Source organism: Priestia flexa NBRC 15715 (assembly GCF_001591565.1).
Taxonomy (GTDB): Bacteria; Bacillota; Bacilli; order Bacillales; family Bacillaceae_H; genus Priestia; species Priestia flexa.
In genome coordinates, this window is sequence record NZ_BCVD01000020.1 from 1 (window position 1) to 40,446 (window position 40,446).

39 protein-coding genes and 3 riboswitches are annotated in these 40,446 nt (G+C 38.8%); of the genes, 12 read left to right on the plus strand and 27 right to left on the minus strand.

Annotation, left to right across the window (positions count from 1 at the left end; genetic code table 11):
- Positions 1 to 105 precede the first annotated feature (105 nt).
- Positions 106 to 837, plus strand: a complete 732-nt coding sequence (locus BFL01S_RS05330; RefSeq protein ID WP_061785071.1) for a ZIP family metal transporter — start codon at positions 106 to 108, stop codon at positions 835 to 837.
- A gap of 49 nt (positions 838 to 886) precedes the next feature.
- Here BFL01S_RS05330 and BFL01S_RS05335 read toward each other — a convergent pair whose 3' ends face one another.
- The 10 genes from BFL01S_RS05335 to BFL01S_RS05380 form a co-directional block, all read right to left on the minus strand.
- Positions 887 to 1,126, minus strand: coding sequence for an aspartyl-phosphate phosphatase Spo0E family protein (locus BFL01S_RS05335; protein WP_061785072.1), 240 nt, complete (start codon positions 1,124 to 1,126; stop codon positions 887 to 889).
- Positions 1,127 to 1,401: 275 nt separating this feature from the next.
- Positions 1,402 to 2,733, minus strand: a complete 1,332-nt coding sequence (locus BFL01S_RS05340) for a CoA-disulfide reductase (RefSeq protein ID WP_061785073.1) — start codon at positions 2,731 to 2,733, stop codon at positions 1,402 to 1,404.
- Positions 2,734 to 2,835: 102 nt separating this feature from the next.
- Positions 2,836 to 3,855, minus strand: a complete 1,020-nt coding sequence (locus tag BFL01S_RS05345; protein WP_025908400.1) for an ABC transporter permease — start codon at positions 3,853 to 3,855, stop codon at positions 2,836 to 2,838.
- Positions 3,852 to 5,357, minus strand: a complete 1,506-nt coding sequence (locus BFL01S_RS05350; protein WP_061785074.1) for a sugar ABC transporter ATP-binding protein — start codon at positions 5,355 to 5,357, stop codon at positions 3,852 to 3,854. The genes BFL01S_RS05345 and BFL01S_RS05350 overlap by 4 nt, the downstream gene beginning before the upstream one ends.
- A 12-nt stretch (positions 5,358 to 5,369) precedes the next feature.
- Positions 5,370 to 6,440, minus strand: coding sequence for a sugar ABC transporter substrate-binding protein (locus BFL01S_RS05355; RefSeq protein WP_061785075.1), 1,071 nt, complete (start codon positions 6,438 to 6,440; stop codon positions 5,370 to 5,372).
- A gap of 186 nt (positions 6,441 to 6,626) precedes the next feature.
- Positions 6,627 to 7,142, minus strand: a complete 516-nt coding sequence (locus BFL01S_RS05360) for a 1,2-dihydroxy-3-keto-5-methylthiopentene dioxygenase (RefSeq protein ID WP_061785076.1) — start codon at positions 7,140 to 7,142, stop codon at positions 6,627 to 6,629.
- A gap of 13 nt (positions 7,143 to 7,155) precedes the next feature.
- Positions 7,156 to 7,794, minus strand: a complete 639-nt coding sequence (locus BFL01S_RS05365; protein ID WP_061785077.1) for a methylthioribulose 1-phosphate dehydratase — start codon at positions 7,792 to 7,794, stop codon at positions 7,156 to 7,158.
- On the minus strand, positions 7,791 to 8,450 hold the full coding sequence (locus BFL01S_RS05370) for a 2-hydroxy-3-keto-5-methylthiopentenyl-1-phosphate phosphatase (protein WP_061785078.1): 660 nt from the start codon (positions 8,448 to 8,450) through the stop codon (positions 7,791 to 7,793). Before BFL01S_RS05370 ends, BFL01S_RS05365 begins: the two co-directional genes overlap by 4 nt.
- Entirely contained in the window at positions 8,450 to 9,688 is a 1,239-nt protein-coding gene (mtnW, locus tag BFL01S_RS05375) for a 2,3-diketo-5-methylthiopentyl-1-phosphate enolase (RefSeq protein WP_025908394.1), read from the minus strand. Before mtnW ends, BFL01S_RS05370 begins: the two co-directional genes overlap by 1 nt.
- Positions 9,689 to 9,776: 88 nt before the next feature.
- A riboswitch (SAM riboswitch) is annotated at positions 9,777 to 9,884 on the minus strand.
- A gap of 96 nt (positions 9,885 to 9,980) precedes the next feature.
- Positions 9,981 to 11,177, minus strand: coding sequence for a pyridoxal phosphate-dependent aminotransferase (locus tag BFL01S_RS05380; protein ID WP_025908393.1), 1,197 nt, complete (start codon positions 11,175 to 11,177; stop codon positions 9,981 to 9,983).
- Positions 11,178 to 11,284: 107 nt separating this feature from the next.
- On the opposite strand from BFL01S_RS05380, the gene BFL01S_RS05385 reads away from it, so the two are divergent.
- The 4 genes from BFL01S_RS05385 to BFL01S_RS05400 all read left to right on the plus strand — a co-directional run bounded on the left by BFL01S_RS05385 (position 11,285) and on the right by BFL01S_RS05400 (position 14,989).
- On the plus strand, positions 11,285 to 12,067 hold the full coding sequence (locus BFL01S_RS05385) for a carbon-nitrogen family hydrolase (RefSeq protein ID WP_061785079.1): 783 nt from the start codon (positions 11,285 to 11,287) through the stop codon (positions 12,065 to 12,067).
- Between the two features lie 92 nt (positions 12,068 to 12,159).
- Positions 12,160 to 12,327: riboswitch (SAM riboswitch) on the plus strand.
- Between the two features lie 97 nt (positions 12,328 to 12,424).
- Positions 12,425 to 13,597 (plus strand): S-methyl-5-thioribose kinase, encoded by a 1,173-nt coding sequence (gene mtnK / locus BFL01S_RS05390; protein ID WP_025908391.1) that lies wholly within the window; start codon positions 12,425 to 12,427, stop codon positions 13,595 to 13,597.
- A gap of 12 nt (positions 13,598 to 13,609) precedes the next feature.
- Positions 13,610 to 14,656, plus strand: coding sequence for an S-methyl-5-thioribose-1-phosphate isomerase (mtnA, locus tag BFL01S_RS05395; protein ID WP_061785080.1), 1,047 nt, complete (start codon positions 13,610 to 13,612; stop codon positions 14,654 to 14,656).
- Positions 14,657 to 14,797: 141 nt separating this feature from the next.
- Entirely contained in the window at positions 14,798 to 14,989 is a 192-nt protein-coding gene (locus BFL01S_RS05400) for a hypothetical protein (protein ID WP_035320185.1), read from the plus strand.
- A 5-nt stretch (positions 14,990 to 14,994) separates the two neighbouring features.
- On the opposite strand, the gene BFL01S_RS05405 is transcribed toward BFL01S_RS05400, so the two are convergent.
- The 4 genes from BFL01S_RS05405 to BFL01S_RS05420 all read right to left on the minus strand — a co-directional run bounded on the left by BFL01S_RS05405 (position 14,995) and on the right by BFL01S_RS05420 (position 20,299).
- The gene (locus BFL01S_RS05405; protein ID WP_061785081.1) at positions 14,995 to 15,507 is read right to left on the minus strand and encodes a methylated-DNA--[protein]-cysteine S-methyltransferase; all 513 of its coding nucleotides are present in this window, start codon (positions 15,505 to 15,507) and stop codon (positions 14,995 to 14,997) included.
- Positions 15,508 to 15,520: 13 nt separating this feature from the next.
- On the minus strand, positions 15,521 to 17,683 hold the full coding sequence (locus BFL01S_RS05410) for a PAS domain-containing sensor histidine kinase (protein ID WP_061785082.1): 2,163 nt from the start codon (positions 17,681 to 17,683) through the stop codon (positions 15,521 to 15,523).
- Between the two features lie 245 nt (positions 17,684 to 17,928).
- A complete protein-coding gene (nadE, locus tag BFL01S_RS05415) occupies positions 17,929 to 18,756 on the minus strand; it encodes an NAD(+) synthase (RefSeq protein WP_025908388.1) in 828 nt (275 codons plus the stop codon).
- A 25-nt stretch (positions 18,757 to 18,781) separates the two neighbouring features.
- Positions 18,782 to 20,299, minus strand: coding sequence for a nicotinate phosphoribosyltransferase (locus BFL01S_RS05420; protein WP_061785083.1), 1,518 nt, complete (start codon positions 20,297 to 20,299; stop codon positions 18,782 to 18,784).
- Between the two features lie 218 nt (positions 20,300 to 20,517).
- On the opposite strand from BFL01S_RS05420, the gene BFL01S_RS05425 reads away from it, so the two are divergent.
- Entirely contained in the window at positions 20,518 to 22,287 is a 1,770-nt protein-coding gene (locus tag BFL01S_RS05425; RefSeq protein ID WP_061785084.1) for a B12-binding domain-containing radical SAM protein, read from the plus strand.
- A 37-nt stretch (positions 22,288 to 22,324) separates the two neighbouring features.
- Here the strand turns inward: BFL01S_RS05425 and ykzE are convergent, their stop codons facing one another.
- The 6 genes from ykzE to phaR form a co-directional block, all read right to left on the minus strand.
- A complete protein-coding gene (gene ykzE, locus BFL01S_RS20650; RefSeq protein ID WP_167556157.1) occupies positions 22,325 to 22,498 on the minus strand; it encodes a protein YkzE in 174 nt (57 codons plus the stop codon).
- Positions 22,495 to 22,656, minus strand: coding sequence for a protein YkzP (gene ykzP / locus BFL01S_RS20655; protein WP_167556158.1), 162 nt, complete (start codon positions 22,654 to 22,656; stop codon positions 22,495 to 22,497). Before ykzP ends, ykzE begins: the two co-directional genes overlap by 4 nt.
- Positions 22,657 to 22,757: 101 nt before the next feature.
- The gene (locus tag BFL01S_RS05430) at positions 22,758 to 24,164 is read right to left on the minus strand and encodes a TrkH family potassium uptake protein (RefSeq protein ID WP_268873881.1); all 1,407 of its coding nucleotides are present in this window, start codon (positions 24,162 to 24,164) and stop codon (positions 22,758 to 22,760) included.
- Between the two features lie 207 nt (positions 24,165 to 24,371).
- Positions 24,372 to 25,460 (minus strand): class III poly(R)-hydroxyalkanoic acid synthase subunit PhaC, encoded by a 1,089-nt coding sequence (locus tag BFL01S_RS05435; RefSeq protein WP_025909636.1) that lies wholly within the window; start codon positions 25,458 to 25,460, stop codon positions 24,372 to 24,374.
- 85 nt (positions 25,461 to 25,545) lie between these two features.
- Positions 25,546 to 26,289, minus strand: coding sequence for a 3-oxoacyl-ACP reductase (locus BFL01S_RS05440; RefSeq protein ID WP_025909637.1), 744 nt, complete (start codon positions 26,287 to 26,289; stop codon positions 25,546 to 25,548).
- Between the two features lie 78 nt (positions 26,290 to 26,367).
- On the minus strand, positions 26,368 to 26,913 hold the full coding sequence (gene phaR / locus BFL01S_RS05445) for a polyhydroxyalkanoic acid synthase subunit PhaR (protein ID WP_061785086.1): 546 nt from the start codon (positions 26,911 to 26,913) through the stop codon (positions 26,368 to 26,370).
- Positions 26,914 to 27,294: 381 nt separating this feature from the next.
- Between phaR and phaQ the strand changes: the two genes are divergently transcribed.
- The 3 genes from phaQ to BFL01S_RS05460 all read left to right on the plus strand — a co-directional run bounded on the left by phaQ (position 27,295) and on the right by BFL01S_RS05460 (position 28,744).
- Complete coding sequence (gene phaQ, locus BFL01S_RS05450; RefSeq protein WP_025909639.1) at positions 27,295 to 27,723, plus strand: poly-beta-hydroxybutyrate-responsive repressor; 429 nt, start codon at positions 27,295 to 27,297, stop codon at positions 27,721 to 27,723.
- Positions 27,724 to 27,894: 171 nt separating this feature from the next.
- The gene (gene phaP / locus BFL01S_RS05455) at positions 27,895 to 28,407 is read left to right on the plus strand and encodes a polyhydroxyalkanoic acid inclusion protein PhaP (RefSeq protein WP_025909640.1); all 513 of its coding nucleotides are present in this window, start codon (positions 27,895 to 27,897) and stop codon (positions 28,405 to 28,407) included.
- A gap of 142 nt (positions 28,408 to 28,549) precedes the next feature.
- Positions 28,550 to 28,744, plus strand: a complete 195-nt coding sequence (locus BFL01S_RS05460; protein WP_025910214.1) for an alpha/beta-type small acid-soluble spore protein — start codon at positions 28,550 to 28,552, stop codon at positions 28,742 to 28,744.
- A gap of 247 nt (positions 28,745 to 28,991) precedes the next feature.
- Here the strand turns inward: BFL01S_RS05460 and BFL01S_RS05465 are convergent, their stop codons facing one another.
- From BFL01S_RS05465 to BFL01S_RS05475, 4 genes are all read right to left on the minus strand, one after another.
- On the minus strand, positions 28,992 to 29,804 hold the full coding sequence (locus BFL01S_RS05465) for a TerC family protein (RefSeq protein WP_061785087.1): 813 nt from the start codon (positions 29,802 to 29,804) through the stop codon (positions 28,992 to 28,994).
- A gap of 97 nt (positions 29,805 to 29,901) precedes the next feature.
- Positions 29,902 to 30,004: riboswitch (yybP-ykoY riboswitch) on the minus strand.
- A 71-nt stretch (positions 30,005 to 30,075) separates the two neighbouring features.
- Positions 30,076 to 30,213, minus strand: coding sequence for a response regulator (locus tag BFL01S_RS20285; protein ID WP_156413467.1), 138 nt, complete (start codon positions 30,211 to 30,213; stop codon positions 30,076 to 30,078).
- 224 nt (positions 30,214 to 30,437) lie between these two features.
- The gene (locus tag BFL01S_RS05470; protein WP_235859203.1) at positions 30,438 to 31,169 is read right to left on the minus strand and encodes a LytR/AlgR family response regulator transcription factor; all 732 of its coding nucleotides are present in this window, start codon (positions 31,167 to 31,169) and stop codon (positions 30,438 to 30,440) included.
- Positions 31,170 to 31,524: 355 nt separating this feature from the next.
- On the minus strand, positions 31,525 to 33,180 hold the full coding sequence (locus BFL01S_RS05475; protein WP_061785089.1) for an alkaline phosphatase: 1,656 nt from the start codon (positions 33,178 to 33,180) through the stop codon (positions 31,525 to 31,527).
- A 235-nt stretch (positions 33,181 to 33,415) separates the two neighbouring features.
- Between BFL01S_RS05475 and BFL01S_RS05480 the strand changes: the two genes are divergently transcribed.
- From BFL01S_RS05480 to BFL01S_RS05490, 3 genes are read left to right on the plus strand one after another with little or no spacing between them, the layout of a single operon-like run.
- Positions 33,416 to 34,927 carry a spore germination protein gene (locus tag BFL01S_RS05480; RefSeq protein ID WP_061785090.1) on the plus strand — a complete coding sequence of 504 codons (1,512 nt, stop codon included), beginning with the start codon at positions 33,416 to 33,418 and terminating at the stop codon, positions 34,925 to 34,927.
- A gap of 19 nt (positions 34,928 to 34,946) precedes the next feature.
- Positions 34,947 to 36,032, plus strand: a complete 1,086-nt coding sequence (locus BFL01S_RS05485) for a Ger(x)C family spore germination protein (protein ID WP_061785091.1) — start codon at positions 34,947 to 34,949, stop codon at positions 36,030 to 36,032.
- Positions 36,033 to 36,043: 11 nt separating this feature from the next.
- Positions 36,044 to 37,189 (plus strand): GerAB/ArcD/ProY family transporter, encoded by a 1,146-nt coding sequence (locus BFL01S_RS05490; protein WP_025910208.1) that lies wholly within the window; start codon positions 36,044 to 36,046, stop codon positions 37,187 to 37,189.
- Positions 37,190 to 37,202: 13 nt separating this feature from the next.
- Here BFL01S_RS05490 and msrA read toward each other — a convergent pair whose 3' ends face one another.
- The 3 genes from msrA to BFL01S_RS05505 all read right to left on the minus strand — a co-directional run bounded on the left by msrA (position 37,203) and on the right by BFL01S_RS05505 (position 40,385).
- Positions 37,203 to 38,165 carry a peptide-methionine (S)-S-oxide reductase MsrA gene (gene msrA, locus BFL01S_RS05495; protein WP_025910207.1) on the minus strand — a complete coding sequence of 321 codons (963 nt, stop codon included), beginning with the start codon at positions 38,163 to 38,165 and terminating at the stop codon, positions 37,203 to 37,205.
- A gap of 121 nt (positions 38,166 to 38,286) precedes the next feature.
- Positions 38,287 to 39,879, minus strand: coding sequence for an MDR family MFS transporter (locus BFL01S_RS05500; protein ID WP_061785092.1), 1,593 nt, complete (start codon positions 39,877 to 39,879; stop codon positions 38,287 to 38,289).
- A 65-nt stretch (positions 39,880 to 39,944) separates the two neighbouring features.
- Positions 39,945 to 40,385, minus strand: a complete 441-nt coding sequence (locus BFL01S_RS05505) for a MarR family winged helix-turn-helix transcriptional regulator (RefSeq protein ID WP_025910204.1) — start codon at positions 40,383 to 40,385, stop codon at positions 39,945 to 39,947.
- Positions 40,386 to 40,446 lie beyond the last annotated feature (61 nt).

The following is a 40,446-nucleotide window of genomic DNA, read 5'->3' on the forward strand; positions in this document are numbered from 1 at the left end:
TTTTCATATGAGAATATGAAAGAAGTTCTGCTTTCGCGAAAGAATAAAGAAGATTATAATGAGTGTAGTAATGATGTGGAAAGATAGAAGAAAAAGGAGATTGTTATGACAGACGTACTTATAGGCAGTATTCTTTCTGCACTATCTACAGGACTTGGTGCTGTGCCAATTCTGTTTATGAATCAGGCAGTAACGCACCGTTGGAAAGACGTGTTGCTCGCGTTTACAGCCGGAATTATGATGGCTGCTTCAACAATGAGCTTAATTCCTGAATCCCTTGCAAGCGGAAGTTTTTATTCGTTAGCAATCGGGCTTTTACTCGGGGTCATGACGCTTACAATTTTAGAACAAAACATACCTCATATTGACTTAGAGCATTCTAAAACAGGGATTCAGTTTGACGAAAAAGCTTTATTAATTATTGCAGCAATTACGCTACATAACTTGCCAGAAGGATTATCAGTTGGTGTAAGCTATGCATCTGATGCAGAAAATACCGGAAACCTGATTGCTTTAGCCATCGGATTACAAAATGCACCGGAAGGATTATTAGTTGCTTTGTTTTTAGCACAGCAAAATATCAGTAAGTTCAAAGCATTTTTTATTGCAACATTAACAGGATCAGTAGAAATTATTACGTCACTACTTGGTTTTTATCTCACTAATTTTGTCGAGTCTCTTGTGTCGTATGGATTAGCATTCGCAGCTGGAGCAATGTTGTTTATCATTTACAAAGAGCTAATACCGGAAAGTCATGGAGATGGAAATGAACGCTTTGCAACGTATTCTTTCATCACGGGCCTATTATTTATGGTTTTTCTTATTAACTTCTTTTAAGGTACAAGTAGATATAGGGCAGATTCGAGCACAGCTTTGCTGCCCTTTTTTACGATTTTGAAAAAGACAAAAAGCGACTGATTGTTGCTGTAATGCTTGTCCGATCTTCTTCCTCACGTAACAGTTGTTTTTGATAAAGCGTTAAAAGTTGATCTAGCTCTTGACTACAGGTAATCGTTTCTTCACTTGATAAACCTGTTTTTTCACCAATCTCCACCATTTTTTGTCTTTTCCTCACAATTTGTATAAATAACGCTTCTGATTTACTTTGCTTTTTTAAACCAAACACAAGATCCTCTCCTATTAAAAGAAAAATTAGCCTATAACGCATTATTACAAATTCTACTAAATATGTAAATAGAGTCGCAATAATAGACATTTTTCTTATAAAGTTTTTTTAGCCTAAAGAAAGAAAGCGTTATCAACGTTGATTTCTCAACCTTTAAATTTTAGAAAAAAAATTCCTCTTCGACAAAACATGCAAATATGACAACGCATCTACAAATTCTGCAACGTCTCCTTTAGACGATAAAACCGACGTGATAAATTCACGTCGGCCTCTGATTATGTCGCTTTTTGAGAAGCAATTTGAACCGCATCCCAAACGGTAGCAAAAGGCGGAGCATAGCTAAGATCTAGCATGGTTAATTGCTCGGTTGTTAGCCGTGCCGTAATGGCTGTTGCAAACACATCAATCCGCTTGGCTGATTCTGACTTACCCATAATTTGTGCTCCTAATATAATATGTGTATCTTTTTCATAGATAAGTTTAACCAACATTTTTGTTGCATCTGGATAATACGGCGTATGATTATAAGCGTCTACCGTAACCGCTTTATATTGAATGTTTTCTGCTTTTGCCTCTTTTTCAGTAATTCCAGTTTTAGCAACTTCTAAATCCATAACTTTTAGGATGCTGGTACCAATGACACCTGGAAAATGTTTATCTTCTCCTCCTAGGTTTGCGCCTAAAATTCTTCCTTGCTTATTAGCAATTGTACCAAGTGAAAAATGAACCGGCTTTTTCAACACAAGATGGTAGCTGCTTGCACAATCACCTGCTGCATAAAGGTGCGGAACGTTGGTTTCCATTTTGTCATTAATGAGGATCGCACCGTTTTCGAGCATTCGAATGCCGTTTCTCTCTAAAAAAGATGTATTTGGCTTCACTCCCACATTTACAATAACAAGGTCTGCTTCATGCGTATTTTTATTGGTGCGAACCGCAGTTATTTTTTTACGTTCTGCAATTAACTCTTCCACTTCTTCATTGACATGAAAAGCAATATCATTTTTCAGCTCGCCCTGTATTCGTGTAGCAATTTCTTCGTCAAACATGGATAGTATATGATTCCCGCGCTCAATAACAGACACTTGCTTTCCTAATAGATGCATGGTCTCTACTAATTCCATTCCAATATATCCACCGCCGATAATCACAACTTTTTGTACATTTTCTTCTTTTAAATAACGATGGATGTTCGTACTATCTTCTAACGTCTTTAATGAAAAAACATTTTGAGCATCAATCATAAAGGGTGGCTTTACAGCTGAAGCTCCCGTTGCGATAATAAGCTCATCGTACGACACTTCTTGTGACTCATTTGTTTGATGATTATGTACAACAACATATTTCTTTATGTGATTCACTTCTTTTACTTCATGTTGAAGATGAACCATGATATCACGCTCTTTAAACTCATCAACTGTTCGAGCGATAAGACTTTCTTGCTCTTTCACAACACCTGATAAATAATACGGCATACCGCATGCACTATATGAAACATCTCGGCCTTTCTCAAATACAATAATTTCGGCTTCTTGATCTAAGCGACGCAGCTGAGATGCTGCACTCATACCACCCGCAACGCCTCCAATTACAATAATTCGCTTCATTTTATAGCCTCCTTTTTATTTGCATATTTCCCTTACTTTGCCCGATTTCAAACAAAAAAATTGCACGAAGATGACAAAGTCACCTCGTGCAATCTACCGTAATCATTTCTTTGAACGATAGTATGTAAGAGCTAAAGCCGCTGCAAGAACCGTTCCTTTAATAATATCTTGTGTATAATACGGAACATTTAACATCGTTAAACCATTTAAGAGAACGCCAATTAAAATAGACCCTAGCAGCGTGCCAATAATATTCGGTTTACCTGCTCCAAATACAGAGAAGCCGATATAGGCTGCGGCAACGGCATCCATTAGAAAAGGAGCTCCTGCATTCACTTCTCCTACCCCAATTCGCGCTGCTAACACAACTCCTCCAATCCCCGCTAGTAAGCTAGATAACACATAGGCATACATGCGGTAGCGGTTGACTGGAATTCCTGAAAGCCTCGCTGCTTCCATATTTCCACCCGTTACATAAAAGAATCGTCCGTATTTTGTATACGTGAAGAAAATATGTACAACGAGGACAGCAAGGAGCATAATAATTACTGGCACCGGAACTCCCAAAACATGTCCTTGTCCTAAGGCTAAAAAAGAAGGAATAAAGATTCCAGGTGCACGCTCTCCACTTTCTAAAGGCATATTCGTATAAATAGCCGATCCTTTCGTATAGGTTAACAAGATTCCCTGCACAATAAACATCATTGATAGCGTGGCTAAAATATCAGGAATTTTAACTTTCACGACAAAAAATGCATTCACAAGCCCTACAAGAAGTGAAGCTAAAATAGGAATCAACAATGCCACTAGCAGCTCTTGACGGTGCAACACAAGCATCGATGCTGATAGAATGGTTGCTAACCCAGCCGTCGAGCCAACTGATAAATCAAGACCATTTACAGTCAGTGAAATTGTCACACCTAATGCGATAAGCGTTACAATTGAAATCGAACGTAAAATATCGCTGATGTTTCCTGGAGTTAAAAAATTGGGTGAAGCAATTGAAAAAAAGATGGTGACTAATAAAATGGCTACTACCGTACCGTATTTTGTGACAAACTCCATCAGCTGTCCTGTTTGTTTCTTTGCTTTTACTTGTTCATTCACTAACTCTGCACTCATACCGTTCCTCCAGACGCGTAATAAAATAGCTGTTCATACGTTGCTTCTGCTTTCGATAGTTCTTTTACAATTTTCCCGTTATACATAACGTAAATTCGATCAGCCATGTTGACCAGTTCATCAAATTCACAAGTTGCATATAAAATGCCTTTTTGCTGTTTAGTTAGCTCATTCATTATTGAGAAAATCTCCTGTTTGGAGCCGATATCAATTCCTTTTGTTGGCTCATCAAATATATATACATCGGTCTCTTTTAAGAGCCATTTACCAATAGCTACTTTTTGCTGATGCCCACCGCTTAGCGTTTTTACTTTTTGCTCAACAGACGAGGCTTTAACACCAACATTCGCAGTAACACTCTGAGATGCTTCTTTTTGTTTTCGCTTTTGTACAAAAGACCATTTCGTAAAATCTTTTAAGCTTGGAAGTGACAAATTAAGTACAATCGATTCGTCTACTAAAATGCCTTCTTTTCGTCTTTCTTCTGGTATGAGAGAAAGCTTATTTTTAATATAGTAACGAGGAGAGCGATTTACTAAAAGCGGATGATTGCGCATTGATAGCTGACCCGCTGTTTTGTTCTCCAGACCAAATAAGCTTCGACATAGCTCTGTTTTCCCTGCACCGACAAGTCCCGCAATGCCAACAACTTCACCTTCTTTAACATGAAAGGTAATATCTTGTAGTACGTTTGGCAAAGACAACTTTTCCACACGAAGCAGCTCAGTTCCCACCGCTACCTCTTCACGTACCGACTCCTGCGCTACTTGCTTCCCTAGCATAAATGTAATCATTTCTTGCATTGTAGATTGCACAATTGCTTTTGTCACAACATGCTTTCCATCTTTTAAAACGGTGTAAACGTCGCATAGGTCGCTAACTTCTTGAAGGCGATGAGAAATATAAATAATACCCATGCCTTTTTTCTTTAAGTTCGTCACAACTTCAAACAAACGCTTTGTCTCATGTTGACTTAGCGGTGCTGTTGGTTCATCCAAAATAATATATTCCGCATCTTGTAAGATCGCACGAGCGAGTAATACCTGCTGCTTTTCTGCTAGCGTTAATTCCGATACATTCTTTTTAACGTTTAACGTTGAACCCAGCATAGCAAGCGCCTTTTTCGCTTCAGTATCATGTTGCTTCCACTTAACAATTGCAGGGCTACCTTTACTTGTTTGGCGGTCCAGCACAATATTCTCTGCCACCGTTAGTGATGGTACAAGCGCGACATCGACTTCTTGATGAACAATTGCAATACCTAAGTTTTTTGCGTCTTTTGGAGAACCAAGCGTAACAGAATGACCATTTTTGTAAATGGTCCCAGTATATTCTGAGTATGCTCCAGATAATATTTTCATCAGCGTACTTTTCCCTGCACCGTTTGCTCCCAGTAAAGCATGGATTTCGCCTTTTTTCACGGTAAAGCTCACATCTTGAAGCGCTTGAAATGATTCAAATGACTTTGCGATATGCTTCATTTCTAATTGTTCGATCGTCATCTGCCTTCTCCTCTACTCTTTTTGATTCCAAGCTTCTACAAACTCACCCACTTGGTCCATATTAATAGGCGCATCAGGTAAATCATCCTGAGTGATGAGCGTTGGGTTAAACGAGTAATATCTCGGTATGTCTTGTCCAGCAATTCTTTGCAGAACAAATTCCACTTGCTTTTCACCAATTGCTGCTGGATTTACCGCTGCTGATGCTTTCCATGGGCTATTTTCTTCTTGCATCATCTGCAGATCTTCATCCGATAAATCGACGCCGTAAACTTTAATTTCATCTCGGCCAGCTTCTTTAATTGCACGCGTAGCTCCTTTGGCGAATTCGTCCCAAGGTGCCCATACGGCTGTAATGTCGCCTTTATTTGGATATTTTTTCAAGATAGCCGCCATTTTTGTTTGAGTATCTAGCGATGTATTAGATGTAGCGTTTCCAAATCGCGCTACTTCTTCTACGTCCGGATAACGTTCTAGCATTGCTTCATAAATGGTGTTTCGCTTTTCCATTGGCGCAAAACCACCAACAAAAATGTACACAATCTTTCCTTCGCCATTAATATCCTGCATCATTTGCTTTAAGCCTTGCAGCGCCAACATATAGTCATCTTGATCAATCGTTGTTACGCCGTCTACATCTAGCTCAACATCAAATGCAACAACGGGTATACCTTTTGCAACGGCACGCTTCACGCCAGGTTCCAACGTTTCAGAACGACCGTGCTTAATGATAATACCATCCACATTTTGATTAATTGCCGTATCTAAATACGCTGCCATTTTTGACTGATCGTTGTTGGCATCTGACACGGTAAGCTGAATACCTTGTTCTTTGGCAGCCGCTGTTGCACCGCTAATATACTGGGCTGCGTGCGTTCCCGTCGTAAACTCGGCAATAAGAGCGACTTTCGTATCTTTACTAACGTTTTTTGCTGTGAAATTCGCCTCTGTCTTTTGTTCTTCTTTGACTTGTGGCTTACTTGCCGCGTTTATATCCGGCTGTTCGTTTGTACATCCAACCGTAACGAACAGGACAAATAGCAATAAAATAAATGAGTTGCACCATTTTTTTACATTTTTCATCTTCTTCCTCCATCTATTACTATTCTCATAAAAATAGTAAGAATTATTCCTAGCGCAATGAAGAGCAAGCGCCGACTTAAAGCTTTTATTGCTTAAGAAAATGCCGCTTCATCAAGAAGAGAAGCGGCATTTTCTTGCGTTAACCACGCATACATCCTGCTATTTTTCCTTGTCTACAATCTCAATTTATTCGTAGATTGGCACCCAGCCTTCTGTTGTAACAAAAATACGAACGGCTACTACTTTGCGATCTTCCATTAGTGTAAAATAATGACGCACATTTTCTGGAACAGAAATTAAGTCACCTGGCTCTAACTCGACATCAAAGAATGAACCATCTTTTCCTTGAATGACGAAAATACCATGTCCACTGACGATAAAACGAACTTCGTCGTCCGTATGGTGATGCTCACGCTGAAAGTTTTTTAATAACTCTTCTAAGTTAGGCGTTGTATCTGATAACGAAATCACATCTTGTGCTTGATAACCTCGTCGCTCAGAAATATCCCTAATCTCTGTATCAAATGAAGCTAAGATTTCTTCTTTTTCTTCGTCTGTTAAATTAAATTTTTCACGCAGATTTTCAGGTAGCTTTGTAATATCCCAATTTTCATAAATGACTTCATTATTAGCTAAAAAGCTTGCTACCTCTTCTTGATTTTCAATGCGTACATCTGTTGCATGTAAACGAATGTTTGCCATATGTAACTCCCCCTTAAGTAAGTGTTGATTGATTATATTTCTTTAGTGAAAGAATTTTCACGTGATAACTAAATAAAAACTCGTATGCTTCTAGCGCTTTTTTCGCTTCAAATGCATTTTCCCCCCATACGGTAATACCGTGGTTACGAATTAAAACAGCCCCTTGATCCGCCGTTACATATTCAGCAAAGACTTCAGCTAACGTCGGAATGTCCGCATAATTCGGAATAATCGGAACGGTAACCTCTGCATCTTCTTCCCAAATACCGAGTGCTTTAATAATCTCTTGCCCCTTAAACGTTACCTTTCCTTCGTCACCATATAGTTCAGAAATGACGTTGTTATCAATTGTATGTACATGCAGGCTGCACCCAGCGTTTGTATGACTATAAACCTTAACATGTAAAAGCGTCTCAGCGGAAGGTTTCAAGTGTGTTTCTTCTGCTGCTTTCCCATGGCTATCTACAAGTAAGAAATCTTCACTTGTACGCTTTCGCTTATCTTTTCCACTAGCTGATACGAAGAAGGTTGTTGGCTCTTCACTTACTTTAATCGATAAGTTACCACTCGTTCCAAAAAACCAATCTCGCTGTGCAAGTTCTTCTTTTACATCCGCAATCTCTTGTAAACGCTGCTGTGCTAAAATACTCATACTTCCACCTCCGATAATTCGTTAATATGTTCAATGACATCATGGAATGTTTCAAACGGCCGATGCGGTAAATGTAACTCTTTGCATTTCTGAAGCAAGAAATCACGTGCCAATACGCAATCAGCCATTTTTGCTGCCTGCAAATCCGTAATGGAATCTCCAATTACGATGATAAAATCTTTGTCCTCTACCAGATTTCGTATAATTGACGGCTTACAGCAGCCACAGCCATTTTCACAGTGGCTATCGCATGTATGAGGCCACGTAATTTTAATCGTTTGCCCTAAAAAATCTGAGCCGTTGCAGTAAAGGTTCTTTTTATCTATTTTGCCGTCTAACATTGGCTCAACAAAAAAGTCAATTCCTCCACTGACAATATATAGCGGAATATCCTTTTCTTTTGTGTAATGCACAAACTGCTCGAATCCTGTTCGAATCTCCGAAGTTGATAAAATAAATGATACAATCTCTTCCTTTAAAGAGATTGGCAGTAAAGAGAACATTTTGCCAACGCCTTCTTGAATCGATACGCGCTCTGCCAACACATCATTTTTGATAGCTTCCCACTCACTTGGAGCAAACTTTTTCATAATAGCAATGATGTTATCGCTGTTTGTAATCGTACCGTCAAAGTCACAGAAAATCTTCACGTTCATCACCCCTTCACCTTCACTGCTCCCCATAGCTCAAGTGCTTTTTGTAGCGCTTCGTCATTTGTATCTTCTAAAGGCTGTCCAGCAAGCGTAGCATCAACTGCTGCACGGAATGCTTTTCCTCCACCGACTGCTCCATCTGGGTGACCGTGTACGCCTCCGCCTGCGTTAATAATGCTATCCACACCGAAATCGGAAATAAGCTGCGGAACCATGCCTGGGTGGATACCTGCTGATGGAACCGGGAACGTTTGCTTATAGGTATGTAGCGGTCTTGTTACCTCGTACGTAATTCCAGCTGTATCTTCAAGCGGCATCGCGACGCTGCCGTACGGTGATGGGAATAGTGAAAAATCTGCTCCAACAAGACGAAGTAATTTTCCTAGTAAAAGAGAATTTGAGAATCCATGAAATTCAGATGGTGTTAACGCACCGCTTACTGCTGGGTGAGCCATGATTGGTAAGTTAATATCATCATCTTCGCGAAGAGCTTGTAGCACATCTAGTCCATATGCAAACACGTTAAACAATAGAGCATCGGCTCCGAGCTCCGCTGCTTTTCTAGCTTTCTCTTTTAAATCAAATGTACGCCCCGTTAAATTTACGGCATATAGCGTACGATGACCCATTTCTTTATATACTTCATCAAGAACTTTTTTCCCTTCTGTAATACGCTTTTCGAACGGTGTTAGTTCGTTGTCAAATAGGATTTCGTCATCCTTTACAAGATCGACACCTCCAAGTGCTTGTGCCCGAAGCTGCTCCGTTAAATAATCCATATCACGCCCAATTACACCTTTAAAAATACTCATTACAAGAGGACGATCGTACACTTTTAGTTTCTCACGAATCCCTTCAATTCCAAAGCGTGGGCCAGGAAAAGCGGCTAATGCTTCTTGTGAAAACTCTAAATCTAATAATTTTACTTTTCCGTCTAATGATAGTTTTCCGAAAACAGTAACTAAAATAGCAGGTAAATCATTTGTATAGTTAGAAAGCGGATAACCAATTTTCACAATCGCTTGCTTTGTCGTTTGCTCTAAATAATTGTTGACGCGATCGCAGTCTTCAAGTGGCGTAATGTCAACTACGCGCCCTTTGTGCTTTCTAAGTTGCTCCTGCTCAAGCTGAGGTAGATTTGTCCAAGAACCTACCGTTAAGCCTAGAGCAATGCCTTCTGCTTTTTTTTCAAAGTTTCCTTTTTCATCATGTAATAAATAACTTGCAACGATTTCACTCATTTGCTTCAAACTCCCTTGCTGTAAATTTCCCATCGTTACGAAATAAAAAAGCCTCTTCTTGTGAGAAAGAAGAGGCTTTTTTGCTCTCTTCTTATCTCTCAGCTACTGCTGCAAGATTTAGCACCGTGCTTAACAAAACGTTAAGTCGGTTGCCGGGCTTCACAGGGCTAGTCCCTCCACCTACTCTTAATAAGAAAATTGCTATTTATATTGTATAATCGATTTTCACGCTAATCGTATTCATCAAAAATATGTGTTTATGAATCAACAACTTCTTACATATTAAGCCAACTCAAAAAGAATTGTCAACGTATTTTTTGAATAAATTTAATTTAGCAATTCGATCAACCGCTTCTTTCAGTCGATCTTCATCGGTTAATAAACCTACGCGCACATAGCCTTCTCCGTATTCACCAAACCCAATTCCAGGAGCAACAACGACGTGTGCTTTTTCAAGTAACAAATCAGAAAATTCTTCTGATGTATAGCTTTTGGGAACCGGCAACCACGCAAAAAACGACCCTGGTGGGGCTTCAACGTCCCATCCGATTTCACGCAGTCCATGAATGAGAACCTGGCGACGAGATTCATAGCGTTCGACTAGTTCATCTACGCAGTTCTGTGACTCTAGTAAAGCAACCGCGGCTGCTTGCTGTATTCCGCTAAATACACTTACAAATAAGTGATCTTGTAAAAGATTAATCGCTTCAATAACGCTTTCGTTTCCAACAGCAAAACCGATGCGCCACCCCGCCATATTATACGTTTTGGATAGCGTATAAATTTCAATGCCCACTTCTTTGGCACCTGGAGTTTGCAGAAAACTAATGGGCTTTTGACCGTCAAACCCAATTGCGCCGTACGCAAAGTCATGTACAATGCACGTATCGTACTGGCGAGCAAATTCAACCGTTTTTTCGAAAAATGATGCCGTAGCTACTGCGCCGGTCGGATTATTTGGGTAGTTTAAAAACATGAGCTTAGCTTTTTGCTTCACTTCTTCGCTTATTTCCTCGTAAACTGGTAAAAAATCATTCTCTTTTTTCAAGGGCATAGCTTCCATTTTCGCTCGTGCTAGCTCCACTCCTGACCAATAGTCTGGGTAACCTGGGTCGGGCACTAAAACTGTATCTCCAGGGTTAAGTAAACACTGAGGAATTTCTACTAACCCAGCTTTGCCTCCAAACAAAATAGCGACTTCTTTTTCGGGATTTAGCTGGACACCGTATTCTCTTTCGTAAAACGCTGCTGCCGCTTTTTTCAAAAAAGCTTGTCCGCGAAACGGTGAGTACTTGTGGTAGTTTGGATTTTCACTCGCGTCTTGAAGTGCCTTGACAATATGAGGGGGCGTTGGCTGATCTGGGTTTCCTTGCCCTAAATTAATCACATCATGCCCTTCTTTTATTACTTTTGCAACTTTGCTAACAAGGGATGCAAAAAATTGTTTCGGTAAACTCTTCAATAGTTCTGATTGTTCAAACTGCTTCATGTGAACACCTTCTCAAAAAATTCTTGAAATTCTAGTCACAAATAATATATTGTAATAGTCAACTTGTAAAGTCATTTTTATAAAATAAATCAGGATGGTGAAGTTTAATGAGCTTAAAAGTAGCGTGTTTGCAACTTGATCTTGCATTTGGAAACCCTAAAAAAAATTACGAGCATGCTGAAAAAAAAATGAAGGAAGCACTGCTTGAATCTCCAGATATTCTTATACTGCCAGAACTTTTTGATACGGCTTATGATTTACAGAACCTCGACGCTATCGCGGACTCAGAAGGTAAGCAAGCGACTAGCTTTTTCTCTGCTTTCGCCAAAACACACAGCGTGAACATCATCGCTGGATCAGTTGCTAAGAAAACAAAAAGCGGCGTTACGAATACAATGTATGTCTTTAATCGTGAAGGCCAGGAGGTCTCGCAATATAACAAGCTACACTTATTTAAGCTGATGAATGAGCACTTATTTCTACAACCAGGTGAAACCAAAAACATCTTTACGCTTGAAAACTCATTATGCGCAGGCGTTATTTGCTATGATATTCGCTTTCCAGAATGGATTCGCGTTCATACAAGCGCAGGTGCAGAACTCCTTTTTGTGGTTGCTCAGTGGCCCAAGCCAAGACTTGCTCACTGGAAAGCACTTCTGGTAAGCAGAGCCATTGAAAATCAATGCTACGTGGTTGCCTGCAACCGCTCTGGAGACGATCCAGCTAACACATTTGCTGGTCATTCGTTAATCATTGACCCTTGGGGAGAAATTATTGCAGAAGCAGGTGAAAATGAAGAAATACTAACAGCAGACGTTGATTTATCAACCGTAAAGGCAATCCGAGAACAAATTCCGGTCTTTACAGATCGTCGCACAGAATTTTATTAAATTTCGCTGTTGACATCCAAAAATTCACATGATACGATGTTCTCCAGAAGTTACTAATAAGTCAAACAAATCAAAATTAAATAATATCTTTACTCTTATCAAGAGTTGGCTGAGGGATTTGGCCCTATGACGCCCAGCAACCGACCGTAATACCATTGTGAAATGGAGCGCAGCTTTTTAGCGCTATAAAACAATTCGTTGTTTTATGAAGGCACGGTGCTAATTCCAACAGAAAGAGAAATCTTTCTGGCAGATAAGAGGTTTGAATGACAATCAAGCCTCTTTCACTCACCGAAAGAGGCTTTTATATGATTTAAAAGCCTCCGGTATACTTATTTTTTATGGAGGTAGATAACGATGACAACAACAACTTATACATATGAGCCACTAAATGAAATTACAGCGATTAGACTTGTGAAACAGCTGAAGTTATTTTCGGAAAGTGAAGCTCTTACAGCTCGTGAAATTGGTGATGGCAATTTAAACCTTGTTTTTCATATTGTGAACGACCAAACCAACAAGTCCATTATTGTAAAGCAGGCTCTTCCTTATGCGAAAGTTGTAGGAGAAAGCTGGCCTTTATCACTCAAGCGCGCAACGATTGAAAGCAATGCGCTCAAACAGTTTGGCAGCTTAACACCCGAACTCGTTCCAGACGTTTATTATCATGATGAAAACTTAGCTGTTACGGTCATGGAAGACCTGTCTCACCTAACAATTTCTCGTACAGGATTAATCCAAGGAGAAACATACCCACTTCTTTCAGAACATATCGGTAGATTTTTAGCTCATATTGCATTTGAGACGTCTGACTTTGCGATTAAGCCACAGGAGAAAAAAGAGCTGGTTGCTCAATATATTAACCCTGATTTATGCAATATTACAGAAGACTTAGTGTTTACAGATCCGTTTTTTGATTACAATACAAATGAATTTGAAGAAACGCTTCGAAGCGATGTAGAAAACTTATGGACAGATGAAGAAGCTAAGCTTGAAGTAGCTAAGCTTAAACAAAAGTTTTTAACAAGTAGCCAAACGCTTGTACACGGTGACCTGCATACGGGTAGTATTTTTGCTAGTGAGCGCGAAACAAAAGTTATTGATCCTGAGTTTGCGTTTTATGGGCCCTTTGGCTTTGACTTAGGACAGTTTGTTGCCAATCTTCTGCTTAACACCTTGTCTCGTCCTGCTCAAAAACGCAGTGTACTTTTGGATCATATCACCAAAACGTGGGATGTTTTCCAAACAACATGGAACAAACTTTGGGTTGAGTCTAAAGTGGAACCGTTCGTTAAAAATCCAAACTATTCCGACTATATCTTACAACAAACGTGGACCGATGCTGTTGGCTACGCGGGGTGCGAGTTAATTCGACGTACAATTGGATTGGCGCACGTAGTAGATATTGATTCATTGCCTGATGAAGAGCGCTTAAACGCTCAAAAAGCAGCTCTTCGTTTAGGACGTTATTTACTAACTCATCAAACAGAAATTAGTGCACATGATTTTAAGAACTTGATTGAAGAATGAAAGGAGCCCAACATGACACACACTCTTACACTCCCTCGTTCAGTTGAATGGAAGGAAACGTTTATTTCACTGCTTGACCAGCAGCTATTACCAAACACAGTTGAATATATTAAGCTACATACTTTACAAGACGTATGGGACGCTATCGTTACGCTAAAAGTACGAGGGGCACCTGCAATCGGCATTACCGCAGCGTTTGGCTTAGCGCTTTCGCTTCAAAACTACGATGTACAGACGATTGAAGAATTCAAAAAAAAGCTGCAGGCCGACAAAGAATTTTTGGCGAGTTCTCGCCCAACAGCCGTCAACTTATTTTGGGCGTTAGAACGCGTAGTAAACAGCATCAATAACGCCATTTCCATAAATGAGGCTAAAACACTTGTTATTCATGAAGCGATTCAAATTCAAGCGGAAGATGAAGCCACCTGCTACCGCATAGGTGATTATGCATTATCGCTGTTTAATAAACACGATCGTGTTATGACAATTTGTAATGCTGGCTCGATTGCCACAGCATATTATGGAACTGCTTTAGCGCCTTTTCATATTTCAAAAGAGCGTGATATTCCGCTGAAAGTATTTGCGTGCGAGACACGCCCCGTTCTCCAAGGGTCACGCTTAACAGCATGGGAGCTTCAAAAATCAGGCGTAGATGTGACACTTATCACAGATAGTATGGCTGCACATACCATTAAAACAAAAGGGATTAATGCCATTATTGTCGGAGCTGACCGTATTGCAGCTAACGGTGACACTGCTAATAAAATTGGAACATATGGGCTTGCACTTTTAGCAAAAGCATTTAATATTCCGTTTTATGTAGCAGCTCCAAAATCAACGTTTGATTTATCGATCGCATCAGGAGCAGAAATTCCAATTGAAGAGCGCTCTGCAAAGGAAATTACGCATATCGGTGATGTACAAGTTGCTCCAGACAATATTTCTGTTTATAACCCGGCATTTGACGTTACGCCAAGTGAATTCATTACAGCCATCATCACAGAGCATGGCATTATTCACTCACCTTCTGTCGATACAATTAAACTCGTACTAAACTAAAAAAAAGAGAGAATCTCAGGTTACAATGTGATTCTCTCTTTTTTGCTTTGTAACATAAATGTAACAGTAATTTATCATCTACCTACATATATTATAGTTAGTTTTATCATGTTAAGCGAAATCTGTATAGGAGGGGTAGCTATGACCAAACAAGAACATCCCGACTCAACCTGTAAAAAGCGAAAGCAGCGGGCACGAAAGGAGCAATTTCAGCTTTTAGATGTTACAAATCAAACCATTCAGCAAGATCATTCAGACGAAACGTTCACGTCTGTAGATGGTGTATTTGTACAAGGGGAAGGATGGAAGCTAGAGAACGATGATGAAGCCTAGCAGCGCTACGCTAATACAACCTTTCCGTTTGCTACTTGTATTCCTTCTAACGTTAAAAGCTTCTCTTTTAAATGAACCTGTGCTCCTGCATAGCCAGTTAAATCTTTTGATGCGCCAACAACACGATGACAAGGTAAAAAGATAGGTAGACGGTTTCTACGATTTGCTTGTCCTACGGCACGAACAGCTTTTGGCTGTCCAATCATACTTGCTAACTGTTTATAGGAAATGACTTCTCCATATGGTATGGTTTTAAGTTCTTTCCACACCTTTTGCTGAAAAGCCGTTCCTGTTATTTCTAACGGAAGATCAAAGTTTTGCCGCGTTTGAACTACATACTCATGTAGCTGCTTTGTCGCTTCTTTAATATATTCATGATTTTCGAGCAAAGTGGCCGTTCCCTTTGTTTGTAACATCAACTCATCAAAAGAAAAGAATAAACCGGAAATCCCTTTATCAGAACATGTAACATACACATGTTCATTGTCAAACAGCGGAATGCTTCCATAGTAATTCATCGTTTTCTCCTCTCTATTGTACTTGGGAAACGGGTAACGTCACATGAAATGTTGTTCCGACCCCTAACTCACTTTCTACTTCAATATATCCCTTATGTTCTTCTACTATCTTATAAGACACCATCAGTCCAAGTCCAGTTCCTTTTTCTTTTGTGGTATAAAACGGTTCTCCTAGCTTACGAATTCGCTCTGGGGGCATGCCTTCTCCTTCATCATGAATGGATACTCTCATATAGCGATTGTTAAGATGCTTGACCTCTATGGAGATTACCCCTCCACCCTTCATCGCTTCAATTGCATTTTTAATTACATTAATAAACACTTGTTTTAGCTGATGAGGCTCACAATAAACCTTTGACAATGATGGATCGAAGTCTGTTTCAAATTGAACATTTTCAAGTAAAGCTTGAGCATTCAATAAATCAATCGTCTCTTGTACGATGACGGCTAGTGATTTCTCTTCAAATTTAGTTGCTTGTGGCTTAGCTAATACTAAAAACTCTGTAATAATTGATTCAATTCGCTGCAGTTCAGACGTAATAATATCAAAATAAAGCGAATGACCTTCTTTCATGCTATCTTCAAGTAGCTGAATAAAACCTTTTAATGCGGTCATTGGATTTCTTATTTCATGCGCAATGCCAGCTGCAAGCTGCCCTACTACTTGAAGCGTATCCGATTTCCGAATTTGCTCCTCCATTTGCTTTTTCTCCGTTACATCGCGAATAATTGTCATGTATAGGCCTGGTAAAATACCTTTTTTCGTCGAAAACTCAATTTGCTTCACTTTACCGCTAGCTGTTTTATACTGAATGTCTCCTTCTCCTTCACCTTTGCTCTCAATCGTAGCCTTATGCTCAATGACTAAATCAAAGTTAGAGGATGATAAAAACATTTCCATCGTTTGGGAACAAATGTCTTCCTTCGTTTGTTCTAAAATTTCACAAGCAAGCTCATTAACATCAATGATCTGCTGCTCTCCGTCCCATAAGATTAAGCCATCTATGGAACCATCAAAGATTTTACGAAACTTTTGTTCATTATTCCGAAGTTCTTGCTCCATTTTGGTTCGCTCGCTGATATTGCGAAAAATGGTTAAATGATAGCCTTCAATAATGCCTTTTTTCCCTGTAAACTCAAGCTCTTTTTCTTCTCCGTTTGGCATATAAAAGGTAAGCTCTTCCCGAATCTCTTCCTGCTCAATAAATTGATAATAAAGCTTCCATACGTGACGATCTTTTTTATTAATAAACGTTTGAAGATTTGTGCCGATTAGTTCTTCTAAGGGTAGTTCAAATGTCCTAGAAGAAGCTGCGTTAGCATTTACAATTACCCCGTCATGACGCCAAATTAAAATAGCTTCAATTGCATCTTCAAAAATGGCTCGAAAATTTTTCTCACTTCGCAACAATTTCTGCTCCATTCTTCTTTTTTCCGTTACGTCACGCATAATTGACATATAGTAACGACTATAAATATTTGCGGTTGTCGTGAATTCAAAAAAAGTTATGTCTCCATTTTTAAGCTTAATCGGAAGTTCTCCGCTCGCTTTTCCTTGCTGCTGAAGAAGGCGCCATAATTTTTTTAGCTTATAGTGATAAGCAGGCTCAACTAATTCTGTTAACGTTTTTGTTAATAAGTATTCTTTTGGAAAATTCAACCGGTCACAAAACGATGGATTGACATCAATCAGCTGCCCTGCTCGATCAAAAATGACAATCCCATCAACCGCTTCGTTGAATACGTCCATAAACATATGCTGACTCAAAAAGCGTTCGTTCTCCACCATTTTTTGTGCTGTAATGTCACGGAAAGTACAAATCTTACTGCCAGAGGCTTCGCTTCGTTGTTCGCACGTAAACTCTACATATTTTACGATGCCATTTTGCAAGCTCATTGTACCTTTATAAGTAAACTTCTGATTTTCTACTAGCTTTGGATAATAATCATTGATGACATCATACGGAAACAACATAAGAAAGTCTTTTAATTGATATGCAATCAGTTCATCATAATGTTTGTCAAATAACTGACTGGCTGCTTCATTAACATGCTGAACGCAAAAATTCTCGTCAAATACAATAATTGCATCTGAAACTGCATTAAAAATGGCACGCAACTGCTTTATTTCTTCGTGTTGGTCTTGTTCAATCGGTAGTTGCCGATGTGGAGCCATGCCACATCCTCCTTTCTAAACTCTTTCTTCCTATCAAAAGACAAAGCTATTTCGACAAATTTCTACTCTCTTTCATAATCTAACGATTCCCAGGTAGATATGTGCGCAGTCATTGATAGGCACATTAGTCACTAATACACTATTATTCTACAAATTTCTTTTTTCACCTTTAAAAAAACAATGAAAATCTTCCTGAAAAAAGTCCGCTACGCGTACATCTATACACATAGCGGACTTTTTAAAAATTATTTCCAGAAATCGTCGAATACTGAAATAGGCAGGCTGCGTTTATGAGCTGTTTTAACGAAATGACTCTCAATTTTCCTACTTGCTTCCTCCCCAACTTCTTTACCTTCTAAATAGTCATCAATTTGATTATATGTAACTCCTAATGCTTCTTCATCTGGCAGCTGTGGACGATCTTCTTCTAAATCAGCTGTCGGTTGTTTTAAATATAAATGTTCAGGGCAACCTAATTCTTTTAACAGCTGTTTGCCTTGGCGCTTATTAAGACGGAAAATCGGCACTAAATCTGCGCCACCATCTCCAAATTTCGTAAAGAATCCAGTCACTGCCTCTGCAGAATGATCCGTGCCAAGCACAACTCCTTGATGCATGCCAGCAATGCTATACTGTGCAATCATACGTTCACGTGCTTTTACGTTTCCTTTGTTAAAGTCAGAAACAATTTCTCCCGTTGCTTCTTCGACTGCCGCAATCATTGCATCTACAGCAGGCTTAATGTTAACAGCAACCGAACGACTTGGTTGAATGAAGGCTAGAGCGTCTTGACAGTCTTGTTCATCAGCTTGTACACCATACGGTAGACGCACAGCGATAAACTGATATGTTTCTTCGCCTGCTTCTTCATTTAATTCTTCTATAGCCATTTGGGCAAGCTTACCTGTTAACGTAGAATCTTGGCCTCCTGAAATGCCTAGTACAAATGAACGTAAAAACGAGTGCTTCTTCATATATTCTTTTAAAAAGTCGACACTTCTACGAATTTCTTCTTTAGGGTCAACAACTGGCTTTACTTTCATTTCGTCAATGATGTACTGTTGCTTCGTCATATGGTCCTCTCCCTGCCTCTAATTGTTATACATGAGTTAATAGCTGAGACGCTCTAGAGCGCGCTTCATTGATTTTATCCATCTTATTATTCCAACAATTTGTGCTAAGGTCCACAGGGTATTCGGTTGGTCGCAGCACTTCTTCGTTCGATTTAGCAATCATTTTATAGTCATCCCACAAATGATTAAGGTTTTGTAAGCAATATGCGCGCATCTCTTCGACTGACGGCTGTTTGTAGATGAGTTTACCAGATTCAAAAATTTGCTTATGAATCTTACGGGCATGAAAATCTGTGACAAACTTACTTACATGAGTATAAACCGGATGAAACATCTTCAAATGATGCTCATGGTTTGGCTGCTCATTCTGCATGGCAATATAATCGCCTTCCCATTTTCCGTTTACTTGATTAACAATACGGTATACATCCTTTAATCCAGGCGTCGATACCTTTTCAGGATTATCTGACAGCTTAATGGTATCAACAAGCTCCCCGTTTTCACCTTCAATTGATACAAGTTTATAAACTGCGCCAAGCGCGGGCTGATCATATGAAGTAATCAGCTTTGTGCCGATACCCCAGCCGTCAATTTTAGCTCCTTGTGCTTTCAAATCCATGATGCTATGTTCATCTAAATCATTTGAAGCAAAAATGCGCGCGTTTTGAAACCCTGCTTCATCTAGCATCCGTCGTGCTTCTTGAGATAAATAAGGAAGCTTTCCGCTATCTAAGCGAATACCTACAAAATTAATGCGATCCCCCATCTCTTTAGCAACGCGAATCGCATTTGGAATTCCTGACTTGAGGGTATTGTACGTATCAACAAGGAAAATGCAGTTTTGATGAGATTCCGCATATTTTTTAAACGCAGTATATTCATCACGGTACACCTGTACCAGCGCATGAGCATGCGTTCCAGAGATTGGAATACCAAACACTTTTCCTGCTCGCACATTGCTAGTCGCATCAAACCCTCCAATATAAGCTGCTCGCGCTCCATATAACGCTGCATCAAGCTCGTGAGCTCTCCTTGCTCCAAATTCCATCAAACGATTATCACTTTGCTCATACACCGCATCTTCTCCAGCTGCTAAGCGAATTCGGGAAGCCTTGGTTGCAATTAATGGGTGAAAGTTTAAAATGTTTAAAAGCGTTGTTTCAATAAGCTGTGCTTCTCCTAACGGTGCATCCACTTGAAGAATAGGTTCATTCGCAAAAATCATTTCACCTTCTACCACCGATTTAACGTTACCCGTAAAACGAATTCCTTTTAAATAATCAATAAATTCATCTTCATAGTGCAGCTCGCTGGATAAATAATCGAGATCACTTTCTGAAAATCGAAAATTCGCGATGAAATCAATCATTCGTTCTAGTCCTGCAAAGACTGCGTAGCCATTATCAAAAGGCATTCGACGAAACGAAGCTTCAAATACAGACCTGCGTTTATGAATTCCATCTTTCCAATATGTATTGGCCATATTTAGCTCATACAAATCTGTATGTAAAGCTAAGCTATCGTCAGCATATCGCCTGCTCATCATTCGTACCCCCAACAATTTTTACAATTCCATTATATTTGTGTAAACCTCTTTACAATAGAGTAAGTATAATACATTCCCTCATTTAAATAAATAAACAGATACTAGAAAAGCAAATTTTCTAGAGAGGATTTCTTATCACTTTTATACTTTGTCCATTAAATGTGCTACAATAGTGAATTGGTTTAAGATTATGTTAAATAAAGGAGCCTTTTTACATGAACATTGTTGTCAGTACATTGAATGCCAAATACATTCACACATCTTTGGCCCTTCGATGTTTAAAAGCATACGCAGAACCTGACTATCACGTTGAGATGGCTGAATATACGATTAAAGATCCAGCGATGAATATCGTGACGGATTTATATAAGCGCAATCCTGATATCATTGGATTTAGCTGCTATATTTGGAACATTGAAGAAACGATTACAGTCGCACAAATGTTAAAAAAAATTAACCCTAACCTAACGATTATTTTCGGTGGACCGGAAGTAACATATGATATTCCGTACTGGCTAGACCGTATTCCAGAAGCTGATTTCATTGTAATTGGTGAAGGAGAAGAAACGTTCAAGCAGCTCTTAGATGAGCTTCATGGAAACCGTCAGTTTGAAAACGTCAGCGGTGTTGCATTTAGACAAGATGGGAAACACGTAGTGAATCCACAGCGCAATAAAATTGATCTTCGCGAAATGCCTTCACCGTTCCGGTTTGAAGAGGATCGCAATTCTTTATCTAAGCGTGTTGTCTATATTGAAACAAGTCGCGGCTGTCCGTTTAGCTGTCAGTTCTGCTTATCTTCTATTGAAGTAGGCGTGCGCTACTTTGACCGCGAGAAAATCAAAGATGACATTCGCTATCTAATGGATAACGGTGCTAAAACCATCAAATTTGTGGACCGCACATTCAACATTAGCCGCAGCTATGCTATGGAAATGTTTCAGTTCTTAATTGACGAGCACAAGCCTGGTACTGTTTTCCAATTCGAGATTACGGCTGACATCATGCGTCCAGAAGTTATTCAGTTTTTAAATGACCATGCACCAGCTGGACTCTTCCGCTTTGAAATTGGTGTCCAGTCGACAAACGATGCTGTAAACGAGCTTGTAAAGCGTAAGCAAAACTTCACAAAGCTTACTCGTACCGTTACGATGGTCAAAGATGGCGGTAAAATCGATCAGCACTTAGACTTAATTGCAGGCCTTCCTGATGAAGACTACCATTCGTTTAAAAACACGTTTAATGACGTATTTGCTCTGCGTCCAGAAGAGCTTCAGCTCGGGTTTTTAAAGATGCTTCGTGGAACAGGTTTACGCCTTAGTGCGCAGCGTTACAACTATCAGTTTATGGACCAGTCACCGTATGAAATTCTAAGTAATAACGTTCTGCCGTTTTCTGATGTTGTTCGTATTAAGCACGTTGAGGATATCTTAGAGAAATTCTGGAATGATCACCGCATGGACGAGACGATTGAGTTCCTGGTCCAGAACTGTTACGAAACGCCATTTGATTTCTTCCAAAACTTTGGTACTTTCTGGAATGAGATGGGCTGGGCACGTATTGGACACCAGCTTGAAGATTTGTTTAAACGCTTAAAACAATATATTGAAACAGAAAGCTTTAAAAACGAAGCAATCATTGAAGGCTTCATGAAGATTGACTATTTATTCAATCAAAAACACAAGCCTCGCAAACCTTGGTGGGATGATAAGTTAGATAAGCAAGTTCGTTCTCATTACTATCAGCAAATACTTGCAAAGCCAACGGTATTAGGCGATGACTTTGTCGATGAAAACCTAACGGAAAAAGAGCTTTATAAGCACACTGTTCTTGAGCTGCTTCCATTTGATTATGCATACTACAAAAACACTGGAAAAATTGTAGAAAAGCAGTCTTTAATTTTATTCTACTATGATCAAAAAGCCAACGAGACGAAACTGTTTACCTCTCCTGTTGAAGCCTTTGATTTGCCAGTAGTGAGCTAATCGGAAAAGACCTCGATACGCGTATCGAGGTCTTTTTTTAACAGTTCTTTTTTTGCTTTTTCTTATGTTTTTTCTCAGCTTTTGCAATTTCAGCCATCTCTAAAAACTTAGCTGCGTTTGGATCACCCATTTCAGGTCCAAACTCCTCTTGTAAAAGTTGTGTTTGCTTTTCTTTCGAGTGGGCAAGGTGTCTATGATCTTTTTTCGTCATTTGCTTTGTCCTTGCTTTCCGTGCTTTGAATTACGGTTTGCTGCTTTATATGTGTCTTCTCCGCCATATTCAGCTGAAAATTCTGTATCGGGTAAGCTTTCTTTTGGCGTTTGATTATTTTTTTGTGCTGGATTATGTGCTACTTTACGTTTTGCCATTGTAATAACCTCCTCATAAGATTATAAGCATTTGCTCTATACTAGCTTGTGCAAGTGCATAGATCTTATGAGCAGTAAAACCTGTCAAAACGCTTAATGAATTACCCAATAATAATGCGTTCTTTTGGATAATGATAGTCTGGTTCTGTTTTTGGACGACGAAGCATTAGAATAAATACGAGCATTCCAATTCGACCGATAAACATCAGAATAATAATGAGTATTTTCCCTACATCTGATAAGCCACTCGTGATTCCCATTGATAAGCCTGTCGTTCCAAAGGCTGAACACACTTCAAAAATAATCTCTGTTAAAGAAAACGACTCTGTGATTGTTAAAATAATAACAGAAGTGGAGCAGATAATAATGGCAAACATAGACACAGCTACAGATTTAGTAATATCATCTTCATGAATTTCTCGTCTAAAAATCTTTATTGTTTTACTTCCTCTTGCATAATAAAACAAAAATAAAATATTTAGAGCAAACGTGGTCGTCCGAATCCCTCCACCGACGGAGCTTGGAGATGCTCCAATGAACATCATGGCACTCATGATAAGCAGCGTCGGTAGCGTAAATTCACTAACATCCATCGTGGCTACTCCACCACTTCGGGTTGCGGCTGATTGAAAAAAGGCATAGAAGAATGCTTCATGCCAAGACTTCCCTGCCATAAACGCATTCTGTTCTAAAAGCAAAATTAACAAAGTTCCAACAGCTAACAAGGCTAAGAACATAATAGACGTTAATTTTGCAAAAAGAGAAAACTGAAACTTACGCTTTTCTTTACGCTTTAAAAAGAAGTGCTTAACTTCAATTAGAACTGGAAAACCAATTGCTCCTAGCGTAATTAAGAGCACCGTCACGACTTGAACAAAATAGTCGTTAGCATATGGAACAAACGAAGCTCCAGTTATATCAAACCCAGCGTTTGTTGTCGCACTAATAGATGAAAAAAAACCATGTAAAAATGCTTCTTTCCAATCTAAATAATATTGATGAAAGTGAAGCGTTAATACCAATGCACCAATTGCCTCAATGGCAAAAATAAGAAGCAGTACATTTCTCATTAAATTAACGAGTCCAGATAATTTGGACTGATTATGATCCATCATAATTAATTGTCGTTCTTTTAAGCCAATCTTTTTTCCAATTAAAAGCCAAATAAATGTACTTAGTGTCATAACACCGATTCCACCTATTTGAAAAATAAATGCTAAAATAAAATATCCGAATGTGCTAAACGTCTCAGCTGTTGAAACGGGCGTGAGGCCTGTTACGCTTACCGCGCTAACAGCAATAAATAAACGGTTAATTAAATCTAGCTCCACCCCTGGCTTTAATGCTGCTGGAATGCTTAAAAGTAAAAAACCAACCGTCACGGCCGTCAAATAAAAGCCGACAATAACTTGTGCTGAGGACATTTGCCTAATTCGATGTTTCCAATTTCGACGCATGATAGACATTCCTTTTTTTATAATACATAATAGCTTTCCCTTTTTTTGAATTTTTCTTCCTTATGTATTATTTTCTTTTACTCACTAAAAGAAGAGATAGCTTTATTTAGTATAAAAGAACAAGTGACCGTTGTCATTACCAAACAGGAATTTCAGTATAAAAAGTTCTTTTTCCCATTAATAATAAAAGCTGTACGTGCAGGAAAACCACTACACGTACAGCTTTTATTCTAGCTACATTTCGCTTATTAAAAAGTTTTACTTTGAACGCTTTTGTAGCCAATCACCAATTGTTGGGTACGTTTCTTTAACCGCTTTTGGACCAAATACAACTGAAACGTGTCCTGTTTGAAGAAGCTTATATTCTTTATCTTTGCTTGAAACAGCATCCATTAACGCAGCAACTTGATGAGGCATTGCAATGTGATCTCTGCTTGCAGCAATGTTAAGAATATTAGCCTTAATATTTTTTAAATCAACCTTTTGTCCACGAATATCTAGCTCGCCATTAATCAGCTTATTTTGCTGATAAAAATCTCGAATCCACTGACGATATGCTTCACCTGGGAACGGAATGCCATCGGCTACCCACTTTTGCATAAGCTTCCAGCTTTCAACAAAGCGTTGATTTTCTGAACGATCAACTAGCGTTACGTAAGGACCGTAGAAATTTGTAATTGGCTTTAACATCTTATTACCAAAGTCAATCATTTCAGGTGGAATGTTACCTAGCGTATCGACGGCTTTATCTAAGTTAAAGTAGCGTTCATCTAGAAATGCGCCGTATAAACCAGTGTCTGAAAAATCAAACGGACTTGTCATAAAGATCAAGTTTTTAATTGGCAATTCATCATGTAAAGCCGCAAAGGCTGCCGTCATCGTACCACCCATACAATAACCTAACACGGACAAGTTAGGTGCTTTTGAGTGACGCAGTACTTTTTTGGCAGCGCGCGGAATGTAGTCCATGATATAATCATCCAATTTCATACCGCTATCTTCTACGCCAGGCGTACCCCAATCCAACAGGTACACATCAAAGCCACGCTCTAATAAATATTCCACTAGGCTATTGCCAGGTGTTAAATCGAGAATATATGGTTTATTGATAAGAGCATATACAAGTAAAATTGGCGTCTTGTGTAGTTTTTCTTGAGTTGGAGTGTAACGATATAGCTTCGCTTTATTCTTTTTCCAAATCACTTCTTTTGGCGTCAATCCTACCTCTGGCTCTGCTTCCGTTGTGACAATTTCATAAGCACGCTTAAAGCGTCGAGCTGAGCTTTTATATTCGCTAGGCATTGATTTGATTAACTTTTCCCATTCTTGGATATATGGAGTTGCCATGAAAACATCCACCTTTCTTTTTAATCATGAGCGAAAAAGCACAGCCCCGACAAAACGTCAGGGCTACTTTTATATGAACGAACAATTACATGTATAAGCCACCGTTAATGTTTAGTTGTTGACCTGTGATATAAGCTCCGTCTTTAACTAAGTACACAACGCCACGTGCAATTTCATTTACTTGACCAAAGCGGCGCTTTGGAATTTTCGCAACAATATTAGCACGTACTTCTTCTGGAATTGCCATTACCATTTCAGTTTCAATAAAACCAGGGCAGATAGCATTAACCGTTACGTTTGTTTTTGCTAACTCAAGTGCCAGCGACTTTGTGAAGCCTACCATACCAGCTTTTGCAGCTGCATAGTTTGTTTGACCGAACCCGCCTGCTTGACCGATAATAGATGAAATGTTAATGATGCGGCCTGCTTCTGCTTCTACTAAGTCACCTAAAGCAGCAGAAGTTGTGTTATACACACTATGTAAATTAACATCAATCACTTTCTTCCAATCTTCTTCTCCAAGCTTTTTGAAAGAACGATCGCGCGTAATACCAGCGTTATTTACTAAGATATCAAGCTGGCCAAACGCTGCTTTTGTTTCTTCAACAAGGTGTTTAGCTTGATCTGCATACGATACGTCCGCTTGAACAGCAATCGCTGAACCGCCGTTTTCTCTAATTTCATTGACAATAGCTTCTGCAGATTCTTTACTACTGTTATAGTTTACAGCTACCTTAACACCTTGTGATGCTAATTCACGTGTAATAGCCGCTCCAATTCCTTTAGATCCACCTGTTACGATTGCTACTTTACCTTGTAATTCTGTCATCAAAAATTCCCCCTGGCCTCATCAATTGTAATTGTTCTACATAAACAGTAGTATGATGTGTTTACTTGTCCCCTTGTCTTACTTTTGAGCCGGTTGCTCGCTCGGCTTTTCTACTTTTACTTGCTCCAACAGCTCGGCTTTTAGCTGTTCACCTTGCTCTTGAATTTGCTCTTGAATTTGCTCTTGAATTAACTCTTGCAGCACAGCTTGCGTATCCTGCTGCTCTTCAAGCAGTGACAATACCTTATCTAGCTTTTTGTCTAACGACTTTACATCTGACTTCAGCTTAGTGACTTCACGCTTGAAAGCTGGACTATCTTGCTTGTCTTCAAGATCATCGAAACGATCTTCTAACGCCTCTACCTTTTCCTCTACATTAATAACAAGTGAAGCTACGTTTGCTACATCTTCCTTTGTTGGAATGTTGACCTGTTGAAAATAGCGCCCTGTTACTTCGTTAATAGCTTGTTGATACTGAAGGTTCATGTTCAGAACGTTTCCCATCATTTGTGAGAACTCTTCTCTGTTCATATTGTCTCCAATAACTTTTCCCCAGTAAGACTCAGTTTTGTCATATACGTCTTTCCATGCTTGAAACGGATCTAACATCTTTTGCTGTTCCAATTTTCCATCTCCTTTCCACGTAATTAAAAGTGATGGCTCTCAATATGCTCATGACGAAAACGCATGTGGACATATTAGGAAGCACGAAGTAAACGCAATCATTATCATCAATAAGAACGCTTACTATTGTTTAATTTGTTTTCTACTTGCGCCAACAAAATGTAAAAGTGTTAAAAATATCTTACGTATACTATTATAGAGTTGTTTGATACGATAAACAATTCCCAATATTTGATTATTTTTGAAAATTTTTGACAGAAATTGTCGAAACCTTTTGTTTTTTTGTCGTTTCTAAAAAAACCCAAGGGAATGATTGACTTTTATCTCATCTAGGTGTAAATTACACATATAGAGATAAATTACCAAAAAGGGGTGATTAACTTGAGTACAAGTAAAGAAGATAACGCCTCTGCTTCAAACTCCGCTAACCTTGAAAAATCGATTAGTGGTGCACCAAAAAACTTTATGATTCCTTTTTTATTACTGAGCCTTCGGGGTTGGAATTTACATGGTTATAAGCTAATTCAACAGCTAATGAGCTTTGGCTTTACATCCGTCGACCAAGGAAACGTATATCGCACCTTGAGACAGCTTGAAAAAGATAACCTTATTACTTCACAATGGGATACATCTGCTGAAGGACCAGCTCGACGTATCTACTCATTAACGGAAGCTGGCGAACAATACTTAACGATGTGGGCTTCATCATTAGAGCAATATCAAAATATGTTGGATTCATTCTTTTCCATGTATACAGACATGTTTTTTCCATTCAGCTCAGGTACAAAAAAAGATGAGAATCAAAAGTAATTTGCATGTACAAAAGGAGTCACGTAGTTTGATGCTGCGTTTCCTTATATAAAAATAACGGCTATTTCGCGAGCTAGCTGAAATGTTAAGCCTTACACCTACGACAAACACCACTAACGTTTCATAAATTTATTCTGTTCGCAAGCCAATCAACCGAGGAGGAATTTGATTATGGCAACAGTAAAGTATGAAACAGTAATCGATGCAATGTGGGATCAATGGACAAAAGGATTAGAAAACATCGCTGAAGGAAATAAGCAAGTTGAGCTTTGGACGTTAAAAACATTAGAGCAACAGCAAGAATTTGTCTCAAAAGCAGTTGAACAACTTCAAGAAGTTGATAAGCAATGGAAAGCTGAGCTTGAAAACCTTCAGAAAAGAACAGTTGAAAATTTACGTAAAACTGCAGGCAACGCTGTGGCAGACTCATACGAAGAGTGGACGAATCGCATGAGCGAAGCATTAAGCAAGCTACAATCATTATCTGTAAACCAAAGCAAAACTGGTTATACAATGGTGAAACAAGCACAAGAGCAATACCACCAAGTCATCACACAGCTACTAGAAGAGCAAAAGAAAACGCGTGAAGAGCTTCAACAAGTATCTGATGCGTACGTAGAGCAAGTAAAATCTCTACAAAAATCATTTGCTCAATCAGTTGATCAATATGCAGTTGTAAAATAAAACAAGAAAGCCTAACTTCTTCTGAAGTTGGGCTTTTTATTATCTCCTTCAAACCATTACCAGTATGGCAAGAAAACGAGAGTACATACTACGACTACAACGATAATTATTCGTTGAACTTAAAAAAGGAGAGAATGAAACCATGGCTAAATCAAATAAATTATTAGTTCCTGGCGTTGGACAATTTTTAGATCAATACAAAGCAGAAATCGCTCAAGAATTTGGAGTAACTTTAGGCTCTGATACGGTTGCTCGTAGCAACGGATCAGTTGGTGGCGAAATTACAAAACGTCTAGTACAACAAGCTCAAGCTCATTTAAACGGGCAAAACAAATAATTTTAACAACTTCATAACATGGCTAAAAGCAGGTGCTCTAGGCACCTGCTTTTCTCATGCAAAAAAGAGGGTGGGACATAACAAAACAAATTTCCAAAAAGAAGAACAATTCCTTTTCTCACCTCTTTACGTTGTTAGAATACGTTTGTTTTCACAATCAACAAAAAACCTGAATGATTAAAAGCGAGTAACTCTCAATCGTTCAGGTTTATCGTTGGCTGAATTACTTATGTCTCAGCCTCTTTGATTATTGATGATCTACTTTTTTCAATGCATCTTGTGCATCATCTGAACCTTCAATTTCACTTTGATTTTTACCTTTCGATAAGAACCAGCCGCCAACAGCAATTGCAATCAGCACGATCCAAAAGAAAAGTTTCCATCCTTTTGACTCTGGGAAATGCTCATCAACAATTGCTAATTCAGGGTGAGCAAGCGTATATACTGCTAATTTAACCCCTACCCAACCAACAATTAAGAACGCAGCCGTTTCTAAACCTGGGCGTTGATTTAATAATTTTACGAACCATGTTGCTGCAAAACGCATGATAATTAATCCAATTAATCCACCTGCAAAAATAACGGCGAACTGTCCACCATCTAGCCCACCAATCTTAGGTAGTGGAGTATTTGGAAGCGTGACAGCAAGAGCTACCGCTGCAAGAATTGAATCGACCGCAAACGCAATGTCTGCTAACTCTACTTTTAAAACAGTCATCCAAAAACCTGAACCCTTTTTTTCCTTTGTAACGGTTTCATCATGTTTTGACTTTTTCAAATAGCGCTTTACGAGGTGATTAATCGCGATAAACAGTAAATATACTGCTCCGATTGCCTGTACTTGCCAAACATCCACTAAGAACGAGATTGCAAATAGTGAACCAAAACGGAAGATAAATGCCCCCGCTAACCCGTAAAATAACGCTTTTTTACGCTGCTCTTCTGGTAAGTGCTTTACCATAATTGCCATTACAAGCGCATTATCGGCAGCTAAAATTCCTTCTAAGGCGATGAGAACAAGCAACACCCACCCATATTCTAATAACAATGATGCATCCATAAACATTCTCCTCTCTTTTCTCTCTTACTAATCTTTTTCCCTAATTCGGCAAAGAAAACACAAAAAGACCTTTGCCAAATATGGCAAAGGTCTTGCTAAGCATAAATAAACTCGTTATGCCAACAAAGCCGATGGACAGAATCCATGGAATGACGACTTTGTTTCAGGTTTCCCTGACGCTACTCCCCTTTACTCCTTAGACGAAGTAAGTGTATTAAGTTATTATCATAATACGTAACTTTTTCCAACTTGTCAATGGAAGAATAGTTATTTATTTCTTTCCATTCAGTATACGTGCTAACTTGTGTAAAAATGTCTCAAAATGGATGGGTTTGGTGATATAATCTTCAAGCCCCATGTTCACTTCTTTTTCAATATCATCTTGTAGTGCATTCGCTGTAACTGCCATCAACACCCATTTTTTATGAGGCGTGATGAGCTACTGCTTCTTTCAATTAAGTCTAAGGCTGTATAAGCAGCTAGAATGCCCACTACTATTGCCAGCAAAACGGTAAATAAATTATAATTCCCTTCCAGAGTCATTCGCTCCTTTCTCATAAGCAAGACGTAAAAACAGACGAACCGTTTCAAAGACTCGCCTGCTGTTACGTGCAAGTGTATTTAATTCAACTGTTAATTGACCATTAGATCATGGAGCTGCTTTTGCACTTCTTGAATTTTCAATTTCGAGATATGAGCATATTCATCAAAATTCAAAAAGTAGACTAGGTACGTTTCATTTCTAGGAGTAATATGAGAGACCTTTTCCAGATTAACAATATAAGATCGATGCGTTTGGCTAAAAACGTTTGGATCTAAATACATATAAATATCACTGATGTTTTCATATGTTTCATATGTTCTCAACTGTGTGAATATTAAACATTTCTTTCCTGATTTTTCAATAAAAACAATCTCGTTAATTGGTATATAGTAAGTAGATCCGTTAAATTTAACAGGTAATCGCTTTGCTCTTGATTTAGTTGAGTTGTCTTTTTCTTGTTTAGCAAGCGTTTTTTTAGCGCGCTCTAAAGCTACATATAAACGCTGATTTTCAATCGGTTTAATAATATAATCAAGCGCAGATAATTCGAAAGCTTCAACCGCAAACTGATCATACCCTGTTATAAAGATAAAGCGTAAATCTGGTTTAATCTTCAAACATTCTTTGACAGCTTCTAATCCGCTCATGCTCAGTATATTAATATCTACCAAAATAAGCTCTGGACTTTGTACCATTACTTGCTGAATTAACTCTTCACCATCCCTGCAAGAGCCAATGACATCAAAGCCAGGTACCTGAGAAATAAAATATTCTAAGATTTCAATTGAATCTATATTATCATCTGCAATTAATACTTTCACAAACGTCGCTCCTTCTAACATTCTTTCTAATCCTTTTACATTATCTATTCCGTCAAATTAAAAACAAAAATGAACATTTATGCTAAGGAGAAAAATCTCGCTAGTTTCTCTCAAATTTAGTAAGTATTTGGATATCAAAAGTGTAGCATATAACCGTAACAACATATATATGAGAAATGAACTAATCAATTCATAAACCAAGTCTATCATACTATACTTCTTCCACTTATGCATAAAGAAATGCCTAAAAATCGTATTTTTATATAGGTCTTTTTGACTATTAATAAGAGATGAAACAAAAACAAATAAGCCCACCAGAAGAATTCACTTCCGGTGAGCTATATGCTTCACATGCTTATTTGCCTTTTTTTACAATGTCTTGTGCTTGCTTTGATACAAAGAAGCGGCCGTTTTTATCTTGTACGACAACGCTATTCATTTCAATTTCTTTTCCATTCACAACCGCAATATTTTTGTTAACAGGAAACTCAACCGTACGCTTGTTTGATTTTACAACTAGTACAGGGTTTTGTGGATCTTGTTTATTTACTGTTACGTTAGCACCCTTAAATGCTTTTGTAGCTTCAATAAATAGCTCATCCGTTAGTTTATCTAAGTCGAAATTCATTGCTTTTGCCATATGCTTAGCAAGATCAGTATTATCGTAATGCCCCACAGGACGATCTACTCCGTATGAATATAAGAACATGTCTTCACCCGTATGCCCACCTGTCGTAAAGCCTAGGTTTGCACGATTTGCCAGCAGTTTAGATAATGTTACTCCAATTGCATTTTTATCTTTCGCTGCATCTAACTGTTTCTTTTCATCAACCGTTAAGTTGTCTAACCCGTATAAAGCAGCCACTTCTTCTTTGTTTGATAAGTCTTTATTTAGAGAGCCCATTGCACCTTCTAACGTCATTTTCGCTTTTTTCAACGGGTCAATGTACGCTGAAACAGGCGTTGTATCATAGTTTTTATCTGTATTTTTACTTCCGATTGAAATACCGCTATTACCGTGATCTGATACAACAATAACCATTGTATTTTTATCTTTTTTCGCAAACTCGACTGCTTTCCCTACTGCGTTATCAAAAGCTAACACGTCGCTTACCATTCCAACAGGATCGTTTGCATGTGCCGCCCAGTCTGGCTTACTGCCTTCAACGAATAAGAAAAATCCATCCTTGTCCTTTGAAAGCGTAGTAAGTGCTTTATCCGTCATTTCTGAAATTGTCGGCTCTTGGGGCTTTGTTTGTTTACGGTCCATTTCGTAAGCAAGCGCTGAATCTGAGAATGAACCCCAAATTTTATCTGATTTTGATTTCAATAACTCATCGCGATTTTCTACAAAATCATAGCCCTTTTCGTCAATTACTTCAACTAAGTTTTCACCGTCTTTACGGTTTTTACTACCTTCTCCTGTAACAAGTGATTGCTTACCACCACCGAGTACAACGTCTATGCCTTGGTATACTTGCTGCTCACCTAGTACATCAAAGTTATTACGATCGTGATGATGGGCTGAAAAACCAGCTGGCGTTGCGTGTTGAATTTCAGAAGTTGCCACAATTCCTGTTGCTTTTCCAGATAGCTTTGCTCCTTCTAGAACATTTGCAACGGGGCGGTACTTGTCTTCTTCTTTTATTTGTTCAACACCAGGTGTTGTGACAAGTGAAGGAAGCACTCCTACGTATCCAGAGTTAGATTTATTACCAGTAGCCAATGCTGTTCCTGCTGGTGCTGAATCCGTAATTGCTGATTCAGCTGAATAAGCGCGAACCCCTCCAGCCATTAACTGATCCATATGTAGAGGTGCACCTTTATACCATCTTGCTAATGTTGTTGTGCTTGAGCTTGTTCCGTCCGTTACCATCATAATAACGTTTTTTGGTTTTTTCTCCTGCTGTTTTGGCCCCTTCGCTTCAGTTTCCATTAATGCATTTCCTAATCCAAAAGAACCGAGTGCTACAGCACCAGCAAGCGTTGCCCCTAATAATTTCTTTTTCATTTCATCGTGCTCCCTTCGTATCGCTCTTTTTTCTACATGCTTAAATCTAACAATTTTTTGTAAATGCACTTTTATGGCAATGTAAAGATTCGTTAAAATCGCGTAAATCCCTGTTTACAAGCCAAAAAATCCTTCAAATGCACTAATCCTTCAGGAGAAAAGTTTCATCGCATAAAAAGGAAACACATGAACAAACTACCAATAACAGATGAGGATTGATGACAAGGAGATACTTATGTTCAAAAATTTATTTAAAAAGAACAATGCTGATCAACAACCAAAGAAAACCCTAGATGAAATTATTGAGCAATTTAGTAAATCCAGTGATTTTACAACGCTCGCTATTGGAGCTCAGCATAAGAAATACGTCATTACGTACTTTAAACAGCTCGTCCAGATGCAAAGCGTTGAAGATAAAATTATAAAGCCTATTCAGCTCATTGACTTTACGTTAACAAACGTCAACGAAGTCGAAAACGTATTACCGATTGAAGATATCTCTATCACCAAAGATACCCAAGAAATTTTGGAAAAGATGCTTCGCGGGTATGTTATGTTTCAGCTTCATACTGATGATAAAGAAGTTGCGTTAATTAAAGTTCAAAGCTTTGATACGGGATTTCGAACAGAGAATGAAACTGAAAATGAGTTTAGCGTTGTAGGTCCAAAGCTCGGATTTGTAGAAGACCTAGACGTTAATTTATATCTCATGCGAAAGACATTAATTTCTGAGCATTTGGTATTCAAGGAAATTACGGTCGGACAAAAGTCTAAAACTCGGGTAGTAATCGTTTATTTAGAGGACATCACGAACCCACAGCATGTAGATACCATGACAAAGCGCTTAGAGTCCCTTGACTTTGACGTTATTTTTGATAGCACCATGCTAGAGCAGCTCATTTCAGATAACTCCAATACTCCTTTTCCTTTGTTTTTAACAACGGAGCGAGTAGACCGCGTATTGTTTACCTTGCGAAACGGTCAAGTTGCTTTTTTCTCAAGCGGTTCTCCATATGCAGTGACGGGACCATCCACGCTGCTTGATTTTTTCATCTCACCTGAAGACTATTATTTACCGTGGGTGCTAGGCTCATTCTTTCGCTTAATTCGAATGTTTGGCGTATTCTTTTCTATTTTTGCAACGCCGCTATATGTTGCCGTTGTTACCTATCATTATGAAATGTTGCCAAAAGATTTACTGGGACCAATTATTTTCTCAAGAACAAATGTCCCTTTTCCTCCTGTAGTAGAAGTGTTGTTCTTAGAAATAACCATCGAACTGCTTAGAGAAGCCGGAGCCAGACTACCTTCTAAAGTCGGCCAAACGCTTGGAATCGTTGGGGGAATTGTTATTGGGCAAGCAACCGTTGAAGCTGCTTTAACTAGTAACGTTTTGCTCATTATTGTTTCTCTAACTGCGCTCGCATCGTTTACAACGCCAATTTTTAAGATGTCTAATACGATTCGACTTTTGCGCTTCCCTTTTGTACTGTTTGCAGCCTTGTATGGACTGGTCGGTATCATGTTTGGCTTTTGCTACTTAATCGTTCATTTAATTCGATTACAATCCCTGGGTATGCCTTATTTAGTTCCTGTCTATCCATTTCGAGCAAAAAGCCAACGAGATACGTTGCTTAGACTTCCATATAGCAAAACGGCAAAACGCCCTGGGTATTTAAGACCTTTAAGCTGGTTCCGCTATAATCCTGAAAAATCAAAAAAGAAACAAAATCTAGACCGAGAGTAAGCAAGGAGGATATACAGCAATGAAAAAATTAATAATTATAGCTTGTTGTAGCATCTTTCTAATTAGCTGTGCGGATCGAGAAGTGATTGATGAGATACAAGTCGTGAATGCGATAGGATTCGATTACGATAAGGACGAAGACAAGATTCGAGGAACCATTTTATATCCCATCTTTAAATATGGACCAACGGAAGAACCAAGCATCATTGCAGCCAAAGGCGATAGTTCTTTTGATGTCCCTCTCCATTTAAATGTTAAGTCTTCACTCCCTTTGGCATTTGGCCAATTGCGTAGCGTCATAATTGGTGAAGATTATGCCAAACACGGAATGCGCGATTTAGTCAATACGCTTGCTCGAAATCCTGACTTAGGGCGTACGATTAAAGTAGCCATCACAGATGGTAATGCACATGAGATGTTAAGCTCTGTTACGAGAAAGAAAATTAAAGATTATCAGTTTATCTCAAATCTAATTGACCAGAATATTAAAACTGAAAACCTACCGCGAACCAACTTACAAACGTTTTTATTTAGTTTTTTTAGCGACGACCGCGATCCTTTTTTACCGTTGTTATCCCAAGAAAAAGATGCAATTAAATTAGAAGGAGTTGCATTGTTTAAAAATGAAAAATACATTTCTTCAATCGATATGAAAGAGGCGTTTTTAATGAAGCTACTCCTGGATGGGACGAAGCACGGTCGCTATACAATGGATATGAAGCACAAAGGGCATTCAGGCGAAGTTTTTTTAGAAAATCTGCGAACCAAAACGAATTACGAATTAAAAGGGAACCGTCATAATCCCATCATTGTTGTCCATTTAAATATTGACGGCCTTGTAAAAGAGTTTCCACAATGGCTGAAACTAACAAAGCCATCTAATGTCAATATGCTTGAGAAAAAGCTAACTACGAACTTAGAAAAAGACAGTGATCGCTTAATTAAAAAGCTGCAAAAGCTTGGCGTTGACCCCATTTGTTTTACGGATTACGTTCGTAGCCGTACGCGGAACTTTGACAGCCAACGCTTTAGAGAAAACTATTCGGACATGGATATCCATGTAAAAGCGCATGTGAATCTAGTTCAAACAGGCATTAGTCAGTAGGAGGGAACAACGTGGAAAACAATGTGAAAGAACAATTTCAAGTCTCTCCGTCTTTTCTGTTCTTTTTGATTCATTCCGTGCAAGTAGGGGTTGGAATGCTGGGGTTTCAAAGATATATTGTGAAGGGTGGCGGACATGACGCTTGGATTTCAGTTATTGCTTCTGGCTTAGCCGTCTCTGTGCTGTTTTGGATGTGCTTTTATGTACTAAAACGTGAAAATACGGATGTCATTGAAATTCATCGCCTGTATTTTGGAAAATGGATTGGCAATCTATTTAATATCATCTTATGCCTATACTTTTTCTCTTTTGCAATCACGATTTATCGAACATATATTGAAGTCCTCCAAGTCTGGATGTTCCCGCGGCTCACCACTTGGAGTATTTCACTTATTTATCTTCCTCTCATCTATTATATTATTTCAGGTGGTTTTCGCGTCATTACAGGTATTGCATTCTTTGGAGTCGTCCTTCCATTACCTTTATTTTTTTCATTGTTTTATCCACTTTCGCTAGGCGAAGTAAATAATATCTTACCGATTTTAGATCATAGCTTTGGTGAGTTGTTTACTTCTTTTAAAACAATGACGTTTAGCTACTTGGGGTTTGAATCGATTTTATTTTTTTATCCCTACATTAAAAATGGACCCTCTAGTTACAAGTGGGGGCAAGCTGGGCTTTTATTTACAACCGTTCTCTATACATTTTTAACAATTGTAACATTTGTTTATTTTAGTCAAGGGCAGCTTTTAAAAACGATTTGGCCGACGCTCACAATGGCTAAAATTATTGAAATTCCCTTTATTCAACGATTTGAATACGTTGTAATTTCATTATGGCTTCTTGTTGTTCTGCCAGCAATTTGTACAACCTTATGGTGCAGCGTTCGAGGGATGAGACGGACATTTCGAGGAAAGTCTACTATTTACCTATTGGTATTTATGCTAACCTTATTAGCTCTTTCAATTTTCTTTGATAATCGAAAAAACATTGACCTTTTAAATAATACCGTTTCTCAAATAGGGACATACGTTATTTATTTTTACATTCCTTTTCTATTTATTTTCAGCATTATTCGTTCGAAAATAAAAGGAAGCAAACGAACACCTGAACCACAGCAGGAACCTCAAAAAAAGAGTGAGTCACCTTCATCGTGACTCACTCTTTTTATTAGTTAAATAGCGCTACATATTCACCGTATCCCTCTTCTTCAAGCTTATCTTTAGGGACAAATCGAAGAGCGGCTGAGTTGATGCAATAGCGTAACCCTCCAGCTTCCGTCGGACCATCTTCAAAAACATGACCTAAATGTGAATTTGCAGTTTTACTACGCACTTCCGTTCGAACCATATTATGACTAACATCCATGTTTTCCTCTACCTCTTCCTTATTAATTGGCTTGGTAAAGGACGGCCAGCCGCACCCAGCATCATATTTATCTCGTGAGCTGAAGAGTGGTTCTCCAGAAACAATGTCTACATAGATTCCTTCTTCTGTATGATTCCAGAATTCATTTCGAAATGGAGGTTCGGTTGCGTCATTTTGTGTTACCTCGTATTGAATTGGCGTCAAGCGTTTTTTCAACTCTTCATCTCTACCGATATCTTTCCAGTTCTCTTTAATAAACCGATCGCGACCGGAACCTCGACGGTACATTGAATAGCGAAATTTATTCTTTTTGTAGTAATCTTGATGATACTCTTCCGCTTCATAAAACGGCTTTGCAGGTAAAATTTGAGTTACGATAGGGCTTGAAAAACGGCCGCTCTCTTCTAGCTGTTGCTTTGAAGCTTCCGCTAGCTGCTTTTGCTCATCATTATGATAAAAGATTGCTGTGCGATAAGAGTCTCCGCGATCAGCAAACTGTCCTCCTGGATCGGTTGGATCGATTTGAGGCCAGTAAAGCTCCAATAATTTTTCATATGGAAACACTTCGGGATCAAATGTAATTTGAATCGCTTCATAGTGTCCTGTCGTTTCTGAACATACTTCTTTATACGTTGGATTTTCAGTATGGCCTCCAGTATAGCCCGATACAACTTTTAGAATGCCTGGCTGTTCGTCAAACGGCTTTACCATGCACCAAAAGCAGCCTCCAGCAAACGTGGCTAATTGATGGTTAGATTGTGTCAACGAGAAGACCTCCTCTTGATTATTTATGTTTATTATACGACTGATTAATTGAGATACCAACTATCTTGCTTCACCGACTATTATGTATAGAAAAAAAGGAAGCTATGAAGCTCCCTCTTCGTTACCCTGCCTTATTTTCATGTTCTTCGTTTTCTTTTTCATCTACGCGCTGACTCATTCGAAGCGGAATAGCTTTAATAAAGAACGTTAGGACTACACCCGTTACAACAATAAAACCAGCAGTTAGATAAACGCCTGTTAGTGAATAGCTTAGCGTTTCACGAAGAATAGATACAAAGCCATCAAATGCTTGTTGCATGGATGCTGGTACCTGTTTTTGAATATCTGCTAAGCGCGCAGGATCCATTAGTACCTGTGGATCTAGCCCCTGAAGTTTCGAAGCTAATTCAGGAGGAACAGATGCTCCGCTTACCTCTTCTGTCATATGGCTAGACATACGTGAGTTCATCATTGTTCCCATAATCGCAACCCCAACTGTACCACCAAGCTGACGGAACAATTGACTGGATGCTGTTGCTACACCTAGGTAGCGCTGTTCAACAGCATTTTGAATGATTAGCGTAAATACTGGGAAGCTCATTCCTAATCCTAAACCCACTAAAATATTGTTGATGATTACGTTTGTTGACGTCGAATCTTGATTCATTGCTGACAGTGAGAACATTCCTGCTGACATGATAGCTAAGCCAATGATTGCTAAACCTTTATACTTACCTGTTTTCGTAATATATTGTCCACCGAGCGTACTTGCAAGTACCATCGCAAGCGTCATTGGCATCATAATCAATCCAGACGCCGTTGCAGAACGACCGATAACACCTTGAATAAAGAACGGAATATACATCGCTGCTCCAAACATTCCAGCACCTAAAATAAACCCAACAACGTTTGAGAGCGTAAAGATGTTGTTACGGAATAAGTGAAGTGGTAATACCGGACTTTTTGCTTTTCGCTCGACCATAATAAAAATAGCTAACGATACAATGGTTCCAATAAACAAGCTGATGATTGGTGTTGACACCCAATCATACTTAGAACCAGCCCACGAGAACGCTAGTAGTAGCGGTACAATGGTTGTTGTTAAGAATAGTGAACCCGCATAGTCGACCTTTTCACCTTCTCGTTTTTCAACGCTTGGAAACAGCATCCAAATTAGAACGAATGCAACGATACCAAACGGTAAGAATACCCAGAAAACCCAGTGCCAGTTCGCATTATCAACAATCCAACCGCCAAGTGTTGGACCGAATACACTGGCTAAACCAAAGACTGAGCTTAGTAACCCTTGCCAACGACCGCGCTCACGCGGCGTAAATAAATCTCCAACTGCTGTAAATGCAGTCGACATAATTAAACCTCCACCAAGGCCTTGAACAGCTCGGAAGATGATCAATTGAATCATTGTATTTGAAAAACCTGCACATAGTGAACCGATGATGAAAATACCGATACCTGTTAAAATAAACGGCTTGCGTCCGTAAATATCTGAAAGCTTCCCTACTAAAATAGCTGTGATACTGGAAGCTAACATAAAGCTTGTAAATACCCAGCTATAATACTCAATTCCCTGTAGCTCAGCAATAATACGTGGCAATGCAGTACCCACAATCGTTTGGTTTACGGCTGTAAACAGCATTGCTGACATAATTGCAATCATAATGGCTACTTTTTTTCGATGTTCTAAATGTTCCATATGTCTACTCCTTTCGGTAACTAAATAATTCACCTAGTGAATCATTTTTTCGGCGTACCTGTCTCTTAGTTTGACTGTCGCTCCGCAGAACGATCAATTTTTTGAAATAATGTATTCATAATTTGAATTTCCTCATTTGTAAAATCGTTAAACCGTTCAAAAAAATATGCTCTTTTTTTTGCTTCAATTTCCTCAAATATAGCATGCCCTTTTTCAGTAATGACAATTTCAACAATTCTTCGATCTGCTTCTGACTTTTTCCGTTCCACATACCCTTTAGATAAAAGCAAATCCGTCAAAGCCGTAATATGACTAGCGGATACCTGCAGGTGCTTTGAAATGTCCGTTGATTTTTGAGGACCTTCATTTCTTAACATGCGAAGAATCATAAAAGCATTAGTTGATAGCTCCGAATCAAATACGCTGTTAATTTCTTGTCGAAGCTGACGAAATACACTGCGAAACAACAACTCCATTTCATGGAGAAGCTCATGACGTTCTTTCACTATACACACTCCTTCCTTTTACTTATATGATTAAAAAGTTAATAAAATATTTATTTCACTT

What these genes read in the sequence shown, in the direction of transcription:
- BFL01S_RS05330 (WP_061785071.1), top strand. Translation starts at nt 106, where the DNA reads ATGACAGACGTACTTATAGGCAGTATTCTTTCTGCACTATCTACAGGA.
- BFL01S_RS05340 (WP_061785073.1), bottom strand. Translation starts at nt 2,733, where the DNA reads ATGAAGCGAATTATTGTAATTGGAGGCGTTGCGGGTGGTATGAGTGCA.
- BFL01S_RS05345 (WP_025908400.1), bottom strand. Translation starts at nt 3,855, where the DNA reads ATGAGTGCAGAGTTAGTGAATGAACAAGTAAAAGCAAAGAAACAAACA.
- BFL01S_RS05350 (WP_061785074.1), bottom strand. Translation starts at nt 5,357, where the DNA reads ATGACGATCGAACAATTAGAAATGAAGCATATCGCAAAGTCATTTGAA.
- BFL01S_RS05355 (WP_061785075.1), bottom strand. Translation starts at nt 6,440, where the DNA reads ATGAAAAATGTAAAAAAATGGTGCAACTCATTTATTTTATTGCTATTT.
- BFL01S_RS05360 (WP_061785076.1), bottom strand. Translation starts at nt 7,142, where the DNA reads ATGGCAAACATTCGTTTACATGCAACAGATGTACGCATTGAAAATCAA.
- BFL01S_RS05365 (WP_061785077.1), bottom strand. Translation starts at nt 7,794, where the DNA reads ATGAGTATTTTAGCACAGCAGCGTTTACAAGAGATTGCGGATGTAAAA.
- BFL01S_RS05370 (WP_061785078.1), bottom strand. Translation starts at nt 8,450, where the DNA reads ATGAACGTGAAGATTTTCTGTGACTTTGACGGTACGATTACAAACAGC.
- mtnW (WP_025908394.1), bottom strand. Translation starts at nt 9,688, where the DNA reads ATGAGTGAAATCGTTGCAAGTTATTTATTACATGATGAAAAAGGAAAC.
- BFL01S_RS05380 (WP_025908393.1), bottom strand. Translation starts at nt 11,177, where the DNA reads ATGAAGCAGTTTGAACAATCAGAACTATTGAAGAGTTTACCGAAACAA.
- BFL01S_RS05385 (WP_061785079.1), top strand. Translation starts at nt 11,285, where the DNA reads ATGAGCTTAAAAGTAGCGTGTTTGCAACTTGATCTTGCATTTGGAAAC.
- mtnK (WP_025908391.1), top strand. Translation starts at nt 12,425, where the DNA reads ATGACAACAACAACTTATACATATGAGCCACTAAATGAAATTACAGCG.
- mtnA (WP_061785080.1), top strand. Translation starts at nt 13,610, where the DNA reads ATGACACACACTCTTACACTCCCTCGTTCAGTTGAATGGAAGGAAACG.
- BFL01S_RS05400 (WP_035320185.1), top strand. Translation starts at nt 14,798, where the DNA reads ATGACCAAACAAGAACATCCCGACTCAACCTGTAAAAAGCGAAAGCAG.
- BFL01S_RS05405 (WP_061785081.1), bottom strand. Translation starts at nt 15,507, where the DNA reads ATGAATTACTATGGAAGCATTCCGCTGTTTGACAATGAACATGTGTAT.
- BFL01S_RS05410 (WP_061785082.1), bottom strand. Translation starts at nt 17,683, where the DNA reads ATGGCTCCACATCGGCAACTACCGATTGAACAAGACCAACACGAAGAA.
- nadE (WP_025908388.1), bottom strand. Translation starts at nt 18,756, where the DNA reads ATGACGAAGCAACAGTACATCATTGACGAAATGAAAGTAAAGCCAGTT.
- BFL01S_RS05420 (WP_061785083.1), bottom strand. Translation starts at nt 20,299, where the DNA reads ATGAGCAGGCGATATGCTGACGATAGCTTAGCTTTACATACAGATTTG.
- BFL01S_RS05425 (WP_061785084.1), top strand. Translation starts at nt 20,518, where the DNA reads ATGAACATTGTTGTCAGTACATTGAATGCCAAATACATTCACACATCT.
- ykzE (WP_167556157.1), bottom strand. Translation starts at nt 22,498, where the DNA reads ATGACGAAAAAAGATCATAGACACCTTGCCCACTCGAAAGAAAAGCAA.
- ykzP (WP_167556158.1), bottom strand. Translation starts at nt 22,656, where the DNA reads ATGGCAAAACGTAAAGTAGCACATAATCCAGCACAAAAAAATAATCAA.
- BFL01S_RS05435 (WP_025909636.1), bottom strand. Translation starts at nt 25,460, where the DNA reads ATGGCAACTCCATATATCCAAGAATGGGAAAAGTTAATCAAATCAATG.
- BFL01S_RS05440 (WP_025909637.1), bottom strand. Translation starts at nt 26,289, where the DNA reads ATGACAGAATTACAAGGTAAAGTAGCAATCGTAACAGGTGGATCTAAA.
- phaP (WP_025909640.1), top strand. Translation starts at nt 27,895, where the DNA reads ATGGCAACAGTAAAGTATGAAACAGTAATCGATGCAATGTGGGATCAA.
- BFL01S_RS05460 (WP_025910214.1), top strand. Translation starts at nt 28,550, where the DNA reads ATGGCTAAATCAAATAAATTATTAGTTCCTGGCGTTGGACAATTTTTA.
- BFL01S_RS05465 (WP_061785087.1), bottom strand. Translation starts at nt 29,804, where the DNA reads ATGGATGCATCATTGTTATTAGAATATGGGTGGGTGTTGCTTGTTCTC.
- BFL01S_RS20285 (WP_156413467.1), bottom strand. Translation starts at nt 30,213, where the DNA reads ATGGCAGTTACAGCGAATGCACTACAAGATGATATTGAAAAAGAAGTG.
- BFL01S_RS05475 (WP_061785089.1), bottom strand. Translation starts at nt 33,180, where the DNA reads ATGAAAAAGAAATTATTAGGGGCAACGCTTGCTGGTGCTGTAGCACTC.
- BFL01S_RS05480 (WP_061785090.1), top strand. Translation starts at nt 33,416, where the DNA reads ATGTTCAAAAATTTATTTAAAAAGAACAATGCTGATCAACAACCAAAG.
- BFL01S_RS05485 (WP_061785091.1), top strand. Translation starts at nt 34,947, where the DNA reads ATGAAAAAATTAATAATTATAGCTTGTTGTAGCATCTTTCTAATTAGC.
- BFL01S_RS05500 (WP_061785092.1), bottom strand. Translation starts at nt 39,879, where the DNA reads ATGGAACATTTAGAACATCGAAAAAAAGTAGCCATTATGATTGCAATT.